This window comes from Achromobacter arsenitoxydans SY8, from assembly GCF_000236785.1.
Taxonomy (GTDB): domain Bacteria; phylum Pseudomonadota; class Gammaproteobacteria; order Burkholderiales; family Burkholderiaceae_B; genus Achromobacter; species Achromobacter arsenitoxydans.
This window is the reverse complement of record NZ_AGUF01000081.1, coordinates 1-51,306: the sequence shown is the minus strand read 5'-3', so window position 1 is coordinate 51,306 and position 51,306 is coordinate 1. Positions and strand designations below refer to the sequence as shown.

Genomic DNA, 51,306 nt, shown 5'->3' with positions numbered 1-51,306 from the left:
CTGCGGGCGCCGCCGCCGGCGCGCTGCGCTGGCCCTGTCCGAGGATATAGCGGGAAACGTTGCGGTTGTGTTCCGACAGGTTCACCGAGAACTCGCTGGTCCCGTTGCCCCGCGCCACGAAAAAGAGGAATTTGTGCTGCTCGGGCTGCACCGCCGCCAGCAGCGCCGCGCGGCCCGGGGCCGCGATCGGCGTGGGCGGCAGGCCCGGGCGCGTGTAGGTGTTCCAGGGCGTGTCGGTCTGCAGGTCGCGCTTGCGGATCCGGCCCTGGTAGGCGTCGCCCATGCCGTAGATCACGGTGGGGTCGGTCTGCAGCAGCATGCCGATCTTCAGCCGGTTGGTGAACACGCCGGACACGCGCCGGCGGTCCGGACCATGGCCGGTTTCCTTTTCAATGATGGACGCCAGCACCAGCGCTTCATAGGGCGTGGCGACGGCCACGTCCGGCTGGCGCTTGTCCCAGGTGTCGGCCAGGATGCGCTGGCCTTCCTGATAGGCGCGGCGCAGCAGTTCGTAATCGGTGCTGCCGGGCGTGAAGACATACGTGTCCGGGAAGAACATGCCCTCGGGATGCTTGATGTCCGACCCCAGGCGTTCCATCAGCGCTTCATCGCTGGTGTCCCCCAGCGTCTGTTTGACGTCGGGATTCTCGCGCAGCGCCTGGCGGATCTGGCGGTACGTCCAGCCTTCCAGGAAGGTGATCTGGCGCTGCGTCATGTCGCCGCGCGCCAGGCGCTCAAGCAGCAGCCAGGGCGTATCGCCGTTGATGGCCTGGTATCCGCCCGCCTTCATCAGCTTGTCGCGTTCGGACAGGCGCGCCATCCAGACAAAACCGGGTTCCCAGATGGGAACCCCTGCCGCGTTGAGCGCGCGCGCGACGGTGCGCGGGCTGCTGCCCGGATCCACCACGAAGTCGATCCTGTCGGCCGACAGGGCGATGGGACGGTGCATCCAGCTCCAGGCTCCGCCCACCGCCGCGGCGGCGGCCAGCACGATGAGCAGAAAGAACCACAAGACGAAATTTCGGAGTCGCTTCTTCATAAGTGTCGGAAGTTTAATGGATCGCGGGGCCTTGCCGGGCCACAACAAGGGCCGGATCGCGCCGCGCACCCCTTTGCGCAGCGGGGACATGGCCGGGACGGCGGGAGAACACGGCTATCATCAGCACTTTGATGACGCGATAAGTCCGCCGCCATGCACGCCTTTTATGCTTCGATCCCCGTTCGCGCCGAAGGTTGCGCGCAATGCGCGCCCCTGGAAGACCTGACGGTCTTCACCGCAACCGGCGCCGACGCCCTGACCTTTCTGCACGGCCAGCTCACGCAGGACGTCACGGGCCTGCCCGCCGACGCCGCCCGACTGGCCGGCTATTGCACCGCCAAGGGCCGCCTGCTGGCCACATTGGTAATGTGGCGCGGCGCCGCGGCAGACTCGGACGACGCCCCTCAGTTCTACGGCATGGTCCGTCAGGACCTGTCCCAGGCGCTGGTGAAGCGCCTGTCGATGTTCGTGCTGCGCGCCAAGGTCAAGCTGGCCGCCGTGCCGCTACACGTGGCTGGCGTCCAGGCCACGCCCGAGCAGGCGGCCGCGCTGGAAGCCGCGGCAGGCGCGCTGCCCCGCGCGGTCTGGCAGCGCACGGACCTGCCGTCCGGCACCTGGATCGCGGCGCCCTCCGCGGACGAGCGCCTGCGCTGGTGGTGGATAGCGTCCGACGCGCAACTCGAACAGTCGGCCGCACTGGCCCAGACGCTGGGCCTGGCCTCTGCTGAACACTGGCAAGCGGCCGACCTGGCCGCCGGCATTCCGTGGATCGGCGCCGCCACACAGGACGTCTTCATTCCGCAGACCGTCAACCTGGACCTGATCCAGGGCGTCAGCTTCACCAAGGGCTGTTATCCCGGCCAGGAAGTCGTGGCGCGCAGCCACTATCGCGGCACCGTCAAGCGGCGCATGGCGTTCGGCACCATCGCCGACGCCAGCCTGCAGGGCCCGGCGCTGGCCGGCGTGGACGTGTTCGACGCGGCGCAGCCCGGCGAAGCCATCGGCCGAGTAGTGCAGGCGGCCAACGACCAGGGCGTGGTGTCGGTGCTGTTCGAAACCACCCTGGCCGCGCTGCCGGAAGGCGATCTGCGGCTGAGCGCCGTCGATGGCCCCCGCATCGCCGCCGCGCCGCTGCCCTATTCCATCACCCCCGATTGAACCTGGGCCCGTTCTTCGGGCGGTCGCTGCAACCCGGGGCCCATTCGCTCCGCAGGCCGCCTGGCGCCGGCCCTAGACGGCCACGCCGAACAGCGCTCCCACGCCAGCCGTCACAGCCATCGCGGCCGCGCCCAGCACGGTCACGCGCAGCGCGGCTGGCAGCCTGGGCGCGCCCCCTGCCTTGGCGGCCATGGCCCCCAGGGACGCCAGGCACAGCACCGACGCCCCGATGACCCAGCCGATCAGGTGCGGCCCGGGCGAGACGGCCGCCACGGCCAGCGGCACCATGGCGCCTGCCGCGAACGACGCGGCCGACGCCACCGCGGCCTGCACAGGCCGCGCGCGGTTATGGATGGAGATGCCGAGTTCGTCGCGCGCATGCGCGTCCAGCGCGTCGTGGCTGGTCAGCTGACGCGCCACCTGCTCCGCGAGGTCGCGCGTCAGCCCGCGGGCCACGTAGATATCAATGAGTTCGGCCAGTTCCTCGACGGAATTGCGCTTGAGCGATCGCTGTTCCAGGCGCAGGTCGGCGGCTTCGGTGTCGGCCTGGGTGCGCACCGACACGTATTCTCCCGCCGCCATCGACAGCGCCCCCGCGACCAGACCCGCCAGGCCGGAGGTCAGGATGGCCCCGTGCGAGGCCTGGGCCGCCGCCACGCCGGTGATCAGGCTGGCGGTGGAAACGATGCCGTCGTTTGCGCCCAGCACCGCGGCGCGCAGCCAGTTGCTGCGAAAAATCCGATGATGTTCTTTTGCTGGCATTGCCGGTACATCCATGCAACACGCGACAGCCACGCGGCGCGCCGGGCCGGTTGGCCCGACGCGCCGCGCATGCAATTCATCGCGGCGTCACGCGGACCGCGGTGAGCAAGCCTATCACGCAAAGCGTAGCCTGCTCGCCATCGTACGCATGCATTTCCACCTGGCAGACCGAAAGGCGCTTGCCGGGCTTGACCACGCGCCCGCTGGCCACGAAACGGTCGCCCTTGGCTGGCGCCAGGAAGTTCATCTTGAACTCGGACGTCAGCACGTCCTCGCCCGCTCCGAACAGCGTGAAGGCGGCGTAGCCGCCCGCGCTATCGGCGATGGTGGTGGAAATCCCCGCATGCAGGAAGCCGTTCTGCTGGCAGAGATCGGCACGGTAGGGCAGGACGATGTCCACCCTGCCCGGCTCCACCACGTCCAGCTTGGCGCCCAGCAGCGCCATGATGCTCTGCTGGTCGAAGCTGGCGCGGACCCGTCCGGCCGGGTCCACAGAGGTCTGGTCGGCCGCCACGTCAGTCCTGCTCGCGCTTGACCAGGTTGACGATGCTGGAGAAGTCCAGCTTGCCGGATCCGCCCGAGCTATGCAGCGAATACAGGTTGCGCGCCAGTTCGCCCAGCGGGATGGAGGCGCGCGCCGCCAGCGCCGCCTCGGCCGCCAGGCCCAGGTCCTTGAGCATCAGGTCCACGCCGAAACCGCCCGCGTATCCCTTGGAGGCCGGCGCGTGCTCCATGACGCCCGGCCAGGGGTTGTAGAGTTCGGTGGCCCAGTTGCGGCCCGAACTCTTGGCGATGATGTCCGACAGCACCTTGGGATCCAGGCCGTTGGCCACGCCCAGCGCCAGCGCTTCGGACGTGCCGGCCATCAGGATGCCGAGCAGCATGTTGTTGCAGATCTTGGCCACCTGGCCGGCGCCGGCCGGGCCCGCGTGGAAGATGTTCTTGCCCATCTTTTCCAGCACCGGACGCGCGCGCTCCAGCGAGGCCGCCGCGCCCCCGACGATGAACGTCAGCGTGCCCGCGGCCGCGCCGCCGGTGCCGCCCGAAACCGGCGCGTCGATCATGGCGATGCCGCGCACGTCGGCCGCCTGCGCCACCTTGCGCGCCGAATCCGGCGCGATGGTGCTGCATTCGATGACCAGGGCGCTGGACGGGATCTTGCCCAGCAGGTCTTCGCCCAGGTACAGGCCTTCGACATGCTTGCTGGCCGGCAGCATCGAGATCACGACCTCGGCGCCCTGCACCGCTTCGGACGCGGACGCCGCCGCGGCGGCGCCGGCGTCGGTCAGCAGCTTGACGGCTGCCGGCACCAGATCGAACACCTTCAGGCTGTGGCCGGCCTTGACCAGATTCAATGCCATGGGCGCGCCCATGTTGCCCAAACCGATAAACGCGATGCTGCTCATGATGTTTTGTCTCCTGTTGCTATTGCTGTAGGTATGGATTCATCGTGATCTGCGCGACGGGTGGCCGGCCCGGCGGGCCGGCCGGCGTATCAGCGCCCTTCCTGGCCCAGGTCGGCCAGCGGATGCGGCTCGCCCTCGGGCCAAGGCTCTTCAAAGAACTTCTGCACCCAGGCGTCCGTCGCCATGTCTATGACGGCCGGATTCCAGCGCGGATTCTTGTCCTTGTCGACCAGCAGCGCGCGAATGCCCTCGGCAAAATCGCCATGCGAGGTGCAGGCCAGCGCGGCGATGTATTCGACGCGGAACACGTCGTCCAGCGAGCGCAGGCGCGTGCGCTGCTGCAGCGCGAAGGCCAGGCGCACCGATCCCGGCGAGCCCGCCAGCATCGTCTTGGCCGCGCGCGAAAGCCACGGATCCTCGTGGTCCTTCAGCAGGGCCAGTTCTTCGTAAATGTCGTCCAGCCGGTTGCCGTTGCACAGACTGTTGATCTGGAACGAATGCTGGCGCAGCGGGCCGGGCTCAAGCGGCGTGCGCGGCTCCAGCGCCGTGAGCGCACGGCGCAGCAGGCCGTCGTTGATGGAGCGCGGCGGGATCGCGTCTTCGGCGCCGCCGCTAGCCTGGCCCGCCCAGGGCTGCTCTTGCAGCGACGCCAGCAGCGCCGGCCAGTCCGCCTGGTCCAGGCGGAAGTCCGCCAGGCCCGCGAAGAATGCGTCGGACGTGTTGAGCTGCGCGCCCGTCAGCGCCAGGAACACGCCGCTGCGGCCCGGCATGCGGTTGAGCAGCCAACTGCCCCCCACATCCGGGAACAGGCCGATCGACACTTCCGGCATGGCCAGGCGCGAAGTCTCGCTGACGACGCGGTGGCTCGCGCCCATCATCAGGCCGATGCCCCCGCCCATGACGATGCCGTTGCCCCAGCACAGCACGGGTTTCGGATACGTGTGAATGCGGTAGTCCAGCCGGTATTCGTGCTCGAAGAAACGGCGCGCATAGTCGTTGCGCCAGCCGGGCTTGCCCGCGTTCTCGGTCATGCTGCGGTACAGGCCGTGCAGGTCGCCGCCGGCGCAGAACGCTTTTTCACCCGCGCCCTGCAGCACCACCAGGGCGACGCCGGGATCACGGGCCCAGGCGTCCAGGCGATCCGCCAGCAGGTCCACCATTTCCAGCGACAGGCCGTTCAGGGTCTGCGGCGCGTTCAGCGTCGCGATTCCGAAACGCATGCCATTGGCGGCGGACCTTTCTTCGAACAACACCGGTGCATTCATCTTATGTCGGCTCCTTTTTCCAACAATTGGCGGGCAATGATCACGCGCATGATCTCGTTGGTGCCCTCCAGAATCTGATGAACGCGAGTATCGCGCACCAGACGCTCCAAGGGATAGTCTTTCAGGTAACCGTAGCCGCCATGGATCTGCTGCGCGTCAAGGCAGACCTGGAAGCCCATGTCGGTCGCGAAGCGCTTGGCCATCGCGCAGTAGGTCGCCGCATCGGGCGCCCCGGCGTCCAGCTTGCAGGCCGCCAGGCGCACCATCTGGCGGGCCGCCACCACGTGTGTCGCCATGTCCGCCAGCTTGAACTGCAGGGCCTGGAACTCGGCCAGCCGGCGGTTGAACTGGCGGCGCTCGTCCATGTAGCGGCGGGCGGCGTCCAGCGCGCCCTGCGCCGCACCCACCGAACACGTGCCGATGTTGATGCGGCCGCCGTCCAGGCCCTTCATGGCGATCTTGAACCCTTCGCCTTCCTGGCCGAGCATGTTCGCGGCCGGCACGCGGACGTTCTCGAACGTGATGGGGCGCGTGGACTGGCTGTTCCAGCCCATCTTTTCTTCCTTGCGGCCGTAGCCGATGCCCTCGCTGTCGGCGGGAATGGCGAACGCGCTGATGCCGCCCGCGCCCTCGCCGCCGGTGCGCGCCATCACCACCAGCAGGTCCGTGTCGCCGCCGCCCGAGATGAAGGCCTTGGCGCCATTGACGACGTAGCCGTCGCCCTGGCGCTGCGCCCGCGTGGACAGGGAAGCCGCATCGGACCCGGCGCCCGGCTCGGTCAGGCAGTAGGACGCGAGTTTTTCGCCGCTGGCGAGCAAGGGGCCCCAGGCTTCCCGCAGCGCCGGCTGGCCCCACTTGCCGACCATCCAGGCGGCCATGTTGTGGATCGTGAGGAACGCCGTGGTGGACGGGTCGACCGCCGCCATTTCCTCGAACACCAGGGTGGCGTCCAGGCGCGGCAGGCCCAGGCCGCCGATGTCCTCGCTGGCGTAGATGCCGCAGAAGCCCATTTCGCCGGCCCGGGCGAAGGCCTCGCGGGGGAAAATGCCCTCGGCGTCCCAGCGCGCGGCGTTCGGGGCCAATTCGCCCTCGGCATAGTCGCGCGCGGCCTGCGCGAACGCGCGCTGCTCGTCGGTCAGTTCCAAGTCCACAGCCTGTCTCCTGTTGTATTGAGTATTGTCTGCCGGGGTTGCTGCCGTCTCGTGAACGTCAGCCTGCCGATTTTGACATGACGTTGACGTAAACGTAAATGGAAACCCGGCCTTATGTTACGCCGGAAGCCGCGGCGCGCTTTGTCTCAATGGTGACAATGTGGACGGGGCGCCCAGACCGCCCCGGCTGCAGCCTACAGCAGGCCCGCGGGCCGCACCCGGCCATTCCGGGCGGTCTTGGCGCGCCGGTGCTCGGCGCGCCGGCGGCGCGATTCCTTGGGGTCGAACGTCAGGCCGCGGTAGACCTCGACGCGGTCGCCGTCGGCCAGCCGCGCATGCGGTTCGGTGGCGCGGCCGAAGACGCCCACGCCCCGCTCCCACGGCTTGACCACCGGAAAGGCCTGCGCAAACCCGCTGGCCGCCAGCGCGTCGTCGACGGTGGCGCCGTCGGGCAGGCAAACTTCGCGCTGCCACGCATGCCCGGGCAAGGCGTAGCAGACCATGACGCGGATCTGCCCCGCCGCGGACGGCTCATTCGCCATACTTGGCCTGCGCGCGCTTGGTGAAGGAATCAATGAAGCTGGTGGCGATGCGGTTGAACACAGGCCCCACCACCATCTCGAGCGCGCGGTTCGAAAACGCGTACTCCATGGTGAACAGCACCTTGCAGGCGTCTTCGGCCAGGGGCTGGAACACCCAATGCCCCACCAGGCTGGAAAACGGGCCATCCACCAGTTCCAGGTCGATCCGGTCGGGATAGACGTGCTTGTTGCGCGTGGTGAAGCGCTGCTTCATACCCGCGAAACTGATCAGGATGGACGCCTGCATGCCGTGCTCGTCGCGGGTCTGGACCTCGGCGCCGCCACACCACGGCATGAACTCGGGGTACTTCTCCACGTCGGCGACCAGATCGAACATCTGGGCGGCGCTGTATGGCACCAGGACGGATCGTTGTACTTTGTGCATCGACTATCGCAAATGGCTAGAATGGCAAGATTTTACCGGCACAGCGCGTCCTGGACCTAAAACAAGCAAAAAGCCGCAGGCAAAGCCCTCGGCCCACAGCCCAAGCAACCGCCAACGCAAACGCAGCGGCAAGGCGCCGGATTCGCAGGATCCCAAGCAAGAAGGCTTTATGAGCATTATCGACAACCGCAAGGCCACGCACGACTATTTCATCGAAGACCGCTACGAGGCCGGCCTTGTCCTGCAAGGCTGGGAAGTCAAGGCGATCCGCGACGGCCGCGTGCAGCTCAAGGAAAGCTACGTCATCGTACGCGACGGCGAACTGTACCTGCTCGGCATGCACGTGAGCCCCCTGCCCACGGCGTCCACCCACATCCACCCCGACGCCATGCGCACGCGCAAGCTGCTGCTCAAGGCCGAGGAAATCAGCAAGCTCATCGGCAAGGTTGAACAGCGCGGCTATACGCTGGTGCCGCTCAACCTGCATTACAAGAACGGGCGCATCAAGCTCGACTTCGCGCTGGGCCGCGGCAAGAAACTGTTCGACAAGCGCGACACCGCGCGCGAAAAAGACTGGGCGCGCGAAAAAGAACGCATCATGAAGCACGACACGCGCGCCCCGCGCAGGTCCAAGGACGACTGACCGGGGCTGCACTGCCCCGGCGGCGGCCGGCTCAGGCCGCCACGGGCAGCAGCGGGCGCTCCGCCTCCTGCCCCGGGCCCACGATGCGGTTGCGCCCCGCCGTCTTGGCCGCATAGAGCTTGCGGTCGGCCCGCTCGAAGAACACCTGCAGGTTCTCGCCGGGGATCCAGTCCTCGACCCCCGCGCTGAACGTATAGGAAATGGTGCTGCCGCCGTGCGCACACGGCGTGCGCCGCACGGAATCCAGCAACCGCTCGGCCACTTCCAGCACCGCGTCGCTGCGCATGTCGGCGAACAGCACGCCGAATTCCTCGCCTCCCACCCGCCCCACATGGTCGCCCGTGCGCAGCGTGGCGGTGGCCAGCAGGCCGAAATGGCGCAGCACAGCGTCGCCCGCCGCGTGGCCGTGCGTGTCGTTGATGCGCTTGAAGTGGTCGATGTCCAGCAGCAGCAGTGTCAGCGGACGCCGCATGCGCAGCGCCTGCGCGCAATAGCGCTCGGCCTGCAGCCACCAGGCCTTGCGCGACATCAGGCCGGTCAGGAAGTCGGTGTTGGCCTCTTGTTCGCGGTCGGCCAGCATGCGGTCGTGGATGATCATGATGGTGCCCAGGGTCAGGCACGGCATGATCAGCACGCCCAGCGTCAGGAAGGCGACGCTCCAGATCGTGGGATCCAGGAACGCCGACACCGAATCCAGCCCGGCCAGATAGACCGCCGCCCGCCCGGCACAGACCACGGCGGAAATCATCGTCACCGCCCACACGAAGCGGTAGCTGTAGCGTGAACGGTGCGGCGGCATGTTGCGCTGGACGACAATGGCCACGCCCAGCATGAAGCCCATCTGCAGCAGCGACATCGCCACGATGCGCGGCTCGACCCGCCAGTCCACATAGGTGTAGCCCGCCACCACCACCAGCGCCGCCAGGCAGCCCAGCGTCATGAGATGCCTGGGCACCGATAGCCCGAGCAGCCTGCGCACGCCCGCGTAGTACGCGCACAGGGCCAGCGCGATGGCCGTGTTCGGCACCAGCACGGACAGCCACAGCGGCGCCTTCGTGTTCTGCAGGGCAAATGTGGAAAACGCCAACAGCGTAAGCAGGTTGGCGCGTATGGTCTCGCGGATGCCGGCCATGCCGCTGCGCGCCAGCGATCCCAGTACGCACAGGGAAAGCACCCCCGCCAGCGCTGCTATCAGAAGCAAATTAACGGGAGCGATCATGGGCCGGGCGCCTCGGGGCGCAGTATCAGGTGTTGCGCGTGGACTTCACGATGGTCATGGCGGAAGCGATCATGCCGCCCACATCCGACAGATTGGCCGGCAGGATCAGCGTGTTGCCTTCCTTGGCCACGTTGCCGAACGCCTCGACGTAGCGCTCGGCCACCTTGAGGTTCACCGCCTCCATGCCGCCCGGCTGGCGGACGGCATCGGCCACCTGGGTGATGGCCTTGGCAGTAGCTTCGGCGATCGCCAGCACAGCCGCGGCCTCGCCCTGCGCCTGGTTGATCTGCGCCTGCTTCTCGCCTTCGGAGCGTGCGATCGCGGCCTCGCGTTCGCCGGTCGCGATGTTGATCTGTTCCTGGCGGCGGCCTTCGGAAGCGGCGATCAGCGCGCGCTTCTCGCGTTCCGCGGTGATCTGCGCCTGCATCGAGCGCAGGATCTCGTTCGGCGGCGTCAGGTCCTTGATTTCATAGCGCAGCACCTTCACGCCCCAGTTCAGCGCCGCCTCGTCCAGCGACGAAACGATGTTGCTGTTGATGGAGTCGCGCTCTTCGAAGGTGCGGTCCAGTTCCATCTTGCCGATGACCGAACGCAGCGTGGTCTGGGCCAGTTGCGTGATCGCCGAAATGTAGTTCGACGAGCCGTACGAGGCGCGCATCGGGTCTGTGACCTGGAAGTACAGCACGCCGTCCACCTGCAATTGCGTGTTGTCGCGCGTGATGCAGACCTGGCTGGGCACGTCCAGCGGGATTTCCTTGAGCGAGTGCTTATACGCGACGCGCTCGATGAACGGAATGACGAAGCCGGCGCCCGGCGACAGGACGCGGTCGAACTTGCCCAGCCGCTCGACTACCCAGGCATGCTGCTGGGGCACGATGGCGATCGCCTTGACGACGATCAGGATCGCCAGCGCAACGATGACGAGCAGGACGATAGTGGACGTATCTATCATGATTTGAAGCCTCTTTTCGGATGATGCGCTGACGCTCCCTGCACGGCCGGCCAGGGGGGCCAACGGCTGCCCGCGCCGCTGCGCGGGGCGGTACTGCTATGCCGAACCGGGCCTGCCCTTGGGGGCGAGCACCAGGATCGAGCCGCGCAATTCGGTAATGATGTGTTCGCCGGCCTGGGGCGCGTGCCCCTTCGCCAGTTCGGCCTGCCAGTGGGCGCCGCGGTACCACACGCGCGCGGCGCCGTTTTCGTTCCAGGCTTCGACCATGACGGTCTGGCCAATGTCCAGGTTGACGTCGGCGTTGCGGGCGGAATTGACCTCGCGTTTTTTCAGGACGCGGGTCTTGCGCAGCACCAGCAGGCCCAGCAGCAGCACCACGCCGCACGCCACCAGTTCCCATTCCAGGCCCGCGCTGAACCAGGCTGCGATGCCGCCCGCCGCCAATCCCAGGGCAACCAGCAGCAAATAGAAGGTACCCGTCGCCAGTTCCCCGATGAGGGCAAGCGCGGCCAATCCCAGCCAGATCCACATAGTCTTCTTATCGCCTGTAAGGATGAGTCTCTGAGCGGATTGTACGTATTTCCGGGACGGAACGGGAGCCGCCGCGCCCGTCCGAAACAGTGACGCTGGATTATGATGTGCCTGGCGCACCCGGCCAACGGGCCGCCGCGCCGATCTCATCAATGCACATTTCTTTATGACCGCTGCAACTCCTTCTGCACTTCCCGTCCTGATCCTGCACACCGGCGATCCGGACGATACGCTCAAAAGCCAGTTCGGCGGCTATGCCGAACAACTCTTGCGGGCGGCCGGCCTCGCCCCCGACGCCGTCGAGATCGTGGCTGTCTACGAAGGCCAGCGGCCGCAGGCGCCCGCCAGCTATCGCGCCGCGCTGATCACCGGCTCGCCCGCCATGGTCTCCGACCGCGAACCCTGGAGCGAAGACACCGCCGCCTGGCTGCGCGATGCCATGTCCGCCGGCCTGCCCATGTTCGGCGTGTGTTACGGCCACCAGCTGCTGGCGCACGCGCTGGGCGGCAAGGTCGGCTACAACCCGGCCGGGCGCGAAGTGGGCACCCAAACGGTAGAGCTGCTGCCCACCGCCGCCGGCGACAAACTGATGGCCGGCGTTCCGCCCACCTTTCCCGCCCAGATGCTGCATGCGCAGACCGTGCTGCAGCCGCCTCCCGGCGCGGCGGTGCTGGCGCGTTCGGACCTGGACGAGCACCAGATGATCCGCATCGGCCGCAACGTCTTTTCCACCCAGTTCCACCCCGAATTCGGCCCGGACTTCATCCTCGCCCACCTGGAACGCTTTGGCCGCCGCTACGCCGCCGAAAACCTCGACGTGCCCGGGCTCAGCGCGAACGTGCGCGCCACGCCCGTCGCGGGCGGGCTGCTGCGGCGTTTCCTGGAAACCTACGCCCCCGGCGTCTGAGCTCCTTCGGCCGCCCTGCGCAACAAGCGGAGTGCGGCCCGCGGCGGGCTTTGAGACGATAGCGCCAAGCGTAACCACCACGCGCAAGTCAGGAGTCCCCCATGAGCCCCGCCGCCGCCCCCCTGAGCAAACAGCATGCCGCCGCGATCGAGCGCGCCTGCCGGGCGCTCGAAGCCGAGCAGCCGCCCGACCTGTCCACGCTGGCCGAACAGGCCGGCATGAGCCGGTTTCATTTCCACCGGGTCTTCAAGGCCGCCACCGGCATCACCCCAAAGGCCTACGCCAACGCCCTGCGCGCCAGCCGGGCGCGCCAGCACCTCGAGCAGAGCGCCAGCGTCACCGACGCCATGTACGACGCCGGATTCAATTCCAGCGGGCGCTTCTACGAGGCCGCACCCGCCATCCTGGGCATGACGCCCACCGCCTTTCGCAAAAACGGCGAAGGCGTCGACATCCGCTTCGCAGTGGCGCAATGCTCGCTCGGCGCGTTGCTGGTCGCGGCCAGCGACACCGGCATCTGCGAGATCGCCCTGGACGCAGACCCGGACCAGCTCGTGCGGAACCTGCAGGACCGCTTCAAGGCGGCCCGGCTCATCGGCGCGGATCGCGGCTTTGAAAGCTGGGTGGCCGCCGTGATCGGCTTCGTCGAAGACCCTTCCCGCGGTCTGGACCTGCCGCTGGACGTGCGCGGCACCGCCTTTCAGCGCAAAGTCTGGGAGGCGTTGCGCGAGATTCCGCTGGGCGCCACCGCCACCTATGCGCAGGTGGCCGAACGCATCGGCTCGCCCCGCGCCGTGCGCGCCGTGGCCCGCGCCTGCGCCACCAACAACATCGCTTTGGCCATCCCGTGCCACCGCGTGGTGCGCACCGACGGCTCGCTGGCCGGCTACCGTTGGGGCATCGACCGCAAGCGCGAACTCATCGCCCGCGAAGCGCAGGCGGCATGACGCCGCCCCCCTGATACCGCCCGCCTGATACCGCCCGGACGGCAACCGCCTTTCCAAGCAGCGCCAGCGGCAAGGCAAAAAAAAGCCCCGCGCCTTCATCAGAAAGCGCGGGGCTTTTTACGTGGCTGGCCGATCAGTTCTTGGCCAGACGCTGCCAGGTGTCGACAACGGTGTCGGGATTCAGGGACATCGACAGGATGCCCTCGTCCTTCAGCCATTGCGCGAAGTCGGGGTGATCGCTGGGGCCTTGGCCGCAGATGCCCACGTACTTGTTGGCGGCCAGGCAAGCCTTGATCGCACGGCGCAGCATGAACTTGACGGCTTCGTCGCGCTCATCGAAGTCAGCGGCCAGCAGTTCCATGCCCGAATCGCGGTCCAGGCCCAGCGTGAGCTGAGTCATGTCGTTGGAGCCGATCGAGAAGCCGTCGAAGTACTGCAGGAACTCTTCGGCCAGAATGGCGTTGGACGGAACCTCGCACATCATGATCAGCTTCAGGCCGTTCTCGCCGCGCGCCAGGCCGTGCTTGGCGAGCAGGTTCACGACCTTCTCCGCCTGGCCCAGGGTGCGCACGAACGGCACCATGATTTCGACGTTGGTCAGGCCCATTTCATCGCGCACCTTCTTGAGCGCTTCGCATTCCATGCGGAAGCACTCGGCGAAGTCCTCGGCGATGTAGCGCGACGCGCCGCGGAAGCCCAGCATGGGGTTCTCTTCCTCGGGCTCGTAGCGCGAACCGCCGACCAGCTTGCGGTACTCGTTGGACTTGAAGTCCGACATGCGCACGATGACGGGCTTGGGGTAGAAGGCGGCGGCGATCGTCGCCACGCCTTCGGCCATCTTCTCGACGAAGAACGCGCGCGGGCTGGCATGGCCGCGAGCCGCCGATTCCACGGCCTTCTTCAGTTCGCCGTCCACGTTCGGGTAGTCCAGGACCGCCTTGGGGTGGATGCCGATGTTGTTGTTGATGATGAATTCCAGGCGGGCCAGACCGACGCCGCCGTTGGGGATCTGGGCGAAGTCGAACGCCAGCTGCGGATTGCCCACGTTCATCATGATCTTCAGATCAATGGCGGGCATGTCGCCGCGGCGCACTTCTTCCACTTCGGTTTCGATCAGGCCGTCATAGATGCGGCCTTCGTCGCCTTCAGCGCAAGACACGGTCACGGCCTGGCCTTCCTTCAGCAGGTCGGTGGCGTTGCCGCAACCCACGACAGCCGGAATGCCCAGCTCGCGCGCGATGATCGCGGCGTGGCAGGTGCGGCCGCCGCGGTTCGTCACGATGGCCGAGGCGCGCTTCATCACGGGCTCCCAGTTGGGGTCCGTCATGTCGGTGACCAGCACGTCGCCCGGCTGGACCTTGTCCATGTCCGAGATGTCGCCCACCACGCGGACCGGGCCGGAACCGATCTTCTGGCCGATCGCGCGGCCGGTGATCAGGACCTGGCCGGTCGCCTTCAGGCGGTAGCGCTGCTGCACGTCGTTGGCGCCCTGCTGCGACTTCACCGTTTCCGGGCGCGCCTGCAGGATGTAGATCTTGCCGTCGACGCCGTCGCGGCCCCACTCGATGTCCATCGGACGCTGGTAGTGCTTTTCGATGATGACGGCGTAGCGGGCCAGTTCATTGACCTCGTCGTCGGTCAGCGAATAGCGGTTGCGCTCGGACACCGGCACGTCAACCGTGCGCACGGCACGGCCTTCGGGACGCTCGGGGTCGAATTCCATCTTGATCAGCTTGGAGCCGATGCGGCGGCCGACGATCGGGAAGTGGCCCTGGGCCAGCGTGGGCTTGAAGACGTAGAACTCGTCGGGGTTGACCGCGCCCTGCACCACGGTTTCGCCCAGGCCGTAGGACGAGGTAATGAACACCACGTCCTGGAAGCCCGATTCGGTGTCGATGGTGAACATGACGCCGGCGCTGCCCTTGTCGGAGCGCACCATGCGCTGGATGCCGGCCGACAGGGCGACATCGGCGTGGGCGTAGCCCTTGTGCACGCGATAGGAAATGGCGCGGTCGTTGTACAGCGACGCGAACACGTGGCGGATCTTATCCAGCACGTCGTCGATGCCGACGACGTTCAGGAAGGTTTCCTGCTGGCCGGCGAACGAGGCGTCGGGCAGGTCTTCGGCCGTGGCGGACGAGCGCACGGCGAACGAACCCTTGCCGTCGGCGTCGAGCTTGGCGAAGGCGTCGCGGATCTGGGTTTCGAATTCCGGCGAGAACGGCGCATCGACGATCCATTGGCGGATCTGCGCGCCGGCGGCGGCCAGCTCGCGCACGTCTTCGGGGTTCAGCGTGGTCAGGCGTTCAGCGATCCGCTTGTCCAGGCCGGAGGCCTTGAGAAAGTCGCGGAAGGCGTCTGCGGTCGTGGCAAAGCCGCCCGGCACGCGGACTCCCGCGCCAGACAGCTGGCTGATCATTTCGCCCAGTGATGCGTTCTTGCCTCCTACCGAGTCCACGTCCGTCATGCGGAGCTGCTCGAACAAAACAACATACGACATTGAAGTCACCTTTTACAATGGAATGAAAGCGAGTTTGGTCAATGCATGAAAAGCGCTGTTTTGACGCGCCGGCGAAGACGACAGCCGGCATGCAAAAAGGCTTTTTCAGACGCTGACCAAACTGGCCTTGGACCGCCCTTGGGGTGACTTATAGGGGCCTGATTGTACTCGGTGGAGTACGTCCGGCCATCTGCCCGGTTGGAATTTTTTACACATGACATCTACCCCTATCGTACGCACGGTATACATCGTTTCCGACAGTACCGGCATCACTGCGGAAACCTTCAGCCAGTCAGTACTTTCGCAGTTCGAGGAGGTCAATTTCAAGCCCATCCGGCTGCCTTTTGTCGACACGCTGGAAAAGGCCGCGGAAGTGGCCATGCGGATCGACCGCAGCGCCCAGGACGCCGGCGTTCCGCCCATCGTCTTCAGCACCCTGGTCAACCCCGAAATCCTGGCCCGTGTTCGCCAGGCGAACGGCGTTTTCCTGGACCTCTTCGGCACCTTCGTCAGCCACATCGAGCAGGCGCTGGGGCTGAAATCCAGCCATTCCATCGGCCGCTCGCACATGCAGGCCAACTCGGAAAAGTACCGGAACCGGATCGACGCCATCAACTTCAGTCTGGCGCACGACGACGGACAGTTCGTGAACCAGCTGGACCAGGCCGACGTGATCCTGGTGGGCGTATCCCGCTGCGGCAAGACGCCGACCAGCCTGTACCTGGCCATGCAGTACGCCATCAAGGCGGCCAACTTCCCGCTCACGCCCGACGACTTCGAGCGCGGCACCCTGCCCTCCACCATCGCCCCGCATCGCGCCAAGCTCTTTGGCCTGTCCATCCAGCCGGAACGCCTGGCCGAAGTGCGCAACGAGCGCCGCCCCAACAGCCGCTATGCCCAGCTTGAACAATGCCGCTACGAAGTCGCCGAAGCCGAGCGCATGATGCGCCGCGAAGGCATTTCCTGGCTGTCCAGCACCACGAAGTCGATCGAAGAGATCGCCACGACGGTGCTGCAAGAGGTGGGGCTGGATCGCGGCTGAGAACAGCGCCTGGGCCCTTCACGGGTGCCAGGCCCTGTTTCCTGCTACTGGCGCTGCGAAAACGGCAGCACGGCCGGCTTGGGCACGGGCGCGAACAGCCCGCCAGCCGGCAGGTAAAAGCCCACCAGCCGGCCCGATGACGCCACCAGGTAGGCTTGCGGGCCGTCCGCCTTGCCCATCGACATAGGCGCGTCGATCCGCCGGTAGACATCGCCCTGCACCAGGGCTCCCACCCTGCGCCAGCGAGAGCCCTCGGGCAAGGTCTGGTCCGCGCCGTCAGCCAGCGTCACCACTACATCGCGCGACAGCGTCATCGCAGGCGCGGCCTCGCCAGCCACGACCGGCACGAATACCGTCCGGATGGGCGCATTCGATGCGCAAGCCGCCGCCAACCCCGCAAGGCACGCTATGGCGGCAGCCATGCGCAGGCGGCCCATCATCTGGCCGCCAGCGCCTGCCGGCGTTGCTCGAACAGGCATATCGCCGCCGCCGCGCCCACGTTGAGCGATTCGACGGCCGCCGCGTCGTGCGGAATACGGACCTTCAGGCTCGCGGCGGCCAGCAGGGCCGGCGCCACGCCCTGGCCTTCGTGGCCAAAGACCCAGGCGCAACGTTCAGGCAGGCTGCCGGCGTACAGGTCGCGCGCGCCGTCCAGCGCGGTGGCCACCAGGGGCACCCGCAGGCCGGGCAGCAAGGCGGCAAGATCGACGTGCTCGTGGATGGCCAGGGCGAAATGGGCTCCCTGGCCGCTGCGCAACACCTTGGGAGACCAGGCCGCCGCCGTCCCCGTCGCCAGGAACACGCGCTTCACGCCCGCAGCGGCGCAGGTGCGCAAGAGCGTCCCCACATTGCCGGGGTCCTGAATGCGGTCGAAGAGGACGCAGTTCTCGTCCACGTTCAATGGAGGCTGGGGCGCGGGCGGTGTGACCAGGAAGGCCACGCCCTGCCCGCTTTCCACGGCCGCCAGGGATTGCATCAGCCGCGCGTCCAGTGCCAGGCAATCACGGTCGGGGACGGCCGCGGCAAGCGCGGCGATATCGGGTTGCGACAGGCGCTCCACATCGAAGATGGCCTGGTCCGGCGCGCCGTGATGCTGCAGCCAGGCCTGGCACAGGTGCACGCCGTCCAGCAGCACCGGCGCGCCGCGCTTGCCGGCAGTGCCGGCCAGCCTGGCCAGCGCCTTGACCGCGGGATTGTCGCGGGAACTGATGTGCTTCATGAGGTCAGGCCGAAAGCCTTGATGGGTGCGAAACTGCGCCGATGCTCGGCGCACGGGCCGTGTTCGCGCAGCCGCTGCAGGTGCAGAGCCGTGCCGTACCCCTTGTGCTGATCGAAGGCGTACTGCGGGTAAAGCGCGTGCAGACGCAGCAGATCGGCGTCGCGGGCGGTCTTGGCCAGGATGGACGCCGCCGAGATCGCGGGCACCAGCGCGTCGCCCTTGATCACCGTCTGCACCGTGCAGCTCAGCTTGGGCGCCTGGTTGCCGTCCACTAGCGCCAGTTGAGGCGGCACGGCCAGTCCCTGAACGGCGCGCTGCATCGCCAGCATCGTGGCGCGCAGGATGTTCAGGCTGTCGATTTCCGCGACCGTGGCGCTGGCAATGCACCAGGCCATCGCTTGTTCTTTGATCTGGAGCGCCAGCGTCTCGCGCCGCGCCGCCGTCAGCGCCTTGGAGTCGGCCAGGCCAGCGATGGGACGGGCCGGATCCAGGATGACCGCCGCCGCGTAGACCTCGCCCGCCAGCGGACCGCGGCCGGCTTCGTCGACGCCGGCGGTCAGCAGCGCTGGCTGCTCCGGGGCCAAGAACAGGTCAGGCTGCTCCACCGGCAACCTCCAGGATCGCCTGCGCTGCAAGCGCCGGCGTGTCGCGCAAAAGATCTTGATGCATGGCGGTGAAACGCGCCTCCACGCGGGCGGTCAGGGCATCGTCGGTCAGGGACTGCCAGGTCGCCTCGGCCAGTTTTTCCGGCGTGGCGTCGTCCTGCAGGAGCTCCGGCACGGCAAAGTCCCGCAACAGCACGTTCGGCAGTCCTACCCACGGCAGATACGGCCGCTCCTGCCCGGACTTCCAGGCCATGATACGGCGCATCCACGGCGACAGCACATACGAAATCACCATGGGACGCTTGAACAGCGCCGTCTCCAGGGTGGCGGTGCCGCTGGCCACCAGCACGGCGGTGGCGGCTTCCATCACGGACCACGCCACGGGAGCCTTGCGGTCGCCGCCCTCGCCATGCAGGTCCTGCGCGGTGATGCAGCGCAACCCCGGCACGGGGTATTGGGCCAGGATCGCCAGGAACTCCGCCCGCCGCTGGTCATTGACCATCGGTACGACGCATTGCAGCGCCGGGTCCTTTTTCAGCAGGATCTGTGCGGCCTGCAGGAAGCGCGGCGCCAGCAGGCGGATCTCGGACGAGCGGCTACCCGGCAAAATCGCCAGCACGCGGGCGTTCTGGTCGATCCCCAGGCGCTCGCGCGCCGCAGCGCGGTCGGGCTGCATGGGCACGGCGCCGGCCAGCGGGTGGCCGACGTAGGTCACCGGAATGCCTTCCTTGCGGTAGATTTCTTCCTCGAACGGGAACAGCACCAGCATGTGCGACACCGATTCGCGGATCTTGTGGATGCGCTCATAGCGCCACGCCCAGATCGACGGACCGACGAAATGCACGGTGGGCGTTCCCGCCTGCCGCAGCTGATGCTCCAGCCTCAGGTTGAAATCGGGCGCGTCGATGCCAACGAACACCGATGGAGGCTCGGCCAGCCAGCGGCGCTTGACGTCGCGATAGGTGCCCAGCAGGCTGGGCAGGCGCTTTAGCGCATCGACGTATCCGAATACCGTCAAGGCGTGCATGGGATGCCAGGCGTCGAACTGGCGGGCCTCCATCTGGGGCCCGCCGATGCCCTCGCACCGGACGCCGGCGTCGCGCGCTTGCAGACCGGCAATGATGCGCCCGGCCAGCAGATCGCCCGAAGGCTCGCCGGCCACCATGCCGATCCGCGTGCTCATGGGCGGATGATGCCGCGAGAGGCGACGTCCAGGAAATCGAGCAGCGTCTGCAGGTGCTCGGCCGCCTCGGGGATGGACTGCTGGCGCTCGCGCAGTTCGGCGCGGGCCGCATCCAGGGACAGGCCGCGGCGGTAGATGATCTTGTAGGCTTCGCGCAGCGCCGAAATCATCGCGGGCGTAAAGCCGCGGCGCTTCAGGCCTTCGACGTTGACGCCGACCGGACGGCAGGGATTGCCCGCAGCCAGCACGAATGGCGGCGTGTCCTGCATGAGCGAGCTGTTGCCGCCCGTCATGGAGTGCGCGCCCACGCGCGAGAACTGATGCACGCCGGTCAGGCCGCCGATGATGGCCCAGTCGCCCACATGGACGTGCCCGCCCAATTGGACCGAATTGGCCAGGATCGTGTTGCTGCCGATGTGGCAGTCATGCGCCACGTGAACGTACGCCATGATCCAGTTATCGTCGCCCAGGGTGGTTTCGCCGCCGTCTTGCGTCGTACCCGTGTTGAGCGTGACGAACTCGCGCACCGTATTGCGGTCGCCGATGGTGAGCCGCGTGGGTTCGCCCGCGTATTTCTTGTCCTGCGGCATGCCGCCGATGGAGCAATAGCGGTAGAAGCGGTTATCGCGCCCGATGGTGGTCACGCCGTCGACCATGCAATACGGGCCGATTTCCGTCCCGGCGCCGATGGTCACATCGGGCCCCACCACCGCGAACGGGCCGATGACCGCGGTCGGGTCGATTTTTGCCGCCGGATCGACGACAGCGGTGGGATGGATATTTCCTGCCATTTACTCTTCCAGGCTGCGAATCGCGCACATCAGCTTGGCCGACGCCACTTCCTGGCCGTCGACCGTCGCGCGTGCTTGATACTTACAGATGCTGCGGCTCAGGCGTTCCGCCTCGACCTCGATGCGCAATTGGTCGCCCGGCACGACCGGACGGCGGAAACGCGCGCCGTCGATGCCGACCAGGTAATACGCCGTCTTGGAACCTTCGCACTTCAGGCCCCCATTTTCGTCGGTGAACGAAAACAAGGCCGAGGCCTGGGCCATGGCTTCCACGATCAGCACGCCCGGCATCACCGGATGGTGAGGAAAATGGCCGTTGAAAAACGGCTCGTTGATCGAAACGTTCTTGATGGCGACGATGGACTTTCCGGGCACCATTTCAACAACGCGATCAATCAGCAGCATCGGATAACGATGCGGCAGCCTCTCCATGATCCCCTTGATGTCGAGTTCCATTTTTCTATGCTTTCCTGCGAAATGAAATAATTTGGCGGCGCGGACGCGCCAGGGCGGCGAATGCGCCCTAGGCTTTTTCCAGCGTCCGCACGCGGCGGCGCAATTGCGCCAACTGTTGTATCACGGCGGCGTTGTGCTGCCATTCGCCATGCTCCGCGTACGGGAAGACCCCGGTGTAGCGGCCAGGCTTGGAAATATTGGACGTCACCGCCGTGCCGCCCGAAATGTGCACATCGTCGCCCAGGACCAGGTGCCCCGACAGCATTGCGGCGCCACCGATGGTGCAGCGTTCGCCGATGGTCGTGGAACCCGCCACGCCGACGCACGCCGCCATTGCGGTATGCGCGCCGACGCGCACGTTGTGGCCCACCATGATCTGGTTGTCCAGCTTGACGCCGTCCGCCAGGACGGTGTCTTCGAGCGCCCCCCGGTCGACCGTGGTGTTGGCGCCGATTTCGACATCGTCGCCGATGGACACGCCGCCGAACTGGGGAATCTTGCCCCAGGCGCCCTTGCCCAGTGCGGGATCCGGGGCAAAGCCGAAGCCGTCTGCACCGAGCACCGCTCCACTGTGCAGGATGACCCTGGCGCCGATTTTCACGCCTTCGTACAGCGTGACATTGGCATGCAAGCGGCCGCCGGGCCCAATGGACGAGCCGGCGCCGATGACGCAGCCCGGTCCCAGCACGGTGCCGCGGCCGATGCGGACACCGGATTCCACGACGCAATTGGGGCCGATGCGCACGTCCTCTTCGATGATCGCGTCAGGCGCAACCACGGCGGAAGGATGGGTATCGGCGGGCAGCGCGGGCCGGCGGGCCGTGTCGAACCACTGCGCGACTCGCGCGTACAGCAAATAGGGATGTTTGCAGACGACCAGCGCGAACGGCGGATGGGAACCGTCGGCTTCCAGCGCCTGGGCGACGTCGGGCGAGACGATGACCGCCCCTGCCCCGGTGGCGCCTAGCTGGCTCTGGTAGCGCGGGTTGGCCAGGAATGCGATTTCCTGGCTGCCAGCCGACGACAGGGTTCCGATGCCGCAGACCCGGAACGGGTCCGCACCGGGAACCGCACTGATGCGCCAGTCCAATCCCTGGGTATTGGCGGCGCCCAACAACGCTTCGAGCGTGGGCGCGCGGGCAAGATCCAGTAAAACCGGCATGACTGAACGGCTACCGCTTACTTGCCCAGGCTCTGGATCACCTTGTCGGTGATGTCGATGCGCGGGTTGACCGTCACGGCGTCCTGGATGATCAGGTCGTAGCTTTCTTGCTCGGCGATGCGCTTGATGGCCTCGTTCGCCTTCGAGACGATGCCCGAGAACTCTTCGTTGCGGCGGCGGTTGAAGTCTTCCTGGAATTCGCGGCGCTTGCGCTGCAGGTCGGTATCCAGGTTGGACAGTTCACGCTGACGCTTGACGCGGTCGGATTCCGACAGGACGGGCGCGTCCTTGTCGAACTTCTCGGCTTGCGAGCGCAGGCTGTTGTTCAGGCGCTGGAGTTCGTCGTCGCGCTTCTTGAATTCGGCTTCGATCTTGCTTTGCGCAGTCTTGGCCGGACCCGATTCGCGCAGGATACGCTCGGTATTGACGAAGCCGATCTTGGTGCCTTGAGCGTGCGCGGGAATCGCGGCAGCCGAACCGAGAATGAGCGCACCCACCAGGGCAATGGAGCCGCCCAGCTTGCCACGGCGCTTCGCGCGCAGCGTATTCGATGATTTAAGTGCGAAATCAGACATCATGAAAATCTCACCTTCCAGTAAGGCAAAGCCAAAGTGTGTATTGTGCCACTAAACCGCAAGGGCGCCGGGCCGGTCGGCCACGCCCTTGTTTTCAAGAGTAACGCCCAGCTTAGAAACCCGTCCCGATCTGGAACTGGAAGCTTTGCTTGTCGTCGCCCTGCTTGGAGTTGAGCGGACGCGCATAAGACAACTGCAACGGACCCATCGGCGATTGCCACGACAGGCCGACACCCGCCGAGAAACGCCAGCCGCACGGATCCTCGACCTCGGTGTTGTCCCGGCCACGCGTGCAGCTCAGGCCACTGCCTGCAGAAACCTGGCCGGCATCGGTGAACAGGAACCAGCGCAGCGTGCGGTCCTTGGATGCGCCGGGGAACGGCAGGAACAACTGGGCGTTCGCCACGACGCGGCGCGTGCCGCCCAGGTAGTCGCCGGTCTTGACGTCGCGCGGACCCAGCGACGAGCCCTCGTAACCGCGAACCGTGCCGATACCGCCGGCATAGACGTTCTTGATGACCGGATAATCCTTGCTGCCGTAGCTCTGGCCCCAGTCGACCATGCCATTCAAGGCCAGCGTGTACGACCCGCCCAACGGCACGAAATACTGCTGCTGCGCCGTCAACATGGTGTATTGCAGGTCCACGGTGGACACGTCGGCCTTCAGGCGAGTGTACGAACCCTTGGTCGGCGCCAGTGCGCTGTCACGCGTGTCCTTGGACCAGCCGGCGCTGAAAATCACCGAATTCGTGGAATCGCCGTACTGCTTCACGAAATCATCGTAAGCCTGCGGCGAGTTGTCGTACAGATCAATCTGGTTGCGTTCGAAGTTGCCGCCCAGGAAGATGCGGTCGTACTCCGAGATCGGAATGCCGAAGTTCATGCCCAGGCCCATGGCCTTGACTCGGTAATCGCCGTCGTTATTGTTCCAGGGCTCGGTCACGCGGTAGTAGGCCGACGTGGTGCGGCTGATGCCGTCCTTGGTCCAGTACGGGTCCGTGTGCGACAGCACGATGGCGCGGTTCGTCTTGCTGGTGTTCAGTTGCAGCGTCAGGTTGGTGCCGCTGCCGAAGACGTTGTCTTCGCTGATGCCGGCCGACAGAATGGCCTTTTCGGACGAGCCGTAGCCCACACCCAGGTTGATCATGCCGGTGGGCTTTTCCTTCACGTCGACGTTGACGTCGACCTGGTCGGGGGAGCCCGGCACCGGATCGGTCTTGACGTTCACGTCGCTGAAGTAACCCAGGCGGTCGACGCGGTCGCGCGAGGTCTTGATATCGCCGGCGTCGTACCAGGCGGCTTCCTGCTGGCGCATTTCGCGGCGCACGACTTCGTCGCGGGTGCGCGTGTTGCCGCCGATCTGGATGCGGCGCACATAGACGCGGCGGCTCGGGTCGACGTAGAAAGTCAGGTCGGCTTCGTGCTTGGCGCGGTCCAATTGCGGGTTCGGGTTCACGTTGGCGAAGGCATAGCCCAGTTCGCCCAGATAGTCCGTGATGGCCTTGGCCGAATCGTTGGTCTTGGCAGCCGAGAAGGTTTCGTCGGGCTTGACCTGCACCAGATCGTTGATTTCCTTGTCCAGGCCGAGCAGGTTGCCGGCCAGCTTGACGCTGCGCACCTTGTAGGGCTCGCCTTCATGGACGGTAATCGTGATGCGGATGTCCTTGCGGTCCGGCGAAATCGTGACCTGGGGCGGTTCCACCGAAAACTCCAGGTAACCCTGGTTCAGGTAGAACGAGCGCAGGCTTTCGAGGTCGCCTTCGAGCTTTTCGCGCGAGTATTTATCGGAGTCGGTGTACCACGTCAGCCAGCCCGGCGTGGTCAGCTTGAATTCGTCAAGCAGGTCGCTTTCGGAGAAGGCCTTGTTGCCGACGAAGCGGATTTCCTGGATGCGCGCGACAGAACCTTCGAAAACGTCGAAGCTCACGCCAACGCGGTTGCGCGGCAGCGGGGTCACGGTGGAGGTCACTTCGACGCCGTACTTGCCCTTGGACAGATACTGCTGCTTCAGTTCGTATTCCGCGCGTTCAAGCATGGAACGGTCGAAAATGCGGCCTTCGGCGAATCCCACCTGCGAGAGCGAGGTGGTGATGGCCTTGGAATCAAATTCGCGCATGCCGTTGAAATTGACGGATGCGATGGTGGGACGTTCCTGCACGACCACGACGACGACATTATTGTCGGTCTGAATCTGCACGTCGGTGAAGAAACCCGTTCCGTACAGGCGGCGGATCGCCTCGGTGGCTTCTTCTTCGGTGAACTTTTCACCGACCTTGACGGGGAGATAACCAAAGACGGTGCCGGCGTCGGTTCGTTGAATACCCTCTACGCGGATATCCCGCACGACAAAGGGTTCGAAGGCGTGGGCCATGGCCGGCAACAGCAAAGCGGCTATGAGACCCGGCAGTACACCCTTTTTGTGATGAAACATCCGGCGAAAAGACATCCTTGAGTATCCTCGGTCGTGCAAATGGCGGGGGATTTTATGCTAAATCGCGTTCAAGTGAACAAACGCGTGAAATCGTTGAACAGCGCAAGCCCCATAAGGCCTGCCAATAAACCAATGCCGGCGCGTTGTCCGATGTCGATCCACTTTGCTGGCGGCGGGCTGCCCCGCACAATTTCGACGAGATAGTACAGCAGATGGCCGCCATCCAGCATAGGAATGGGAAGCAAATTTAAAACGCCCAGGCTGATGCTGATCAATGCGATATAGGCGATATACGCAACAATACCGATCCGCGCAGTCTGGCCGGCGTAGTCGGCGATAGTGACCGGGCCGCTGACATTGCGCCAGGAAACGTCGCCCGTCACCATGCGGCCCATCATGCGCAGCGAGAACCAGGCGGTGTCCCAGGTGCGCACCGCGCCGCGCCACAGACTTTCGAACACGCCGTAGCGCACCGTCACCATCGGGACATTGCCGCCGAGCTGGACGCCAAGACGGCCGATCTCCTGCCCATTGACCACTTCCGGCCGGGGCGTGACGTTCACGGTGACGTTGGCGCCGTCGCGCGTCACGGTCAGCGCCAGCGTCTTGCCCGCGCTTTCCTGAATTTGCTTGACCAGCGCGCCCGTGTCGGGGGCCGGCTGGCCGTCCACGGCCACGACCAGATCGCCGGCGCGCAGGCCGGCTGCCTGCCCTTCTCCGCCGTCGATGACGCCGCGTACCGCGGGCTTGGGCTGGGCGAGGCGGATACCGGCGGCGGCGAGCGGGTCGCCCTCGGCCGGATCCATCGTATTGGCGGGAAGTTCGAGCTGGCGCTGCTGAACCGAGCCGGTAGGCGTGCTGACTTCGATGCTGGCGCGACCGCCCGTCGACATGACGTCCATCAGGCGCCAGCGGGCGTCGGACCACGAGGCGACCTCTACCCCGTCGATGGACAGGATGCGGTCGCCGGGCAGCAGGCCGGCGACCGCGGCGGGCGTTTCGGCGGCAGGCTGGGCAATGATGGCCACCGGCTCTTCGGTGCCAGCCATGTTCAGGCCGGCATAGAGGAAGACCGCGAGGATCAGGTTGAAAATCGGGCCGGCGGCGACGATGGCGATGCGCTGGCCGACGGGCTTGTTATTGAAGGCTCCGGCGGCAAGCGACGGGCTGGCGCCCGCGGGCGCCTCGTCCAGCATTTTGACGTAGCCGCCCAGCGGCAATGCCGAAACCGCCCATTCCGTGCCGTGCCGGTCCGTGCGGCGCAGCAGCACCTTGCCGAAACCCACCGAAAAGCGCAGCACCTTCACGCCGCACAGGCGAGCGACCCAATAGTGCCCTAGCTCATGGAAGATAATCAGTGAGCCAAGCGCAACCGCAAAGGCCAGCAGGGTGAAAAGCATGGGATCGGAATTCTAGGAAATCACAAGCAAACGCGGCCGGCCATCAGGCCAGCCCCAGGTTGCCTGCAAAGGCGCGCGACTCGGCGTCCAGTGCAAGCACATCGTCAAGACTGCTGAGCGTAACAGATGCTTGCCGTGCCTGCCACTCAAGGGCGGCCTCGATCACCCGCGGAATCCACGTATAGGCCAGGCGCCCATCCAGGAAGGCCTCGACCGCGACTTCATTTGCGGCGTTGAGCGCCACGCAGGCGCCCTGCCCCGCTCGCAGCGCGGCAAAGGAATGCGCCAGGCACGGAAACCGGGACAGATCTGGCTTTTCGAAGTCCAGCCGCCCCAGCCGGGTAAGGTCCAGCGGCCCTACACCGCTCTCAAGGCGATCCGGGAATCCCAGGCCATAGGCGATCGGGGTACGCATATCGGGCTGCCCCAGTTGCGCGAGCACCGAGCCGTCGTCGTATTCGACCATGGAGTGCACCACGCTTTGCGGATGCACGACGACTTCGATCCGGTCGGCCGGCATGGCGAACAGCCAATGCGCCTCTATCACCTCCAGGCCCTTGTTGAGCATGGTGGCGGAATCCACGGAAATCTTGCGGCCCATGCTCCAGTTGGGATGGGCGCAGGCCTCGGCGGGGGTCACTTCGTGCAGGTCTTCCAGGTCGCGGCCGCGGAACGGGCCGCCCGACGCGGTCAGCAGCAGGCGTCGCACGCCCCGGGCCGGACTGGACGGCGCCACGGCTCGCCCCTGGTGAGGCAGGCATTGGAAAATCGCGTTATGTTCACTGTCGATTGGAAGCAGTTCGGCGCCGTTGTCGCGAATTGCCTGCATGAAGAGCGAGCCCGCGGCAACCAGGGCTTCTTTGTTGGCCAGCAGCACGCGCTTGCCGGCGCGCGCCGCGGCCAGGGCCGCAGGCAAGCCCGCCGCGCCGACGATGGCGGCCATGACGGAATCGCACTGGGGGTCAGCCGCAGTATCGGCCAGCGCCTGCCCGCCCACCCGGATTTCGGGCGTTGCCTGGCCGGACGGCCAGGCTTCGATGAATCTGCGCCGCGCCTCGGCGTCCGGCACCACCACGACCGCCGCCCGGCTGGCCAGCGCCTGCTCGGCCAGACGCTCCATCCGGCTGTGCGCCGACAGCGCGTACACCGCCATGCGCTCGGGGTGGCGCGCAATCACATCCAGCGTGCTTACACCGATCGAACCGGTCGATCCCAGCACCACGACGCGTTGAAAAGCGGTCAAAACAAAACTCCAGACAAAAGTAGCGCAAAAGGCGCGACCGGAAGAATCGCGTCGATGCGGTCGTAGACGCCTCCGTGGCCCGGCAGCAGCGTACTGGAATCTTTACGGCCTGCGCGGCGCTTGAGCAGCGACTCGAACAGGTCTCCCACGATGGACAGCACACCCAGCACCGCGGCGATGGGCAACGCAAGCCAGAACGACCAGCGCTCGACCAGCGCGTGGCCGAACGTCCCGGCCCACAGGCTGGAAAGGCCGATCCACACGACCGCGCCCAGGACGCCGGCGATGGCGCCTTCGATGGTTTTGCCCGGGCTCACCCGCGGAGCCAGTTTACGCTTGCCGAACGCGCGCCCTGCAAAATAAGCCGCAATATCGGCAACCCAGACCAGCGCAAGCAAGGACACGACGAACACCGCGCCGCGCGCGACATACATCTGCGCCAGCACTGCCCACGCGGCAAAGGCCGCGGGCACCGAAAACACGGACCAGCCCAGGCTCGCGGGCGGGGCGTCGGAACGCCCGCGGACGACGGCCGCGACGCCGCCAAACAGCCAGACCGCCGAAACGGCGGGCACCAGGTAGCGCAGCACCCAGCCGGGGTCGCTCAGGCCGGCGCGGCCGCTCTCCAGCCACTCGGAGGCAAGCGCCATCATGCCCACGAACAGCAGCACGGCGACGCCGACGGAAATCAGGGGGGATGGCGGTTGCGGCAGCGTCAGGCGCAGCCACTCCCAATTGGCGCAGGCGGCCGCCAGGGCCAGCAAGGCGACGAACCACCAGGGATTGGCGCTGACCATCGCGGCCGCAAGAATGGCCAACAGGATGACGGCGGTAACGATACGCTGGCCCAACATATGACGGTCTCCTCGTGTTCAGCCTGGGAAAGACGCGCGGGTCGCCTTCCGCCTATTTTGTGCTGCTTTCGCTGACTTGCGCGCTGGTGCGGCCGAAACGCCGTTCGCGCGTGCGGTACCAATCAAAGGCGGCCGTGAGTTCATTGGCGCCGAAGTCCGGCCAGTAGCGATCCGTGAAGTAGAACTCCGCGTACGCCATCTGCCAGATCAGGAAATTGGAAATGCGCTGCTCGCCGCCGGTGCGGATGAACAGGTCGGGCTCGGGCGCCCAGGCCATGGAAAGATGCTTGGCCAGCCGCTCTTCATTGACCAGTTCGGGATTGGCCGCCAGGCCGGGCTCGGCCGCCAGCATGGCGCGCGTCGCCTGAAGAATATCCCAGCGGCCGCCATAGTTGGCCGCAACCGTGAGATGCAGGCGATCGTTGTGGGCGGTGCGCTCCTGCGCCGCGGCGATGAGATCGCGCAAGCGAGGTTCAAACGCGCTCAGGTCGCCGATGACGTGCAGGCGCACGCCCTGCTCTTCGAGCTTGCCGACTTCGCGCTCCAGCGCCTGCACGAACAGGCGCATCAGCAGGGACACCTCTTCGGCGGGGCGGCGCCAGTTCTCCGAGCTGAACGCGAACAGCGTCAGGTAACGGACGCCTGCGCGGCCGCAGGCCTCGACGACACGCCGCACCGCTTGCACGCCCTTGGCATGCCCCGCCGTGCGCGGCAGCAGCCGGCGCGTCGCCCAGCGGCCGTTGCCATCCATGATGATAGCGACGTGCTCGGGGATGTCGCGAGTGTCGGGAACCGCCTGGGTCGAACTGGTTGCCATTAGTGTGGGGACTACGCGCGGTGAACCGGCGAAAAACAGGGGTACGGGAAAAAACCTGCGCCGTCGCTTCCATTGCTCCGTATGAGTACCGCGAGGCAATGGACTGGACGGCGCATGTGCAAGAGAATCCTGACGCTCAGGGCCGCCGGCACCGCCGGCGCGCCCCGAAGCGTGCTGGGATTATACGGTCATGATTTCCGCTTCTTTCTGGACGACCATCTTGTCGATGTCGGCGACGGCGCGATCCGTCAGCTTCTGGACGTCGTCCTGGGCGCGACGCTCGTCGTCCTCGGAGATTTCCTTGTCCTTGACCAGCTTCTTCAGCGACTCGTTGGCCTCGCGGCGCAGGTTGCGCACGGCGATCTTGGCGTCTTCGCCTTCGCTGCGCACGACCTTGGTCAGATCGCGGCGGCGCTCTTCGGTCAGGGCGGGCATCGGGACGCGGATGGTGTCGCCCATCGAGATGGGGTTCAAGCCCAGGTCCGATTCGCGAATCGCCTTTTCAATCGGGCCGGCCATGTGCTTTTCGTACGGCTGCAGGCTGATCGTGCGGGCGTCCACCAGGTTCACGTTGGCGACCTGGCCGACCGGCACGGGCGAGCCGTAGTATTCGACCTGCACGTGGTCCAGGATGCCGGTATGGGCGCGGCCCGTGCGGATCTTGGCCAGGTTGGTCTTGAGCGTATCAAGCGACTTGGCCATTCTGGCCTCGGCGGATTTGCGGATTTCTGCTGCGCTCATGGAATTTCCTTTTTCTTTAAACGTGTACCAGCGTGCCTTCGTCCTCGCCGCTCACGACTCGTTTGAGCGCACCCGACTTATTGATCGAAAACACTTTGATCGGCAGCTTCTGGTCGCGGCACAGCGCAAATGCGGTGGCGTCCATGACTTCCAGTCTGCGGACGATCGCCTCGTCGAAGCTGATGCGCGAGTAACGCGTGGCGGTGGGATCCTTGTTGGGATCTGCGCTGTAGATGCCGTCGACCTTGGTGGCCTTCAACACGATCTCCGCGCCGATTTCCGCGCCGCGCAAGGCAGCGGCCGTATCGGTGGTGAAGAAGGGGTTGCCGGTGCCCGCCGCGAAGATGACGACCTTGCCCTCTTCGAGGTAACGCAGGGCCTTCGGGCGGATGTAGGGCTCGACGACCTGATCAATATTCAGGGCCGATTGTACCCGGGTGTCGATGCCCTTGTGCTTGAGCGCGTCCTGCAGCGCAAGCGCGTTCATGATGGTGGCCATCATGCCCATGTAGTCGGCGGTTGCGCGGTCCATGCCCTGCGCACCCGGGGCGACGCCACGGAAGATGTTGCCTCCGCCGATGACGATGGCCAGTTCGACGCCGGTGGCGGCGACTTCGGCGATCTCATCGGTCATACGGACGATGGTGGAACGATTGATGCCGAATGCATCGTCGCCCATCAGCGCCTCGCCGGAAAGTTTGAGAAGGACCCGTTTGTATGCTCTGCTGCTCATAGGTGATATCCCGAAGAACAATCCGACGAAAGTGTAAGACAAGAATGGGGGAGTCCCCAACGCCGCACCCGCTGAGCGGGTTCGCGACCCCAGGGGAACATCCCCACCGGGCCGCCATGCGGCGAAAAGGCCGGACTAGAATTTAATCTAGCGCCGGCCTTTAAGCACTACCTAAGAGGTCAGGCGGCGCCGGCGGCGGCGGCTGCAACCTCAGCGGCAAAGTCGCTGGTCTTCTTCTCGATACCTTCGCCGACGACGAACAGGACGAACTTGCTGATCGAAGCGCCCTTTTCCTTCAGGTGCTGTTCGACCGTGTGCTTGTCGCTCTTGACGAACGGCTGCGACAGCAGCGTCACTTCCTTCAGGAACTTGGCAACCGAACCTTCCACCATCTTGGCGACGATGTCGGCGGGCTTGCCGGATTCGGCAGCCTTCTGCTCGGCAACCGAGCGCTCGGCAGCGATGTCGGCCGGGTTCACGCCGTCGGCGTTCAGGGCCTTGGGCTTGGTGGCGGCGATGTGCATCGCCAGGTCCTTGCCCACTTCCTCGGCGCCGGTGTACTCAACCAGCACGCCGATCTTGCCGCCGTGCACGTAGCTGGCCAGCGAGTTCGGGGTCTGGATGCGCTCGAAGCGGCGGATCGAGATGTTTTCGCCGATCTTGCCGATCAGGGCGGTGCGGGTGGACTCAACCGTGCCGTCGCCGTAGGGCAGCGCCGACAGAGCGGCCACGTCGGCCGGGTTCTGCGTGGCGACCAGCTCGGCCAGCTTGTTCACGAAGCCGACGAAGTCGTCGTTCTTGGCGACGAAGTCGGTTTCGCAGTTGATTTCGATGACGGCGCCTTGCTTGGCGTCGGCGGAGATGAACAGACCGATCAGGCCTTCAGCGGTGACGCGGGCAGCGGCCTTGCTGGCCTTGTTGCCCAGCTTGACGCGCAGGATTTCCTCGGCGCGGGCCAGGTCGCCGTCGGCTTCCGTCAGGGCCTTCTTGCATTCCATCATGGGCGCGTCAGTCTTTTCGCGCAGTTCCTTGACCAGGGCAGCGGTAATTTCAGCCATGTTTGCTCCAAATTTTGCTAAGACACGCCCCGGCGGGCCGGGGCAGTGGTTTGATTCGATGGGACGCCCGCACTAGGCGGGCCTGGAAGATGGGAGCCCAGCTTCGCAGCGCCGGCGAGGTGGGAGCGGACCCGTTTCGGAGCCGCTCCCAGACGTTACCCGCCGGACATGACAACAGGCTTAGGCCTGGTTGTCTTGGACTTCGACAAACTCTTCCTGACCTTCGCCCAGTTCTTCAACCAGACCGTTCAGGTTCTGCTCGCGGCCTTCCAGCACGGCGTCGGCGATACCCTTGGCGTACAGCGCGATGGCCTTGGCCGAGTCGTCGTTGCCGGGGATGACGTAGTCGATGCCTTCGGGCGAGTGGTTGGTGTCAACCACGGCGACCACGGGGATGCCCAGGGTCTTGGCTTCGGCGATGGCGATCTTGTGGTAGCCGACGTCGATGACGAACATGGCGTCAGGCAGACCGTTCATGTCCTTGATGCCGCCGATCGACTTGTTCAGCTTGTCCAGTTCGCGTTGGAACAGCAGGCCTTCCTTCTTGATCATGCGCTCGGCGCCGCCTTCGGCGACAACGGCTTCCATGTCCTTCAGGCGCTTGACCGAGGTCTTGACCGTCTTGAAGTTGGTCAGCATGCCGCCGAGCCAGCGGGCGTCGACGTAGGGCATGCCGCAACGGGCGGCTTCGGAGGCGACCAGTTCGCGCGCAGCGCGCTTGGTGCCGACAAACAGGATGTTGCCGCCGCGAGCAGCCAGCTGCTTCACGAACTTGGTGGCTTCCTGGTACTTATCAACCGTCTTTTCCAGGTTGATGATGTGAATCTTGTTGCGGTGGCCGAAGATGTACTGCGACATCTTGGGGTTCCAGTAACGGGTCTGGTGACCAAAGTGGACACCCGCTTCCAGCATTTCGCGCATCAAAGACATGTAATTCTCCAAGGGTTGGTTTCTTGCGCCGCACCTGCATCAGCATCCTGCTGACACCCTGGGTGGTGTTGCGCGCGATTTCCCGCACATGCGGGATGACAAAATTTTAACCGGGCCGGCCGATCACTGCCGCAATAACGACGACGCTCCAGGCTTTTTGCCTGAAACGGCTCGCCTTCAACCTACTGCGCCGACTACTTACTACGCTGCCGCGATAAACCCAGACGGCCGCCACACGACAAGAAGCCTTGCGCCGCGCACTTGTCTATTGCGCCTGTCCGACACTCCAGGAACTTCCTGGAAGTTTCTTCAAGGCGCACCCGGAATTGTTTTGTTGGCGGCGAAATCCAGTTCTTCGCACCCTGGCCGCAAGGCCTGGCCGCGCATCAGACAACTGTGGCATCTCTTAAGAAAGCGCCCTTTCAGGACCGCTTTCAAGAAATTAATCCAGCGTCCATACCGAACCTGCATCGCCGCTCGAAAACACTTCCGGGCTTACAAGCACGCCGCGCCCAGCTGACGCCAGACTCCAGACCCCAAGCGCTTCCAGCCCAAACCCATGTCCGGCGCGAAACTTCCAAAACCCGCCGCCTGCCCGAATTCGCTCCACAACCTTCGCTTGCGGTGAAACTTCAGGGCTTGCCGCCGATCTCATGAAAGAACCGCGCAAAACCAGGATTGCTGCCGGGGCGCCCAAGGACCCAAAGGCCCGCACCCGCCGGATTGGCCACGCCGCTGCCCGTAAGGCTGACTGTTATGGTTCTGTTCCATATGGCTTTTGCCCATATGGTTTCCACAACCTGTGGGTTTCCCCACAACCAGTACGACCACAGTCAGCGGCTCTTGCCGGTAACCCGATTGCTCCCCAAATTTTTAGGGAAGCCTATAATTCTACTATTCTTTCAAGCAGACATTCAAGCGAGAGATCGCCAAGCTACCTCCATGGGCACTATCACCAATCCGGCCGACCTGGCCAAGATGCGCGCGGCCTGTCAGGACGCCGCCAAAGTCCTCGATTTCATCACGCCCCACGTCAAGCCGGGCGTCACTACCGGGGAGCTGGACCGCCTCTGCCTGGAGTACCTGACCGACGAACTCAAGGTGAAGTCCGCCACGGTGGGCTACGCGCCGCCCGGGTACCCGCCCTTCCCCGGCGCCATCTGCACGTCGGTGAACCACCAGGTCTGCCACGGCATTCCCGGCGACAAGGTGCTGAAAAACGGGGACTCATTGAATATCGACGTCACCATCATCAAGGACGGCTGGTTCGGCGACACCAGCCGCATGTATGCAGTGGGCGAACAATCCATCCTGTCCCGCCGCCTGACCGACATCACCTTCGAGTGCATGTGGAAGGGAATCCAGCAGGTGAAGAATGGCGCCACCCTGGGCGACATCGGCAACGCGATCCAGAAGCATGCCGAATCCAACGGTTTTTCGGTGGTGCGCGAATTCTGCGGCCACGGCATCGGCCAGCGCTTCCACGAAGATCCGCAGGTGCTGCATTACGGCAAGCCGGGCACCGGCGTGAAACTGGTGACGGGTATGCTGTTCACGATCGAACCCATGATCAACGCCGGCCGCCGCGAGATCCGCCAGTTGTCCGACGGCTGGACGGTCGTCACACGCGACCACAGCCTGTCCGCGCAATGGGAGCATGCTGTCTGCGTGACCGACACGGGCTATGAGGTGCTGACGCTGTCGCCCGGCATGCCCCAGCCCCCCGCCTTCATTACCGAACCCCTCGTCATTCCCGCCGTCTGAAGCGCCCCCGCCAGCCATGACCGCCGAAATCCTCACCAAGCTGCGCGAACGCATCCAGGAATCCCGGCGGGCCGCGGTGGCCCAGTTCCGGGAACATGAACGGCCGGACACCCTGTTATCCGAATTGCGCCGCATCGTGGATGCGGCGCTGCGGGACCTGGTCAAGCACTACCCGCTGCCGATCGGCGCCACGCTGGCAGCCGTGGGCGGCTATGGCCGCGGCGAACTTTACCCGCACTCCGACGTCGACCTGCTGATCCTGCTGCCGCACGTCCCCACGCCCGAAGACGAATCCGCCATCGAACAACTGGTGGCCTCGCTCTGGGACCTGGGACTGGAACCCGGCCACAGCGTGCGCACCATCGAAGACTGCGAGCGCGAGGCCGACGCCGACATCACGGTCGAAACCGCGCTGCTGGAATCCCGCTGGCTGGCCGGCAGCCGCGTGCTGATGCGCAAATTCGACGCGGCGACCAAGTCCCGCCTGGACCCGCGCGCCTTTTTCCTGGCCAAGCGCACCGAAATGCAGCAGCGCCACGCGCGCTACCACGACACGCCGTATGCGCTGGAGCCGAACTGCAAGGAATCCCCGGGCGGCCTGCGGGACCTGCAGGTCATCCTGTGGATGGCCCGGGCGGCGGGTTTTGGCAACACCTGGCGTTCCGTGGCGCAGGCCGGCCTGCTCACGTCGTCCGAGGCGCGCGACTTGCGCAAGGCCGAGCAGGCCTTCAAGCGGCTGCGCATTGAACTGCACCTGCTGTCGAACCGGCGCGAAGACCGCGTACTGTTCGACCTGCAGCCGGCGCTTGCCGAGGTCTATGGCATCCACGCCACCGCCACGCGACGCGGCAGCGAACTGCTGATGCAGCGCTACTACTGGGCGGCACGGCTCGTCACGCAGCTCAACGGCATCCTGGTGCAGAACATCGAGGAACGGCTGTTTCCGCGGCCCGACAGCGATGCCCGCGATATCGACGACGATTTCCGCAACCTGCGCGACCGCCTGGACATCATCCGGGACGACGGCTTCGAGCGAAATCCCACCCTGCTCCTGCGCGCCTTCCTGGTGATGCAGCAGCACCCGGAACTCACCGGCATGTCCGCGCGCACGCTGCGCGCCATCTGGCATTCCCGCCACCGCATCGACGCGCAGTTCCGCCGCAACCCCGTCAACCGCAAGCTATTCCTGCAGATCCTGCAGCAGCCGCGCGGCATCGTGCACGAGCTGCGGCGCATGACCATGCTCAACATCCTGCCGCGATACCTGCCGGTGTTCCGCCGCATCGTGGGCCAGATGCAGCATGACCTGTTCCATGCCTATACCGTGGACCAGCATACGTTGGCGGTGGTGCGCAACCTGCGCCGCTTCACCATGCCTGAGCACGCCCAGGAGTATCCGCTGGCCAGCCAGCTGATCGCGGGCCTGGACCGGCACTGGCTGCTCTACGTGGCGGCGCTGTTCCACGACATCGCCAAGGGCCGCGGCGGCGACCATTCCGAACTTGGCGCGCGCGAGGTCCGCAAGTTCGCGCAGGATCACGGCATGGACCCCGAAGACGCCAAGCTGGTGGAGTTCCTGGTGCGCCAGCATCTGCTGATGTCCGCGGTGGCGCAAAAGCGCGACCTGTCCGATCCGGCCGTGGTGCAGGATTTCGCCGCCACTGTAAAGGACGAGCGCCACCTGACGGCGCTGTACCTGCTGACCGTAGCGGACATACGCGGCACCAGCCCCAAGGTGTGGAACGCCTGGAAGGGCAAGCTGCTCGAAGACCTGTACAAGCTGACCCTGGCCGCGCTGGGCGGCGCCCACGCCGACGCGCACACCGTGCTGACCGAGCGCAAGGAAGAGGCCGCGCGCCTGACCCGCCTGGCCGGGCTGCGCGACGACGCCCGCGAGGCCTTCTGGAACCAGCTGGACGTGGCGTATTTCCTGCGTCACGACGCGTCCGACATCGCCTGGCACACGCGCCACCTGTATCACCAGGTCGAGCCCGCCCAGGCCGTGGTCAAGGCCCGCCCCACCGAACACGGGGAAGGCCTGCAGATCATGGTCTACACCCGCGACGCGCCCGACCTGTTCGTGGCGATCTGCGGCTACTTCGACGCCAAGTCGCTCTCCATTCAGGATGCGCGCATCCACACCACCCGTCACGGCTGGGCGCTGGACAGCTTCATCGTCCTGCTGCCCGAAGGCGCAAGCGACCTGCGGGCCCAGGCCACGCTGGTCGAGCACGAACTGGCCGAACGCCTGAAGGATCCGCATGCGGCCGCGCAGGCGCAGCCCGCGCGCGGCGGCTGGTATGGCCGCGGCCGCCAGTCGCGGGTGTCGCGCGTGTTCCCCGTCATGCCCCAGGCCGAACTGCAACCCGACGAGCGCAGCACGTCGTGGCGCCTGTCCGTCACCGCCACCGACCGGCCCGGCCTTCTGCACGCCCTGGCGCGCGTGTTCGCCCAGCACGAAGTCAACCTGCTCATGGCCAAGATCATGACGCTGGGCGACAGAGTTGAAGACGTTTTCATCGTGGACGGATCCGCCCTGGCGCGGCCCCGCAGCCAGATGCAGTTCGAACGCGACATCCTTGATGCGCTATCGGGCGAAGACGCCCAGCAGCGCGCAGCCTGACCCCCGCGCCGCAAGGCGCCGGGGCATCGCCATGACCGGGCCGGAAGGCATACAATCCGGTTTTCGGCCATGCGATGCTCGTTCTCATGCAGCTAATGGACTATCTGCGCGTTTTCGGTGGCAGCTTCTTCTTTGCGCTGGCCACCCTGCTGCCGTTCCTGAATCCCCCCGCCATCGCTCCCATTTTCCTGTCGCTGACCGAAGGCGCGTCGTCGTCCACGCGGACGGTGCTGGCCAAGCGCGTAGCCATCAATGTCTGCCTGATGCTGATCGTGGCCATGGTCGCCGGCAACGTGCTCCTGAGCTTCTTCGGCATCTCGCTGTCCATCGTCCGGGTGGGCGGCGGCATGCTGGTCATCGCCAGCGCCTGGCGGCTGGTGAACTCGCCCGATGCCGACACCGAGCGCGTGGCGCGCATGGCCGAATCGTTCACCCCCGAAATGGCCAAGGCGCGCGCCTTCTACCCGCTGACCTTCCCGATCAGTTGCGGCCCCGGCTCCATTGCCGCCGCCATCACGGTCGGCGTTTCGCTGCGCGACCAGAACCACGCGCTGAGCCTGGTGCGGCTGGCCGGCTCCATTCCCGGCATCGTCGTCGTGTCGCTGACGCTGTATGTCTGCCTGCGCTTCGCCGCGCAGATGCTGCACCGCCTGGGCGACAACGGCACTGCGGTGTTCATGCGCCTGTCGGCCTTCATCATGCTGTGCCTGGGCGTACAGATTTTCTGGGAAGGCGCGCGCGAACTGATGCTGGGCGTGCTGACCCAGGTCATGCAACCAATTCCGATTCCCAAGGCCTAAGTGTGGCCGGGCGAGTCCCCGGACCCGACCAACCCATTCCAACGCAACAATGACAACCCGCTCTGAACGCCTGCTTCGCCTGATCGCCCTCTTCTGCTTCGGCGCCGTGGGCGTCGCCCTCGTCTCCCAGCACGTCTTCGACATGCCGCCCTGCGCCTGGTGCGTGCTGCAGCGGCTGATCTACCTGGTGATCGGCGTGGTCGCGCTGATCGGCGGCTTCGGCGGCGGGCGCGCCCTGACCCGCATTTGCGGCGTCCTGGCCGCGCTGCTGTCCCTGTCGGGCATCGTGGCCGCCTGGTACCAATACAGCGTGGCCGCGAACATGCTGTCCTGCGACCAGACCTTTGCCGACCGCTTCATGACGGGCATCGGGCTGGAAAGCGCGGTGCCGTCGCTGTTCGGCATCTACGCCACCTGCATGGACGCCAAGGTGCCCGTGCTGGGCGTCGAATACGCCCTGTGGAGCCTGGCGCTGTTCGTGATCCTGTTCTTCATGGCGCTGCCGGTCGTGTTCCGGCGCGCCCAGGCCTGAGCGCGCCCCCCCCCGCCTCGCATCAATCGTGCAGACCCTGAAGTACCTCACGGGCTATCCGGAACCCCTGCTGGCGCAGGCCCGGAAACTGCTGGACCAGGACAAGCTGGGCGCGGCGCTCCTGGCCCGCTATCCAGGCGGGCCCCACGGCGTGCGCACCGACAAGGCGCTGTACCAGTACGTGACCGACCTGAAGAACGCCTATATGCGCAACGGCGACCAGATCAACAAGGTGGCGTTCGACAGCAAGATCCATGTGATCCAGCACGCGCTTGGGCAGCACACCTACATTTCGCGCGTGCAGGGCGGCAAGCTGAAGGCCAAGCATGAAATCCGGGTGGCGACGCTGTTCAGGAGCGTGCCGGAAGAATTCCTGAAGATGATCACGGTGCACGAACTGGCGCACCTGAAGGAAAAGGACCACAACAAGGCCTTCTACAACATGTGCCTGCGCATGGAGCCGCACTACCATCAGTACGAGTTCGACCTGCGCCTCTACCTGACGCACCTGGAGGCCACGCGCGCGCCGCTGTGGGATCCCAAGACGTAGCCGTCCCGCGCCGGAAAAAAAACGCCGTCCCGAGGGACGGCGTTTTTATGGGCGCGAGACGCCGGGACGGTCAGGCGTCGTCGGAGGTATGGCCCATGTTGAAGCGCAGGCCGCCCGCGCCCTCGTCCTGGCCGGCTTCCGAGCGCGACTGACCCAGGCGGGCCAGGTACTCGGGGGTGATGTCGCCGGTGATGTACTGGCCGTCGAAGCACGACGCTTCGAAGCGCGACAGCTTCGGGTTGATGTCGCGGACCGCCTGCTGCATATCATGCAGGTCCTGGTAGATCAGGCTGTCGGCGCCGATCGCGCGGGCGATTTCTTCGTCGGTGCGGCCAGTGGCGATCAGTTCGCTCTGCGTCGGCATGTCGATGCCGTACACGTTGGGGAAGCGGACCGGAGGCGCGGCCGAGGCGAAGTACACCTTGTTGGCGCCGGCGGCGCGGGCCATGTCCACGATTTCGCGGCTGGTGGTGCCGCGCACGATCGAGTCGTCGACCAGCAGAACGTTCTTGCCCTTGAACTCGGAGCCGATGGCGTTGAGCTTCTGGCGCACCGATTTGCGGCGCACGGCCTGGCCCGGCATGATGAACGTGCGGCCCACATAGCGGTTCTTGATGAGCCCTTCGCGGTAGTCCAGGTTCAGGCGCGCGGCCAGTTGCATCGCGGCCGGACGCGAGGAATCCGGAATCGGCATGACGACATCAATGTCGCCCAGGCGCATGTTGCGCGCCACCTTGTCGGCCAGGTATTCACCCATGCGCAGGCGCGCGTCGTACACCGACACGCCGTCGATCATCGAATCGGGGCGGGCAAAGTAGACGTATTCGAAAATGCAGGGCACCAGCTGCGGGTTGTCGGCACACTGGCGGGCGACCAGACGGCCTTCCAGGTCGATGAACACGGCTTCGCCGGGTTCGACGTCGCGCACGAACGCGAAACCGCTGCCTTCCAGCGCCACGGATTCCGAGGCGACCATCCATTCCACGCCTTCTTCGGTTTCCGTGCGGCCGATGCACAGCGGGCGGATACCGTTGGGATCGCGGAAGGCCAGCAGGCCGTACCCGGAAATCTGGGCCACCACGGCATAGGCGCCGCGCACCCGCTTGTGCAGGGCGGCGACCGCGCGGAACATGGCGTCGTCGTCGAGCGACACGCCGTTGGCCGCGGACTGCAGTTCGTGCGCCAGCACATTCAGCAGCACTTCCGAATCGGAGTTGGTGTTGATGTGGCGGCGGTCGACGCGGTAGAGCGATTCGCGCAGTTCACGCCAGTTGGTCAGGTTGCCGTTGTGGGACAACATGATGCCGAAAGGCGCGTTGACGTAGAAAGGCTGGGCCTCTTCCTCGCTGGCGCTGGAGCCCGCGGTCGGGTAGCGAACCTGGCCGACGCCGGACGTGCCGGGCAGCGCGCGCATGTTGCGCGTGCGGAAGACGTCGCGCACCAGGCCGTGCGCCTTGTACATATTGAACTGGTTGCCCTGCGACGTCGCGATCCCCGCGGCGTCCTGCCCGCGATGCTGCAACAGCAGCAAGCTGTCATAGAGCAGCTGGTTGACCGGCCCGCGCCCGACGACGCCTACGATTCCACACATGGTGAGATTTCCTGGTTGATTTGAAGCTAATCAATACGGCAGGTACGTCGCCAGGGATGGCGGCAACCACGTCTTGATATGTTTGACGGCCTCGATGGCCGAATGCGAAAACATGGCGTCCTTCCACCATGGCTCTTCCGGCAGCGGCGTATAGCCTGCGGCGGCGACCAGCGCCAGCACGATCAGCAGACCACGGGCCAGACCGAACATTCCGCCCAGGCCGTGGTCGGCCGGGCTGAGTCCGGTGCTGCGGATCAAGGCGGCAAGCGTCATATTGACCAACCCAACGCCGAGCAACACGATGATGAACACCACGGCGTATGAGACTCCCATGCGCAGCAGCGTCGTTTCAATATAGGGTTCCAGCCACGTATAGACCGTGGGGCCCCACCATATCGCGGCCACGAAGGCCAGCAGATAGGCGACCAGCGACAGCACCTCTTTGAGCAGGCCGCGCACCAGGCCCAGCACACCCGATACCGCCAGGATGGCCAGCACGACGAAGTCGAAACCGGTCACTATTGGGCGGCAATGAAACCATTGTCATAGCCCAGGGTGCGCAAGCGCGCCTGGGCCGCCTGTGCCGCCTCGCGCGAGGGGAACGGCCCCACGCGCAGGCGGTACTGCTGCTTGCCATCTTTGGAGACCTGCTCGACGAATGCGTTCGTCACGCCGGCCTGATGCAGCTTGCCGCGGCGCGACTGGGCGTCTTCCGAAGTGGAGTAAGCCGCGATCTGAAGCACGAAATTGCCCTTGGATGCAGCCGGCTTGGGCGCCGGCGTGGCGGCGGGCGCGGAGCGCCCCTCAAGCAGCGCAAGCGCGCGGGCCCCGTCGTCGGAGCGCGTATCAGGCTTGGGCGGCGTGGCCGGCTTGGGCTCGGGCTTGGGTTTCGCTTCGGGCTTGGGAGGCGTGGCGGGCTGGGCCGCGGGCGGCGCTGCCGGGGCGGCCGCCACGGGCGGCGGCACGGACGTCACAGCGGGCGGCGTGGGCACGGCGGCGGGATCTGCGGGAGCGGGTTCGGGCGCTGCAGGCGCGGCGGCCTGCGGCTCGGATATCTGGGGCTGGAACGGGGTGCTGCGTTCGGGCACCTTGATGGGGATGTTGTCGGCGACGGGCGCCGGCTGCGAATCCAGCACCATGGGCAGCACGATGACGGCGGCCAGCACCAGCGCCACGGCGCCCGCAAGCCTGCGACGCGCGCGGCCGCGCAGTTCAGCGGCCTGGACCTCGCTGGGCACGGCAGCCCGTTTGGAGGCCTGCGCCTGATCGGCAGGATCTTTGCGTTTGAAAAAACCCATGGAGGAGAATTCCTTGCGGCGCCTTGCGGCAATACGGCGGCGGGCCGCCACCACGCGAATGGCCCGATTTGCCTATGCCTTGCGACCCAGAGCCTGCAAAACCGAGGCTACGGTGAGAAACGACCCAAACACCACGATTCTATCATTCTCGCCTGCCCGTTCGCGCGCCGCGGCATAGGCCTGGGCCGGATCGGCGTAGGCCTGGATGCCAGGGCTTTCGCTGCCCGCGGGCGACGGCGGCAGCGCCGCCGCGACCTGGTCCGCCAGCGCCTGGCCGGGCGTGCCGCGCGGTCCGGGCAGGCCCGCGCAATACCAGTAGTCGATGCGCGATCCCAGCTTGGCCACGACGCCGGCGAGGTCCTTGTCGTTCAGCATGCCGAACACCGCATGGGTGTAGGGATGGAAGCCCATGTTGTCCAGGTTCTGGGCCAGCACGGCAGCGGCGTGCGGATTGTGCGCGACGTCGAGGATGACGGTGGGCTGGCCCGGCAGGATCTGGAAGCGGCCGGGCAGCGACGCCTGCAGCAGGCCCAGGCGCACGGCCTGCTGCGGCACCGGGAGGCGATCGCGTACGGATTCCAGCGCGGCCAATGCGGCCGAAGCATTCAGCAGCTGGTTGGCGCCGCGCAAGGCCGGATAGGCCATCCCGCTGCGGCGCTGTTCGCGCCCGCCGTAGGCCCATTGCTGGCGGTCGCCGGAATAGTTGTAATCGCGCCCGAACAGCCACAGGTCGGCGCCGATTTCCTGGACGTGGTCCAGCAGCGATTGCGGAGGCACGGGATCGCTGCAGATGGCGGGCCGGCCGCTGCGGTAGATGTGGGCTTTCTCGAGACCGATCTTCTCGCGCGTGTCGCCCAGCCACTCGGTGTGGTCGAGGTCGACGCTGGTGACGATGGAGCAGTCCGCGTCGACGATGTTGACCGCGTCCAGGCGCCCGCCCAGACCGACTTCAAGGACGACGGCGTCCAACCTGGACTGCGAGAAAAGGCGCATGATCGCCAGGGTGGTGAATTCGAAGTACGTCAGCGAGACGTCGCCGCGCGCGGCCTCGACGGCCTGAAACTGGGCGATGAGGTCCGCGTCGGAGGCGATCTGCCCGTTGACGCGGGCGCGCTCGTTGAAGTCGATGAGGTGCGGGGACGTATACAGCCCGACCTTGTAGCCGGCGGCCAGCAGGATGGCCTCCAGCATGGCACAGGTGGAACCCTTGCCGTTGGTGCCGCCGACGACGAACTTCACGCCAGGCAGCGCCAGGCCCATGCGGTCCGCCACGACGCGCACGCGGTCCAGGCCCATGTCGATCGCGGTGGCATGGATGGACTCCAGGTACTGCAGCCAATCAGACAAGGTTGCGGTAGCGTCAGGCGTACGAACAGAAGACATGGCGGATTCGCGAAAGAAAATCAGCCTTCGATTTTAGCAGTCCGCGCACGGTGTTTTCCCTAATCCCCTAGGGAGCGGCACGGTTTAGCCGGCCAGAAAATGCTTGCCCATGTTTTTCTCATACGTAAAAATAAATTCATGTATGAAAAATATAAGGAAGAGACATGACGCAGCAAAAGACACCTGCCTGGCTGGTCCGCGAAGCCGACGTGCCGGGCTACCACCCCGCCAACCACACGGGCACATTGAACCGGCGGCTGATCTCGCCTGACACCGTCGGCGCCCGCGGCGTCGAAGTGCTGCTGGGCGTGATCGACAAGGGCAAGGGCGCGCTGCCCCACGCGCATCCGGGCATCGAACAGGTCTGTTACCTGATTTCGGGCACGGCCCGCGCGCAGGTGCAGGACGAATGGGCCGACATGGGGCCCGGCGACTGCTGCTACTTCCCCCCCGACATCCCCCATGTCTTCACCGTGACCAGCGACGAGCCGGCGCGCCTGCTGGTGATCTACACGCCTCCTTACGAAGAATCCCCAGATCGCGTGATACGCGACTTTCCGGCGTCACCCCCAGCCGCCTGATGCGGCGACCTGACGGGCAGCGGCCGTAGAAGCCGCGCCCTTCTCATTCCTATAAAAGACAGGAGACAAACCCATGCAACCCATACGCCTGCTAGGCGCCGCGCTCGTCAGCGGCGCCGCCTTGATCGCGGCGCCCGCCGTCCACGCGGCGGACTACCCGTCCAAGCCGATCACCCTGGTCGTGCCCTTCCCCGCGGGATCCGGCACGGACGCCGTGGGACGAATCTTCGGCTCCGAACTGTCGGCCATCCTGGGCCAGCAAATCGTGGTCGAAAACAAGCCCGGCGCCAATGCGACCATCGCGGCCAGCTACGTGGCGCGCGCCAAGCCGGACGGCTACACGCTGTTCGTCACGACCAATACGTCGCATTCGGCCGCGCCCTGGCTGATGAAGAACGTGCCCTACGATCCGGTCAAGGATTTCACGCCGATCGCCCGCGGCGGCAATCTGCCCTTCATCCTGGTCGTCAACCCCAAGCGGCCCTGGAAGACGGTGGGCGACCTGGTGGCCGACGCCAAGAAGAACCCGGGGCGCATTACATACGCCAGCGGCAACAGCACCGGCATCGTGGCTGGCGCCACGCTGGCCAACCGCGCCAAGGTCGACATCCTGCACGTGCCCTACAAGGGCACGCCGCAAGGCCTGACCGACGTGGTCGGCGGCCAGGTGGACTTCATGTTCACCGACCTGGCTTCCGGCCTGCCCTTCGTGCAGTCTGGCCAGTTGCGCGCGCTGGCCGTCTCCACCGCCGAGCGCAGCACCATCGTGCCTGACCTGCCGTCCATGGCCGAGGCGGGCGTGCCCGATTTCGACCTGAACTCCTGGAACGGATACTTCGGCCCGGCCGGCCTGCCGCCGGAAGTCGTGGCCAAGCTGAATGCCGCCATCAACCAGGTGGTTGCCAAGCCCGACGTGAAAAAACGCCTTGCCGGACTGGGCTTCGACGCCTTTTCCAGCACTCCCGAGGCGTTCGCCCAGTTCGTGGGGGAACAGCGCGACCTGTGGGGCAAGCTGATCCGCGACGCGGGGATCGAACAGCAATGATGGACCAGCCCCTTCCCGAAACGCCTTGCGCCGGGCCGCTTGCCGGCGTGCGCATCCTGGACCTGAGCTCAGTGGTGATGGGGCCGTACGCGACCCAGGTCCTGGCGGACCTGGGTGCGGACGTGATCAAGGTGGAATCGCCCGCGGGGGACAACATGCGGGCCGTCGGCCCCATGCGCAACCCCGGCATGGGCCACATCTATCTGCACCTGAACCGCAACAAGCGGTCCATCGTGCTGGACCTGAAGACCCCCGAAGGCCTGGACGCCTGCCTGAAATTGGCGGAGAGCTGCGACGCCCTGCTCTACAACATCCGCCCCCAGGCAATGGCTCGCCTGGGCCTGTCGTACGAGGCGGTGGCGGCCCGCAACCCGCGCATCGTGTACGTGGGCGCCTATGGCTTCGGCGAGGCCGGCCCCTATGCCGGCCGCCCGGCCTATGACGACCTGATCCAGGGCCAGACCGGCATCGCCGCGCTGTCCGCCCAGCAGAGCGGCGACGTCCCGCGATACGCGCCGCTTACGCTTGCCGACCGCGCGGTAGGCCTGCATGTGGGCATCGCGCTCGTGTCGGCGGTGCTGAGCGCGCGGACGCTGGGCCGCGGCCAGCAGGTGGAAATTCCCATGTTCGAGGGGATGGCGCATCTGGTCCTGGGCGACCACCTGGGCGGCGCCACCTTCGAGCCGCCCCTGGGCCCGACAGGTTATGCGCGGCTGCTGGCGCCGCATCGCCGTCCGTACGCCACGGCCGACGGCTACATCTGCCTGCTGATCTACAACGACAAGCACTGGCGCAATTTCTTCAGCCTCATCGGACGCCCCGAACTGTCGCAGGACCCGCGCTTTCACACGCACGGCGCGCGGGCCGCAAATATCAGCGAGGTCTACGCCTTCGTGGCCGAGGTGATCGCCACCCGGCCCAGCCAGGACTGGCTGGCAGACCTGGCCCGAGCGGACATCCCCGCCTCGCAGCTCTACACGATTGACGGCCTGATCCAGGACGAGCACCTGACGGCCACGGGTTTCATCCAGGAAATGGACCATCCCTCGGAGGGCCGGATCCGCACCACTGGCCCGCTGGGACGGTACGAAGGCACGCCGACATCCCTGCGCCGCCCCGCCCCGCGGCTGGGCCAGCACAGCCGCGAAGTGCTGGCCCAGGCCGGCTACGGCCCTGAACAGATCGCCGCCATGCTCGCCCGCGGCATTACCCAAGACGGAAACGAAGATGGACTTTGAATTCACTCCCGACCAGTTGGCGTTGCGCGACGCCGTGTCCCGCATCTGCGACCGCTACCCCGACGAATACTGGCTGGAGCGCGACCGCGAAGGCGGCTTTCCCGAGCCGCTGCACGCCGACCTGGCCCGCGACGGCTGGCTGGGAATCGCCATGCCGCAGGAATACGGCGGCGCCGGACTGGGCATGACCGAAGCCGCGCTGATGATGCAGACCATCGCCGCCTCAGGGGCCGGCTTCACCGGCGCCTCGGCCGTCCACATGAATATCTTCGGCCTGAATCCGGTCGTGGTGTTCGGCAGCGACGAGCAGCGCGCCCGCTGGCTCGAGCCGCTGATCGCCGGACGGGAAAAGGCCTGCTTTGCCGTTACTGAACCCGACGCGGGCCTGGACACGACCAAGCTCAGCACCCGGGCCGTGCGCCAGGGCGACGAATACGTCGTCCATGGCCGCAAGATCTGGATATCCACGGCGCAGGTGGCGAACAAGATGCTGCTGCTGGCGCGCACCACGCCGCTGTCTGAAGTGGAAAAGCCCACGCAGGGCCTGTCGCTCTTCTATACCGACCTGGACCGCGAACGGATCGAAGTGCGGGAGATCGAGAAGATGGGCCGCAAGGCGGTCGACTCGAACATGCTGTTTATCGACGGACTGCGGATTCCCGTGGCGGACCGCATCGGCGAAGAAGGCCGCGGCTTCGAGTACATCTTGCACGGGCTGAATCCGGAACGCATCCTGATCGCGGCGGAGGCCGTGGGCATCGGCCGCGCGGCGCTGGACCGGGCCGTCAAGTATGCCGGCGAGCGCACCGTCTTTGGCCGCCCCATCGGCAAGAACCAGGGCATCCAGCATCCGCTGGCCCAGGCCTGGATGCAGCTGGAGGCCGCGGACCTGATGGTCTTCAAGGCGGCCAGCCTGTACGACGCCGGCAAACCTTGCGGCCCCGCCGCCAATTCCGCGAAATACCTGGCGGCCGAGGCCGGCTACAACGCCTGCCAGACGGCTGTGATGACGCTGGGCGGGATGGGCTACGCCAAGGAGTACCACGTGGAGCGGCTGCTGCGCGAAAGCTTCATTCCGCGCATTGCGCCCGTCAGCCCGCAGCTGATCATGTGCTTCATCGCGGAAAAGGTGCTGGGGCTGCCGAAATCCTATTGACCCGAGCGGGCGTCAGGCCTGCTGTTCAAGGCCGGTGCAGGCGGCGCGCAGGATGCGGGCATAGGCTTCCTGCTGGGGCTCGATGCGGTAGATCGGCCCCCCCACCGAAATGGCGTAGTGCTCGCCTGAAAGCGTGACGGGCCAGGCGATGGCGCCGACGTCGGGAATGGATTCGCCGCTGTTCATGAACCACCCCCGCTGGCGCGACACGTCGATGTCCGCCAGCAGGGCCTCCCGCGTCACCAGCGTGCGCTCGTTGTAGCGGGTCATGGCCGCCTCTGCCAGCACCACGTCCCGGGCGGCGTCATCCAGCAGGGAAAGCAAGGCTTTTCCCAGCGAATTTGCGTGTACGTCTTTGAACTCGCCTGCAACGGGCGCGTATCTGATCGTATGCGGCGAATCCAGCACATCCAGGTAAACCACCCGACCGTCGGGCGCCAGCTTGGCGAAGACCACGGTTTCGCGCGTGGCGTCCCTTAATTCAGTGAGGCTGGGATAAACCCGGTCCAGAACGGGATCGGCCCGCGCGATGCGCTGGGCCATGGCCAGGAGGCGGCCGGTGGGGTAATAGCCTTGGCGCCTGCCTGTTTCGTACAGATAGCCCAGCCCGGTCAGGGTGCGGATCAGCGCCAGGCAACTGGAAACGGGGACATCGAGCAGGCGGGCCAGTTCCGACAGGGGCAGCGCGCGTTTCTCGCGGGCGTACGTTTCGATGATTTCGATGACTCGCAGCGCCGTCTTGACACTCATTGACCGATCCGAACCCTTAGCACGTGAAGCACCTGTTTGCGCGGGGCTAAAGTTCCCTGCGGCAGTGTCGTTATGGTAACTGAGAATTTCCTGAAAACAGCGCGTTCCTCCGAGACGCCCCTCGCCGTTGGAGTGATCATGGCCGTAACCCCGTTAGCCCCCGCAGCGTTCGCGTCGTTACCGGTTTCGACCGTAATCGCCGCCCCAGACCCCTCAGCAACCGCCACGCCCGCCCCGGCGAGCACGAACAGCAGCGCATCCGACAGCGCCACGTCGGACCAGTCCAATGCGCAAAAGCTGCCCCTGGATAAAGCGATCGACGAAATCAACGATCAGATGAAGGCCTGGTCGACCCAGCTTCAGTTCGAAATCGATCCCAATGTCCACCAAGTGGTGGTGTCTGTGGTGGACGCGGAGTCAGGAGACGTAATTCGCACGATCCCCAGCGAAACGGTACTCAAAATCGCCAAAATGATTGTGAATATGCAAGGAAACGGGATCAAGACTTCGGCCTGATCCGGCACTTAAAACATTGTTGGGCACGTGACTCGACGGGACGCGGCAAGAGAAGCGCCGAATTAGGCCCGCCTTATGCCTTTACCCGGCCAATCGCCGGCATCCATTTTTTGACAGAATTGCATCGCTAGGAAGGAATTTCACATGGCCACCATCACCAACCTCGGTTCGAATTCAGGCTTGCCCCTGGAGGACATCCTCACGAAGCTGCAAGCAGCCGAGGAAAAGAAGCTGGAGCAGTACACCGTACGGCAGACCAGCTTCGAAACCCGCGTTACGGCATACGGCCAACTGAAAAGCGCCGTGGAAGCCGTGCAGAAGGCCGCCGCCGTGCTGGGCAAGGCCGAGACGCTGGGCGCCGTGAAAGGCAGCGTGACCGGCGGCGACGCCCTGACCGCGACCGTGGCCGCCGAAGGCGCCGTGGCGGGCCAGTACACCATCAATGTGAAGAGCATCGCCACCTCGCAGACCCTGCAATCGGGTGCGGTGGCCGACCGCAAGGCGTCCAATGGCGCCACGGGTTCCTTCGAAATCGAATTGGCCGACGGCACCAAGAAGACCGTCGACCTGAAGGACGACACTTCCCTGAACGGCATCGTCAAGGCGGTCAACGCCGACGACACGCTGGGCGTGCGCGCCACCGTCATCACCGACGGCGACGGCAAGAGCTACCTCATGCTGACCGCCAAGGACACCGGCGTGGAGGCTTCGGTCAAGTCCATCACCGTGACTGGCGACCAGTCGCTCAAGGACGTCCTGAACTACAACACCGACGCCGCCGACACCAGCACCAAGATGACGGCCACCGCCGCCGTCGACGCCGAGATCGACATCAACGGCATCACGGTCAAGAGCGGCACCAACAATATCTCGACCGCCATCGACGGCGTGACCTTGAACCTGACGGCCAAGACCGAAGCCGACAAGCCGATCACGCTCAAGCTGGAAAGCGATCCCTCGGTGGCCAGCAAGGCCATCCAGAGCTTCGTGACCGCCTACAACACGCTGCAGACGACGATCAAGAACCTGACGGCGTTCGACGCGACGGCCGCCACCAACCAGCCGCTGACCGGGGACGGCACGACGCGCAGCATCCAGTCGTCGCTCGCCAGCGCGCTGCAGTTCGTGACGGGTGAAGGCTCCATGCGTTCGCTGGCCGACCTGGGCATCACGACCAATCCGAACACGCGCCAACTGACGCTGGACCAGACCAAGCTGGACAAGGCGCTGGCCTCCAATAGCGCCGACGTCGCCCGCATGCTGTCCGGCGCCGACGGCCTGGCCGCGAATTTCGAAAAGGCCACCAAGGACATCCTCAGCGACACCGGCTCGATCAAGACCAAGACCGACGGTCTGGCCAAGTCGATCGAGAACGTAAAGAACCAGTACACCCGCGCCAAGGCCGCCGGCGAAGCCCAGCTTGAGCTGATGCGCGCCCAGTTCGTCCAGCTGGACAAGTTCGTTGCACAGCAGTCTGTCACGGCTAACTACCTGACCCAGCAGTTTGCGGCCATGAACAAGTCGAACTCATAACCAAGAAGATGCATTAAATGACGTACGCCGCGCGCCGCCCCTCAGGCTCATACTCCGTCCGCTCCTACGCCGATATCGGCCTGGAAACGCAGGTCATGAGCGCCACCCCGGAAAGGCTGATCACCCTGCTTTACCAGGGGGCGCGCGCGGCAATCGGACAGGCGCGCATCCACCTGCAGGAAGGCCGCGTGTCCGAACGGGGCACGGCAATCACCAAGGCAATCAAGATCGTCGACGAAGGCTTGAAAATGGGCCTGAACATGGAGGCCGGCGGCGACATCGCCGCCAATCTCAGCCGGCTCTACGACTACATTGTCCGCACACTGCTGATGGCGAACCTGAAAGCGGACGTCGAGCAGCTCGACATCGCGGACCGCCTGCTGGCGGATCTGGCCGAAGCCTGGCAGACCTCCATCGACCGGCCTGCCCCCGGCGCACAACTTTGATGGCCCACACGACCCATTCAGCCAGCCATCAAGCGCCCGAGAGTTCTATGACGTCCCTTACCCAGTACTCCGCCATCCTGGAACAATATCAGGAGATCGCCCTGTCCACGGGCGAGATGTTGACGGCCGCCCAGGCCGGCGACTGGGACACCGCGCTCATGCATGGGCAGCTCTACTGTGAACAGGTCGAGCGCCTGCGCCACGCCGAGCGCTCCAGCCCCCTGGACGAAGCCGGCCGCAGCATGAAGTACGACCTGCTCGTGCGCATCCTTGAAAACGATGCGATGACGCGCGACCTGGCACTGCCCCAACTGGCGCGGCTGGGCGAACTGCTGGGACGCATGAAGCGCCAGCAGACCTTGCTTTCCGCCTACGGCAATCAGGCGCCTGAAGAATGAGCATCGGTCCCGCCGCGCTCGGTAACGTCCTGGTCCAGCGGCTGGACGCCGTGCTTGGCACGACGATGTCCGCCGCAAACGCCAACCAGATTTCCGGCGCGCGGCCCGACGCGGTCAGCCAGCCCGGCAGTCCGGAGAAAGCCGGACCGTCGGATGGATCCACCCGCGATTCCCGGCAAGGCATACAGACTGGCGGCGCCCGAGGCGACCGCCAGAATACTGTTGTCGACCCCAAAACCGCCGCCGCGCTGGCGCTGGCCGCCCGCGGCCTGGTCACCAGTAGTGACACCACGGCATCGGCGCCGACCACGCTGGGCACGACCGCCCGCACCATCCTGGCCCTGCTCGCTCAGTTCCCCGAGGCCGCGCCGCCGGTTCAGGGACGCGCCCCGCTATGGAGCGCGGACGCCGCAAGC

General features: G+C 65.7%; 52 protein-coding genes and 1 pseudogene. 19 read left to right on the top strand and 34 right to left on the bottom strand.

From position 1 onward, the window contains the following. Positions 1 to 1,039 (bottom strand): endolytic transglycosylase MltG (gene mltG / locus KYC_RS25110; protein ID WP_043519222.1); only part of this gene is annotated, 1,039 nt, incomplete at its 3' end. Positions 1,040 to 1,192: 153 nt separating this feature from the next. On the opposite strand from mltG, the gene ygfZ reads away from it, so the two are divergent. Beyond that, on the top strand, positions 1,193 to 2,197 hold the full coding sequence (gene ygfZ, locus KYC_RS25105) for a CAF17-like 4Fe-4S cluster assembly/insertion protein YgfZ (protein ID WP_008167756.1): 1,005 nt from the start codon (positions 1,193 to 1,195) through the stop codon (positions 2,195 to 2,197). A 72-nt stretch (positions 2,198 to 2,269) separates the two neighbouring features. On the opposite strand, the gene KYC_RS25100 is transcribed toward ygfZ, so the two are convergent. The 7 genes from KYC_RS25100 to KYC_RS25070 all read right to left on the bottom strand — a co-directional run bounded on the left by KYC_RS25100 (position 2,270) and on the right by KYC_RS25070 (position 7,747). Beyond that, positions 2,270 to 2,959, bottom strand: a complete 690-nt coding sequence (locus tag KYC_RS25100; RefSeq protein WP_008167754.1) for a VIT1/CCC1 transporter family protein — start codon at positions 2,957 to 2,959, stop codon at positions 2,270 to 2,272. Positions 2,960 to 3,035: 76 nt separating this feature from the next. After that, a complete protein-coding gene (locus KYC_RS25095) occupies positions 3,036 to 3,473 on the bottom strand; it encodes a PaaI family thioesterase (RefSeq protein WP_008167753.1) in 438 nt (145 codons plus the stop codon). Position 3,474: 1 nt separating this feature from the next. Beyond that, on the bottom strand, positions 3,475 to 4,365 hold the full coding sequence (gene mmsB / locus KYC_RS25090; protein WP_008167752.1) for a 3-hydroxyisobutyrate dehydrogenase: 891 nt from the start codon (positions 4,363 to 4,365) through the stop codon (positions 3,475 to 3,477). A gap of 89 nt (positions 4,366 to 4,454) precedes the next feature. Beyond that, complete coding sequence (locus KYC_RS25085; protein WP_008167751.1) at positions 4,455 to 5,630, bottom strand: enoyl-CoA hydratase/isomerase family protein; 1,176 nt, start codon at positions 5,628 to 5,630, stop codon at positions 4,455 to 4,457. Next, the gene (locus tag KYC_RS25080; protein WP_008167750.1) at positions 5,627 to 6,781 is read right to left on the bottom strand and encodes an acyl-CoA dehydrogenase family protein; all 1,155 of its coding nucleotides are present in this window, start codon (positions 6,779 to 6,781) and stop codon (positions 5,627 to 5,629) included. The genes KYC_RS25085 and KYC_RS25080 overlap by 4 nt, the downstream gene beginning before the upstream one ends. A 194-nt stretch (positions 6,782 to 6,975) precedes the next feature. Continuing rightward, positions 6,976 to 7,323 carry an RnfH family protein gene (locus tag KYC_RS25075; RefSeq protein ID WP_008167749.1) on the bottom strand — a complete coding sequence of 116 codons (348 nt, stop codon included), beginning with the start codon at positions 7,321 to 7,323 and terminating at the stop codon, positions 6,976 to 6,978. Next, positions 7,313 to 7,747, bottom strand: a complete 435-nt coding sequence (locus tag KYC_RS25070; protein WP_008167748.1) for a type II toxin-antitoxin system RatA family toxin — start codon at positions 7,745 to 7,747, stop codon at positions 7,313 to 7,315. The genes KYC_RS25075 and KYC_RS25070 overlap by 11 nt, the downstream gene beginning before the upstream one ends. Here KYC_RS25070 and smpB point away from each other — a divergent pair. Further along, positions 7,656 to 8,390 carry an SsrA-binding protein SmpB gene (smpB, locus tag KYC_RS30090; protein ID WP_274428673.1) on the top strand — a complete coding sequence of 245 codons (735 nt, stop codon included), beginning with the start codon at positions 7,656 to 7,658 and terminating at the stop codon, positions 8,388 to 8,390. The genes KYC_RS25070 and smpB overlap by 92 nt on opposite strands. A 31-nt stretch (positions 8,391 to 8,421) precedes the next feature. On the opposite strand, the gene KYC_RS25060 is transcribed toward smpB, so the two are convergent. The 3 genes from KYC_RS25060 to KYC_RS25050 form a co-directional block, all read right to left on the bottom strand. Further along, on the bottom strand, positions 8,422 to 9,609 hold the full coding sequence (locus KYC_RS25060; protein ID WP_008167746.1) for a GGDEF domain-containing protein: 1,188 nt from the start codon (positions 9,607 to 9,609) through the stop codon (positions 8,422 to 8,424). A gap of 25 nt (positions 9,610 to 9,634) precedes the next feature. After that, the gene (locus KYC_RS25055; protein WP_008167745.1) at positions 9,635 to 10,561 is read right to left on the bottom strand and encodes an SPFH domain-containing protein; all 927 of its coding nucleotides are present in this window, start codon (positions 10,559 to 10,561) and stop codon (positions 9,635 to 9,637) included. Positions 10,562 to 10,657: 96 nt separating this feature from the next. Further along, positions 10,658 to 11,092 carry an NfeD family protein gene (locus KYC_RS25050; RefSeq protein ID WP_008167743.1) on the bottom strand — a complete coding sequence of 145 codons (435 nt, stop codon included), beginning with the start codon at positions 11,090 to 11,092 and terminating at the stop codon, positions 10,658 to 10,660. Positions 11,093 to 11,258: 166 nt separating this feature from the next. Between KYC_RS25050 and KYC_RS25045 the strand changes: the two genes are divergently transcribed. Then, positions 11,259 to 11,999: a glutamine amidotransferase gene (locus KYC_RS25045; protein WP_008167741.1), complete on the top strand. Its 741-nt coding sequence runs from the start codon at positions 11,259 to 11,261 to the stop codon at positions 11,997 to 11,999. Positions 12,000 to 12,100: 101 nt separating this feature from the next. Next, positions 12,101 to 12,946 (top strand): bifunctional transcriptional activator/DNA repair enzyme AdaA, encoded by an 846-nt coding sequence (locus KYC_RS25040; protein ID WP_008167739.1) that lies wholly within the window; start codon positions 12,101 to 12,103, stop codon positions 12,944 to 12,946. A 133-nt stretch (positions 12,947 to 13,079) separates the two neighbouring features. Here the strand turns inward: KYC_RS25040 and ppsA are convergent, their stop codons facing one another. Beyond that, positions 13,080 to 15,446: a phosphoenolpyruvate synthase gene (gene ppsA, locus KYC_RS25035; RefSeq protein WP_008167738.1), complete on the bottom strand. Its 2,367-nt coding sequence runs from the start codon at positions 15,444 to 15,446 to the stop codon at positions 13,080 to 13,082. A 214-nt stretch (positions 15,447 to 15,660) separates the two neighbouring features. Here ppsA and ppsR point away from each other — a divergent pair, with 214 nt between their 5' ends. Further along, a complete protein-coding gene (gene ppsR / locus KYC_RS25030) occupies positions 15,661 to 16,488 on the top strand; it encodes a posphoenolpyruvate synthetase regulatory kinase/phosphorylase PpsR (RefSeq protein ID WP_008167737.1) in 828 nt (275 codons plus the stop codon). Between the two features lie 44 nt (positions 16,489 to 16,532). Here the strand turns inward: ppsR and KYC_RS25025 are convergent, their stop codons facing one another. The 17 genes from KYC_RS25025 to rpsB all read right to left on the bottom strand — a co-directional run bounded on the left by KYC_RS25025 (position 16,533) and on the right by rpsB (position 32,686). Then, positions 16,533 to 16,928 (bottom strand): hypothetical protein, encoded by a 396-nt coding sequence (locus KYC_RS25025; protein ID WP_008167736.1) that lies wholly within the window; start codon positions 16,926 to 16,928, stop codon positions 16,533 to 16,535. Continuing rightward, positions 16,925 to 17,707, bottom strand: coding sequence for a TrmH family RNA methyltransferase (locus KYC_RS25020; RefSeq protein WP_008167735.1), 783 nt, complete (start codon positions 17,705 to 17,707; stop codon positions 16,925 to 16,927). The genes KYC_RS25025 and KYC_RS25020 overlap by 4 nt, the downstream gene beginning before the upstream one ends. Further along, on the bottom strand, positions 17,704 to 18,312 hold the full coding sequence (gene rnhB / locus KYC_RS25015; RefSeq protein WP_043519219.1) for a ribonuclease HII: 609 nt from the start codon (positions 18,310 to 18,312) through the stop codon (positions 17,704 to 17,706). Before rnhB ends, KYC_RS25020 begins: the two co-directional genes overlap by 4 nt. Beyond that, positions 18,299 to 19,495 (bottom strand): lipid-A-disaccharide synthase, encoded by a 1,197-nt coding sequence (lpxB, locus tag KYC_RS25010; RefSeq protein WP_008167733.1) that lies wholly within the window; start codon positions 19,493 to 19,495, stop codon positions 18,299 to 18,301. Before lpxB ends, rnhB begins: the two co-directional genes overlap by 14 nt. Further along, a complete protein-coding gene (gene lpxA / locus KYC_RS25005) occupies positions 19,492 to 20,286 on the bottom strand; it encodes an acyl-ACP--UDP-N-acetylglucosamine O-acyltransferase (protein WP_008167732.1) in 795 nt (264 codons plus the stop codon). Before lpxA ends, lpxB begins: the two co-directional genes overlap by 4 nt. Next, a complete protein-coding gene (gene fabZ / locus KYC_RS25000; RefSeq protein WP_008167730.1) occupies positions 20,287 to 20,742 on the bottom strand; it encodes a 3-hydroxyacyl-ACP dehydratase FabZ in 456 nt (151 codons plus the stop codon). A 67-nt stretch (positions 20,743 to 20,809) separates the two neighbouring features. Next, the gene (gene lpxD, locus KYC_RS24995) at positions 20,810 to 21,904 is read right to left on the bottom strand and encodes a UDP-3-O-(3-hydroxymyristoyl)glucosamine N-acyltransferase (protein ID WP_008167728.1); all 1,095 of its coding nucleotides are present in this window, start codon (positions 21,902 to 21,904) and stop codon (positions 20,810 to 20,812) included. A gap of 17 nt (positions 21,905 to 21,921) precedes the next feature. After that, a complete protein-coding gene (locus tag KYC_RS24990) occupies positions 21,922 to 22,482 on the bottom strand; it encodes an OmpH/Skp family outer membrane protein (RefSeq protein ID WP_008167726.1) in 561 nt (186 codons plus the stop codon). 109 nt (positions 22,483 to 22,591) lie between these two features. Beyond that, positions 22,592 to 24,925 carry an outer membrane protein assembly factor BamA gene (gene bamA, locus KYC_RS24985; protein ID WP_043519218.1) on the bottom strand — a complete coding sequence of 778 codons (2,334 nt, stop codon included), beginning with the start codon at positions 24,923 to 24,925 and terminating at the stop codon, positions 22,592 to 22,594. 53 nt (positions 24,926 to 24,978) lie between these two features. Continuing rightward, positions 24,979 to 26,310 (bottom strand): RIP metalloprotease RseP, encoded by a 1,332-nt coding sequence (gene rseP / locus KYC_RS24980; RefSeq protein WP_008167722.1) that lies wholly within the window; start codon positions 26,308 to 26,310, stop codon positions 24,979 to 24,981. A 43-nt stretch (positions 26,311 to 26,353) separates the two neighbouring features. Further along, on the bottom strand, positions 26,354 to 27,553 hold the full coding sequence (locus KYC_RS24975; RefSeq protein ID WP_008167720.1) for a 1-deoxy-D-xylulose-5-phosphate reductoisomerase: 1,200 nt from the start codon (positions 27,551 to 27,553) through the stop codon (positions 26,354 to 26,356). Then, positions 27,550 to 28,407, bottom strand: a complete 858-nt coding sequence (locus KYC_RS24970; RefSeq protein ID WP_008167716.1) for a phosphatidate cytidylyltransferase — start codon at positions 28,405 to 28,407, stop codon at positions 27,550 to 27,552. The genes KYC_RS24975 and KYC_RS24970 overlap by 4 nt, the downstream gene beginning before the upstream one ends. A gap of 52 nt (positions 28,408 to 28,459) precedes the next feature. After that, complete coding sequence (uppS, locus tag KYC_RS24965; RefSeq protein ID WP_008167714.1) at positions 28,460 to 29,224, bottom strand: polyprenyl diphosphate synthase; 765 nt, start codon at positions 29,222 to 29,224, stop codon at positions 28,460 to 28,462. A gap of 180 nt (positions 29,225 to 29,404) precedes the next feature. Next, positions 29,405 to 29,965, bottom strand: a complete 561-nt coding sequence (frr, locus tag KYC_RS24960; RefSeq protein ID WP_008167711.1) for a ribosome recycling factor — start codon at positions 29,963 to 29,965, stop codon at positions 29,405 to 29,407. Between the two features lie 16 nt (positions 29,966 to 29,981). Continuing rightward, on the bottom strand, positions 29,982 to 30,698 hold the full coding sequence (pyrH, locus tag KYC_RS24955) for a UMP kinase (RefSeq protein ID WP_008167708.1): 717 nt from the start codon (positions 30,696 to 30,698) through the stop codon (positions 29,982 to 29,984). Between the two features lie 179 nt (positions 30,699 to 30,877). Beyond that, positions 30,878 to 31,756 carry a translation elongation factor Ts gene (gene tsf / locus KYC_RS24950; protein ID WP_008167707.1) on the bottom strand — a complete coding sequence of 293 codons (879 nt, stop codon included), beginning with the start codon at positions 31,754 to 31,756 and terminating at the stop codon, positions 30,878 to 30,880. Between the two features lie 180 nt (positions 31,757 to 31,936). Next, positions 31,937 to 32,686 (bottom strand): 30S ribosomal protein S2, encoded by a 750-nt coding sequence (rpsB, locus tag KYC_RS24945; protein ID WP_043519216.1) that lies wholly within the window; start codon positions 32,684 to 32,686, stop codon positions 31,937 to 31,939. A 942-nt stretch (positions 32,687 to 33,628) separates the two neighbouring features. Between rpsB and map the strand changes: the two genes are divergently transcribed. The 5 genes from map to KYC_RS24920 all read left to right on the top strand — a co-directional run bounded on the left by map (position 33,629) and on the right by KYC_RS24920 (position 38,955). Next, positions 33,629 to 34,450, top strand: a complete 822-nt coding sequence (gene map / locus KYC_RS24940) for a type I methionyl aminopeptidase (protein ID WP_008167702.1) — start codon at positions 33,629 to 33,631, stop codon at positions 34,448 to 34,450. A gap of 16 nt (positions 34,451 to 34,466) precedes the next feature. Next, the gene (locus KYC_RS24935; protein ID WP_008167700.1) at positions 34,467 to 37,073 is read left to right on the top strand and encodes a [protein-PII] uridylyltransferase; all 2,607 of its coding nucleotides are present in this window, start codon (positions 34,467 to 34,469) and stop codon (positions 37,071 to 37,073) included. 86 nt (positions 37,074 to 37,159) lie between these two features. Beyond that, complete coding sequence (locus KYC_RS24930; protein WP_043519215.1) at positions 37,160 to 37,873, top strand: MarC family protein; 714 nt, start codon at positions 37,160 to 37,162, stop codon at positions 37,871 to 37,873. Between the two features lie 49 nt (positions 37,874 to 37,922). Next, on the top strand, positions 37,923 to 38,405 hold the full coding sequence (locus KYC_RS24925) for a disulfide bond formation protein B (RefSeq protein WP_008167696.1): 483 nt from the start codon (positions 37,923 to 37,925) through the stop codon (positions 38,403 to 38,405). Between the two features lie 28 nt (positions 38,406 to 38,433). Then, positions 38,434 to 38,955 carry a M48 metallopeptidase family protein gene (locus tag KYC_RS24920; protein WP_008167694.1) on the top strand — a complete coding sequence of 174 codons (522 nt, stop codon included), beginning with the start codon at positions 38,434 to 38,436 and terminating at the stop codon, positions 38,953 to 38,955. A 70-nt stretch (positions 38,956 to 39,025) separates the two neighbouring features. On the opposite strand, the gene purF is transcribed toward KYC_RS24920, so the two are convergent. From purF to folC, 4 genes are all read right to left on the bottom strand, one after another. After that, positions 39,026 to 40,546, bottom strand: coding sequence for an amidophosphoribosyltransferase (gene purF, locus KYC_RS24915; protein WP_008167692.1), 1,521 nt, complete (start codon positions 40,544 to 40,546; stop codon positions 39,026 to 39,028). A 30-nt stretch (positions 40,547 to 40,576) separates the two neighbouring features. Next, positions 40,577 to 41,065 (bottom strand): CvpA family protein, encoded by a 489-nt coding sequence (locus KYC_RS24910; protein ID WP_008167689.1) that lies wholly within the window; start codon positions 41,063 to 41,065, stop codon positions 40,577 to 40,579. Next, a complete protein-coding gene (locus KYC_RS24905) occupies positions 41,065 to 41,844 on the bottom strand; it encodes an SPOR domain-containing protein (protein ID WP_008167688.1) in 780 nt (259 codons plus the stop codon). The genes KYC_RS24910 and KYC_RS24905 overlap by 1 nt, the downstream gene beginning before the upstream one ends. A gap of 72 nt (positions 41,845 to 41,916) precedes the next feature. Continuing rightward, entirely contained in the window at positions 41,917 to 43,227 is a 1,311-nt protein-coding gene (folC, locus tag KYC_RS24900; protein ID WP_043519213.1) for a bifunctional tetrahydrofolate synthase/dihydrofolate synthase, read from the bottom strand. Between the two features lie 164 nt (positions 43,228 to 43,391). Here folC and KYC_RS24895 point away from each other — a divergent pair, with 164 nt between their 5' ends. The 4 genes from KYC_RS24895 to KYC_RS24880 all read left to right on the top strand — a co-directional run bounded on the left by KYC_RS24895 (position 43,392) and on the right by KYC_RS24880 (position 47,247). After that, the gene (locus tag KYC_RS24895) at positions 43,392 to 43,808 is read left to right on the top strand and encodes a cupin domain-containing protein (RefSeq protein WP_008167686.1); all 417 of its coding nucleotides are present in this window, start codon (positions 43,392 to 43,394) and stop codon (positions 43,806 to 43,808) included. A gap of 73 nt (positions 43,809 to 43,881) precedes the next feature. Further along, a complete protein-coding gene (locus KYC_RS24890; RefSeq protein WP_008167685.1) occupies positions 43,882 to 44,853 on the top strand; it encodes a Bug family tripartite tricarboxylate transporter substrate binding protein in 972 nt (323 codons plus the stop codon). Further along, positions 44,853 to 46,091 (top strand): CaiB/BaiF CoA transferase family protein, encoded by a 1,239-nt coding sequence (locus KYC_RS24885; protein ID WP_008167684.1) that lies wholly within the window; start codon positions 44,853 to 44,855, stop codon positions 46,089 to 46,091. The genes KYC_RS24890 and KYC_RS24885 overlap by 1 nt, the downstream gene beginning before the upstream one ends. After that, on the top strand, positions 46,081 to 47,247 hold the full coding sequence (locus tag KYC_RS24880) for an acyl-CoA dehydrogenase family protein (RefSeq protein WP_008167683.1): 1,167 nt from the start codon (positions 46,081 to 46,083) through the stop codon (positions 47,245 to 47,247). Before KYC_RS24885 ends, KYC_RS24880 begins: the two co-directional genes overlap by 11 nt. A gap of 12 nt (positions 47,248 to 47,259) precedes the next feature. Here KYC_RS24880 and KYC_RS24875 read toward each other — a convergent pair whose 3' ends face one another. Then, positions 47,260 to 47,997: an IclR family transcriptional regulator gene (locus tag KYC_RS24875; RefSeq protein ID WP_008167681.1), complete on the bottom strand. Its 738-nt coding sequence runs from the start codon at positions 47,995 to 47,997 to the stop codon at positions 47,260 to 47,262. A gap of 138 nt (positions 47,998 to 48,135) precedes the next feature. On the opposite strand from KYC_RS24875, the gene KYC_RS24870 reads away from it, so the two are divergent. The 5 genes and pseudogenes from KYC_RS24870 to KYC_RS24850 form a co-directional block, all read left to right on the top strand. Then, positions 48,136 to 48,513, top strand: a complete 378-nt coding sequence (locus KYC_RS24870) for a flagellar protein FlaG (RefSeq protein WP_008167679.1) — start codon at positions 48,136 to 48,138, stop codon at positions 48,511 to 48,513. A gap of 144 nt (positions 48,514 to 48,657) precedes the next feature. Continuing rightward, positions 48,658 to 50,046 (top strand): flagellar filament capping protein FliD, encoded by a 1,389-nt coding sequence (fliD, locus tag KYC_RS24865; RefSeq protein ID WP_008167677.1) that lies wholly within the window; start codon positions 48,658 to 48,660, stop codon positions 50,044 to 50,046. Positions 50,047 to 50,063: 17 nt separating this feature from the next. Continuing rightward, the gene (fliS, locus tag KYC_RS24860; RefSeq protein WP_008167676.1) at positions 50,064 to 50,492 is read left to right on the top strand and encodes a flagellar export chaperone FliS; all 429 of its coding nucleotides are present in this window, start codon (positions 50,064 to 50,066) and stop codon (positions 50,490 to 50,492) included. Between the two features lie 47 nt (positions 50,493 to 50,539). After that, a complete protein-coding gene (locus tag KYC_RS24855) occupies positions 50,540 to 50,890 on the top strand; it encodes a flagellar protein FliT (RefSeq protein ID WP_008167675.1) in 351 nt (116 codons plus the stop codon). Beyond that, positions 50,887 to 51,306: pseudogene (locus tag KYC_RS24850) on the top strand (flagellar hook-length control protein FliK); the annotation flags it as partial. The gene KYC_RS24855 and the pseudogene KYC_RS24850, both read left to right, overlap by 4 nt.

What these genes read in the sequence shown, in the direction of transcription:
- ygfZ (WP_008167756.1), top strand. Translation starts at nt 1,193, where the DNA reads ATGCACGCCTTTTATGCTTCGATCCCCGTTCGCGCCGAAGGTTGCGCG.
- KYC_RS25100 (WP_008167754.1), bottom strand. Translation starts at nt 2,959, where the DNA reads ATGCCAGCAAAAGAACATCATCGGATTTTTCGCAGCAACTGGCTGCGC.
- mmsB (WP_008167752.1), bottom strand. Translation starts at nt 4,365, where the DNA reads ATGAGCAGCATCGCGTTTATCGGTTTGGGCAACATGGGCGCGCCCATG.
- KYC_RS25085 (WP_008167751.1), bottom strand. Translation starts at nt 5,630, where the DNA reads ATGAATGCACCGGTGTTGTTCGAAGAAAGGTCCGCCGCCAATGGCATG.
- KYC_RS25075 (WP_008167749.1), bottom strand. Translation starts at nt 7,323, where the DNA reads ATGGCGAATGAGCCGTCCGCGGCGGGGCAGATCCGCGTCATGGTCTGC.
- smpB (WP_274428673.1), top strand. Translation starts at nt 7,656, where the DNA reads ATGAACTCGGGGTACTTCTCCACGTCGGCGACCAGATCGAACATCTGG.
- KYC_RS25070 (WP_008167748.1), bottom strand. Translation starts at nt 7,747, where the DNA reads ATGCACAAAGTACAACGATCCGTCCTGGTGCCATACAGCGCCGCCCAG.
- KYC_RS25060 (WP_008167746.1), bottom strand. Translation starts at nt 9,609, where the DNA reads ATGATCGCTCCCGTTAATTTGCTTCTGATAGCAGCGCTGGCGGGGGTG.
- KYC_RS25055 (WP_008167745.1), bottom strand. Translation starts at nt 10,561, where the DNA reads ATGATAGATACGTCCACTATCGTCCTGCTCGTCATCGTTGCGCTGGCG.
- KYC_RS25050 (WP_008167743.1), bottom strand. Translation starts at nt 11,092, where the DNA reads ATGTGGATCTGGCTGGGATTGGCCGCGCTTGCCCTCATCGGGGAACTG.
- KYC_RS25045 (WP_008167741.1), top strand. Translation starts at nt 11,259, where the DNA reads ATGACCGCTGCAACTCCTTCTGCACTTCCCGTCCTGATCCTGCACACC.
- KYC_RS25040 (WP_008167739.1), top strand. Translation starts at nt 12,101, where the DNA reads ATGAGCCCCGCCGCCGCCCCCCTGAGCAAACAGCATGCCGCCGCGATC.
- ppsA (WP_008167738.1), bottom strand. Translation starts at nt 15,446, where the DNA reads ATGTCGTATGTTGTTTTGTTCGAGCAGCTCCGCATGACGGACGTGGAC.
- ppsR (WP_008167737.1), top strand. Translation starts at nt 15,661, where the DNA reads ATGACATCTACCCCTATCGTACGCACGGTATACATCGTTTCCGACAGT.
- KYC_RS25025 (WP_008167736.1), bottom strand. Translation starts at nt 16,928, where the DNA reads ATGATGGGCCGCCTGCGCATGGCTGCCGCCATAGCGTGCCTTGCGGGG.
- KYC_RS25020 (WP_008167735.1), bottom strand. Translation starts at nt 17,707, where the DNA reads ATGAAGCACATCAGTTCCCGCGACAATCCCGCGGTCAAGGCGCTGGCC.
- lpxB (WP_008167733.1), bottom strand. Translation starts at nt 19,495, where the DNA reads ATGAGCACGCGGATCGGCATGGTGGCCGGCGAGCCTTCGGGCGATCTG.
- lpxA (WP_008167732.1), bottom strand. Translation starts at nt 20,286, where the DNA reads ATGGCAGGAAATATCCATCCCACCGCTGTCGTCGATCCGGCGGCAAAA.
- fabZ (WP_008167730.1), bottom strand. Translation starts at nt 20,742, where the DNA reads ATGGAACTCGACATCAAGGGGATCATGGAGAGGCTGCCGCATCGTTAT.
- lpxD (WP_008167728.1), bottom strand. Translation starts at nt 21,904, where the DNA reads ATGCCGGTTTTACTGGATCTTGCCCGCGCGCCCACGCTCGAAGCGTTG.
- KYC_RS24990 (WP_008167726.1), bottom strand. Translation starts at nt 22,482, where the DNA reads ATGATGTCTGATTTCGCACTTAAATCATCGAATACGCTGCGCGCGAAG.
- bamA (WP_043519218.1), bottom strand. Translation starts at nt 24,925, where the DNA reads ATGTCTTTTCGCCGGATGTTTCATCACAAAAAGGGTGTACTGCCGGGT.
- rseP (WP_008167722.1), bottom strand. Translation starts at nt 26,310, where the DNA reads ATGCTTTTCACCCTGCTGGCCTTTGCGGTTGCGCTTGGCTCACTGATT.
- KYC_RS24970 (WP_008167716.1), bottom strand. Translation starts at nt 28,407, where the DNA reads ATGTTGGGCCAGCGTATCGTTACCGCCGTCATCCTGTTGGCCATTCTT.
- uppS (WP_008167714.1), bottom strand. Translation starts at nt 29,224, where the DNA reads ATGGCAACCAGTTCGACCCAGGCGGTTCCCGACACTCGCGACATCCCC.
- frr (WP_008167711.1), bottom strand. Translation starts at nt 29,965, where the DNA reads ATGAGCGCAGCAGAAATCCGCAAATCCGCCGAGGCCAGAATGGCCAAG.
- pyrH (WP_008167708.1), bottom strand. Translation starts at nt 30,698, where the DNA reads ATGAGCAGCAGAGCATACAAACGGGTCCTTCTCAAACTTTCCGGCGAG.
- tsf (WP_008167707.1), bottom strand. Translation starts at nt 31,756, where the DNA reads ATGGCTGAAATTACCGCTGCCCTGGTCAAGGAACTGCGCGAAAAGACT.
- rpsB (WP_043519216.1), bottom strand. Translation starts at nt 32,686, where the DNA reads ATGTCTTTGATGCGCGAAATGCTGGAAGCGGGTGTCCACTTTGGTCAC.
- map (WP_008167702.1), top strand. Translation starts at nt 33,629, where the DNA reads ATGGGCACTATCACCAATCCGGCCGACCTGGCCAAGATGCGCGCGGCC.
- KYC_RS24935 (WP_008167700.1), top strand. Translation starts at nt 34,467, where the DNA reads ATGACCGCCGAAATCCTCACCAAGCTGCGCGAACGCATCCAGGAATCC.
- KYC_RS24930 (WP_043519215.1), top strand. Translation starts at nt 37,160, where the DNA reads ATGCAGCTAATGGACTATCTGCGCGTTTTCGGTGGCAGCTTCTTCTTT.
- KYC_RS24925 (WP_008167696.1), top strand. Translation starts at nt 37,923, where the DNA reads ATGACAACCCGCTCTGAACGCCTGCTTCGCCTGATCGCCCTCTTCTGC.
- purF (WP_008167692.1), bottom strand. Translation starts at nt 40,546, where the DNA reads ATGTGTGGAATCGTAGGCGTCGTCGGGCGCGGGCCGGTCAACCAGCTG.
- KYC_RS24905 (WP_008167688.1), bottom strand. Translation starts at nt 41,844, where the DNA reads ATGGGTTTTTTCAAACGCAAAGATCCTGCCGATCAGGCGCAGGCCTCC.
- folC (WP_043519213.1), bottom strand. Translation starts at nt 43,227, where the DNA reads ATGTCTTCTGTTCGTACGCCTGACGCTACCGCAACCTTGTCTGATTGG.
- KYC_RS24895 (WP_008167686.1), top strand. Translation starts at nt 43,392, where the DNA reads ATGACGCAGCAAAAGACACCTGCCTGGCTGGTCCGCGAAGCCGACGTG.
- KYC_RS24890 (WP_008167685.1), top strand. Translation starts at nt 43,882, where the DNA reads ATGCAACCCATACGCCTGCTAGGCGCCGCGCTCGTCAGCGGCGCCGCC.
- KYC_RS24885 (WP_008167684.1), top strand. Translation starts at nt 44,853, where the DNA reads ATGGACCAGCCCCTTCCCGAAACGCCTTGCGCCGGGCCGCTTGCCGGC.
- KYC_RS24880 (WP_008167683.1), top strand. Translation starts at nt 46,081, where the DNA reads ATGGACTTTGAATTCACTCCCGACCAGTTGGCGTTGCGCGACGCCGTG.
- KYC_RS24875 (WP_008167681.1), bottom strand. Translation starts at nt 47,997, where the DNA reads ATGAGTGTCAAGACGGCGCTGCGAGTCATCGAAATCATCGAAACGTAC.
- KYC_RS24870 (WP_008167679.1), top strand. Translation starts at nt 48,136, where the DNA reads ATGGCCGTAACCCCGTTAGCCCCCGCAGCGTTCGCGTCGTTACCGGTT.
- fliD (WP_008167677.1), top strand. Translation starts at nt 48,658, where the DNA reads ATGGCCACCATCACCAACCTCGGTTCGAATTCAGGCTTGCCCCTGGAG.
- fliS (WP_008167676.1), top strand. Translation starts at nt 50,064, where the DNA reads ATGACGTACGCCGCGCGCCGCCCCTCAGGCTCATACTCCGTCCGCTCC.
- KYC_RS24855 (WP_008167675.1), top strand. Translation starts at nt 50,540, where the DNA reads ATGACGTCCCTTACCCAGTACTCCGCCATCCTGGAACAATATCAGGAG.